This window comes from Dermacoccus sp. GAS27A, assembly GCF_044909235.1.
GTDB classification, from domain to species: domain Bacteria; phylum Actinomycetota; class Actinomycetes; order Actinomycetales; family Dermatophilaceae; genus Dermacoccus; species Dermacoccus nishinomiyaensis.
In genome coordinates this window covers 1-56717 of sequence record NZ_JBIYDW010000015.1, presented here as the reverse complement: position 1 = coordinate 56717, position 56717 = coordinate 1, and the positions used below count along the sequence as shown (strand labels likewise).

The window sequence follows — 56717 nt, the reverse complement described above, 5'->3', positions numbered from 1 at the left end:
GACGAGGTTCATGTGCGCCAGTGCGCGCACCGGAGGGTGCACGCTCGCGTCGGCCACCTCGAGCACGACGGTGCACGCGGCGTCCTGCGGCAGCGCATCGAGCGCCGCGGCGATCGCGGGGTAGGCCGATTCGTCGCCGACGAAGAGGTGATGAGCGGCCTCCGACTCGGGCGCCCACGCGCCGCCGGGGCCGAGGAAGCCGATGACGTCGCCCGCTCGCGCCGCAGCCGCCCAGGGCCCCGCGAGGCCGGCGTCACCGTGCACGACGAAGTCGATCGCCATCGTTCCGGCCGCGTGGTCGATCGCCCGGATCGTGTAGGTCCGCGTCACCGGCCATTCCTCACGAGGCCGCTCGGCGCGGATCTGTTCGGGGTCGAACGGCGCTGCGTAGTCGGCCCCGCGCGGCGGGAAGATGAGCTTGACGTAGGCGTCCGTCACCGGTTTCGGCTCGAGGGCGCGCAGCCCGTCCCCGCTGAAGTGGACGCGCACGAGGTCGCGGGTCAGCCGCTCGGTCTGCTCGACTCTCACGTGGGTGGGCGTTCGACGCGGGCGGGCCGGCGCTGCTTCGGTGTTCGTCACGATGTCCTCGTCTCGTCGGGGCTCCTCGGCGCCGCAGGGGCACCTCGCTGCGATCCTGATCGGCCATTTCCAGTGGCACCCACGAAGGAACGACACCGAGGCCACGCAGTGGAGCCAACCCCAAACTAAGGCTCACCTAACCTCTGGGCAAATCAGTGTCCTCGGGCAAGGCGGAGGCCCTGGGCAAGTCCGGGCGATGTTCGTACAGTGACCACATGACCGGTGCTCCCACGCCTCGCGAAGCGCTCGACCGCATCGCCTTCCTGCTCGAACGTCGCCGTGCGGGTACATACCGCGTCAAGGCGTTCCGTGGCGCCTCGCGCGCGATTGCCGCGCTCGACGAGGAGACGTTGCGCGCGAAGGCCGCCGACGGCTCCCTCGCGGACGTCTCCGGCATCGGCAAGACGACGCTCGCCGTCATCACCGAGGCACTCGACGGCCGCGTCCCGAGCTACCTCGACCAGCTGGAGGAATCGAGCCCCGAGCACCTCGTCGAGGGCGCGCAGCGTGTCATGGCCGCCGTCAAGGGCGACTGCCACACCCACTCGGACTGGAGCGACGGCGGCTCACCGATCGACGAGATGGTCATGGCAGCGATCTCCCTCGGGCGCGAGTACATCGTGCAGACCGACCACTCCCCCTCGCTGCGCGTCGCCAACGGGCTGAGTGCCGAGCGGCTGACGAAGCAGCTCGGCGTCATCGACGCGATGAACTCGGCCCTCGGGGCGACGGGCACCCCGTTCGTCCTGCTCAAGGGTATCGAGGTAGACATCAAGGAGGACGGCTCCCTCGACCAGCGCGCCGACATGCTCGACCGCCTCGACGTGCGGGTCGCGTCGGTTCACTCCAAGCTGCGTTCGGGCCCGGCTGCCATGACGAAACGCATGCTCGGCGCCATCGAGAACCCCCACACGACGATCCTCGGGCACTGCACCGGCCGCCTCGTCGACGGCGAACGCGGCGTCCGCCCACCGTCGACGTTCGATTCCAAGGCCGTGTTCGCTGCATGCGCCGAGCACCGCGTCGCCGTCGAGATCAACGCGCGCCCCGAACGCTGCGACCCGCCCGACGATCTCATCCGCGAGGCGATCGACGCCGGCTGCTACTTCTCCCTCGACTCCGACGCGCACGCGCCCGGCCAGCTCGACTTCCTCCAGTACGGCGCCGCGCGCATCGAGGAGCTCGGCGTGCCGCTCGAGCGCGTCATCACGACGTGGGACGTCGAGCGGGTGCGTACGTTCGCGCGCAAGGAGATCGCCTGAGAAGCGCCTCGACGCCGTCCGGGCCAGGCAGCGCACCGCACGCCATGCCGCCGGAATCCCCGTCATTCCGGGCGTTTTGCGTTGCCCGGCGAACGTGTACTAAAGTTACGCAAGTTCCAGCGGGGCAAACACCGGAAGGTGAGCGGCTCGCGGGAATGATTTGTGTAGTCCCCATCGTCTAGCGGCCTAGGACACTGCCCTTTCACGGCAGCGGCACGGGTTCGAATCCCGTTGGGGATACCACGCACAGATCGGCCTTTCACGAGGCCCCGTAGCGCAGTTGGTTAGCGCGCCGCCTTGTCACGGCGGAGGTCGCGGGTTCGAGTCCCGTCGGGGTCGCCATCCCTTTCCCAAGGGCCAGATAGCTCAGTTGGTAGAGCGAGCGACTGAAAATCGCTAGGTCGGCGGTTCGACCCCGTCTCTGGCCACGCTCCACCGAGAAAGCCCCCGAGATTCGTCTCGGGGGCTTTCTCGTGTTCTGCATGCCTCCCGGTTCGAGATGCCTCCCGGTTCGAGGCGCGTTCCGCGCCGCGGCACCCCGACGTTTCACCGGGCGCGAAGCTGCCTCGTTCGGCAGCGTCGCACCCGGTCGATCACCCACCGACGGCGCGTCGTCGTCAGCTCGCGGAGAGCGCCTCGTCGAGGATCGTCAGGGCCGCACGGACGTCGTCGTCGCTGACGTTGCACGGCGGCACGACGTGCAGCCGGTTCGCGGCGGCGATGACGAGCAGGCCGTTCTTCTTGCACGCGGCCGCGACGGCGGCGGCGCGCTCGACGTCGGGCGTGCGCGCGGCGTCCTTGACGAGTTCGAGCGCCCAGAACACCCCGACGCCACGCGCCTGGCCGACCGCGTCGTGCTTCTCGGCGAGCGCCTGCAGGCCGGGGCCGAGCACGTCGGAACCGATGCGGGCGGCGTTCTCGACGATGCCCTCGTCCTGCATCGCCGCGATCGTCGCGACGCCCGCCGCGCACGCGAGCGGGTGGCCGGAGTATGTGAGGCCGCCGGGGTAGGCGCGCTCGTCGAAGTGGTGGGCGATCTCGTCGCTCAGCACGACACCGCCGAGCGGCACGTACCCCGAGTTGACGCCCTTGGCGAACGTGATTAGGTCGGGCACGACATTTGCGTGCTGGTGCGCGAACCAGGCACCGGTGCGGCCGAAGCCGGCCATGACCTCGTCGGCGATGAAGATGATGCCGTACTTCGTGCAGATCTCGCGGACGCCCTCGAGGTAGCCCGGCGGCGGCGGGATGATGCCGGCCGAACCGATGACGGGCTCGAGGATGAGAGCGGCGAACGCGTCTGCGCCCTCGGAGGTGATGGTGTGCTCGAGGTGCGTCAGCGCACGCTCGCACTCCTCGTCCTCGCTCGTCGCCCAGAACTCGCTGCGGTAGAGGAACGGACCGAAGAAGTGGACGACCTCGCTCGCGCCCTTGTCGTTGGCGAAGCGGCGCGCCTCACCGGTGAGGTGGATCGACTGCGCCGTCGCGCCGTGGTAGCTGCGGTAGGCGGCGAGCAGCTTGCGACGGCCCGTCACCTCGCGCGCCATGCGGACGGCGTGCTCGTTCGCCTCGGTACCACCGTTGGTGAAGAACACCTTGTTGAGCGTGTCGGGCAGCAGGTCGCTGATCATCTTCGCCAGCTGCGAACGCTGGTCGTTGGCGTTGCTCGGCCCGATCGTGCACAGCGTCTCGGCCTGCGTCTTGATCGCCTCGACGACGCGCGGGTGCTGGTGGCCGACGTTCGTGTAGACGAGCTGGCCGGTGAAGTCGAGGTACTCGTTGCCGTCGCCGTCCCACAGGCGGGAGCCGGACGTCTTCGTCACGACCATCGGCTTCAGCGCGGCCTGCGCCGACCACGAATGGAAGACGTGGGCCCGGTCGAGTGCGTATGTTTCGTCGGGGGTCAAGGTCTTCGGTTCACTCATGGAGCCACTCTGGGGGTTCGCACGCCCACGCGCCAACCCCGTCTCAGGGCGCGGGAGACGCGCCGTGGCGCGGCAGAAGTACCGGGGCAGGTGTGGTGTCGCTGATGGGTGGCGGCCGGTGCGCCCCGAAAACGCGCGAAGGTCCGGCCGGCTGACGCCTCACCCAGGCTGGTCGGCGAGTGAGACCCAGCGCTGCCCACACTCGTCGAGGTCGGCCGAACCGCCCGTCAGGCTCGCGAGCTCGCTCTCGAGCGCTGCGCGGTCGGCCTCCGTGACGGCGAGCACCAGGCGCGCCGTTCCTGAGGCCGCGCCTTGGGCGTAGTCGACGCCCTCGACGTGCCGCCCGGCGGCTCGCAGGGCGTTCTCGACGCGGCCGACGTCGGCGATGCCGACGTCGGCCGCCATGACGAGGCGACACTCGTACGTGACGACGCGGGCCTCGGCCAGCGCGGCGCGCACGACGTCGCCGTAGGCCCGCACGAGCCCTCCGGCGCCGAGCAGCGTGCCGCCGAACCAGCGCGTCACGACGGCGACGACGTCGCTCAGACCCGAGGCGACGAGCGCCTCCAGCATCGGCGCGCCCGCCGTGCCCGACGGCTCGCCGTCGTCGTTGCTGCGCCGCACCTGACGCTGGGGGCCGAGCACGAACGCGCTGCAGTGATGACGCGCGTCCCAGTGCTGCTTACGAGCGGCCTCGACGACGGCCCGTGCGGCCACCTCCGACACTTCGTCGTCACCCGCCCCCACCGGCGTCAGTTCACACAGGAACCGCGAGTGCTTCACCTCGATCTCGGCGATGGCCGGGCCTGCGAGGGTGGTGAACCGAGACGTCGTCATGTCCGGCGACGATACCGGGCGCGATGATGCGAAACGACGACGCGGAACGTGGCGCCCCCGTCGCGCGGGCGTCAGAATGGGGGCATGACGTCGCGCCATCTGCCCGCATCCGCTCGCGCCCTCGTCGTTGGTGGCGCCTGCGTGCTCGCCGTCGCCGCGGGGTCGTCCTCACCCGCCGCCGCCATCACGCGCAGCCCGGGTGTGAGCTCGAGCAGCACCGCCGGGGCGTCCGAGGGAGCTCAGGAGTTGACCGTGCAGACCGCCACGGCCTCCCCGAGCACCGTCAAGGGGCCGACGACGCCGACGGTCGACGAGCCTGGCGACAACGAACCTGCCCTCGTCCTGGGTGGTTTCGGCCTCGGCGCGCTCGCCCTCGTGGGGACGTTCGTCGTCGCCCGACGGCGTGTCGTCGACGATCCAGGCTTGGCCACCACCCACACGGAGTGAGACCGGTCACTCATGGCCGCGCGAGGCGCCCGGCGATCCGCGTCGATGGGCGGAAATCAACGCACCTGAGGTAGCGTTACCCCCACGACAGAAACTTAGGATCCCCAGGGCCCTCCGCCTGACGTCCGCACGCCCGCGTGCGGGGTGATGACGGCCGCCCTGGCAACACGACAGAGGGGGTCTCGCCATGGGGCGCGGCCGGGCCAAAGCCAAGCAGACCAAGGTTGCACGCGAGCTCAAGTACTTCTCGCCGGACACCGACCTCAGCGCGTTGGAGCGAGAGCTCCGTGCCTCGCGCAGCGCGAACGAAACGCGTCAGGCGCAAGCCGACGACGAGGGCGACGAGTATGACCGCTATTCCAAGTGGGCGTCGGACGACGCCTGACCACGACGGGCGCGCAACCCGCTTTTTCTTGAGTTGACGTGAACGAGAGCCTCCATCCCATCGGGACGGAGGCTCTCGTCGTGCTGACTTCTGCGTGGGCCGCCGCCGAGCTCGAGGGGCTCGAGCGCCCGTGCTCACGCGTCAGGCGTAGCTGCCCACGATCTGGCAGGCGCCGGCGTCGACGCCCTTGGCGCCGGAGATGATCTCTGCCTCTGCGGCGTCGAGGTTCTCGGTGCGTGCGATATCGCCCATGCGCCATGCGGGCAGGTCGAGTTCGGCGCACACCTCGATGGCCGTCGCGGCCTGCTCGGCGGGCAGCACGGCGACGAAGCCGACGCCCATGTTGAGGGTGCGTTCGATGTCGTCCTGGGGCACGTTGCCGACGCGCTGGGTGACGTCGAAGACGGCCGGCGGCGTCCACGTCGAACGCTCGATGCGCGCGCCCATGCCCTTGGGCAGGACGCGGGCGACGTTCGCCGCCAGGCCCCCGCCTGTGACGTGGGACAGTGCGTGGATGTCGACGCCGTCGGTGCGGATGAGGCGCAGCAGGTCAGCAGCGTAGACCCGCGTCGGTTCGAGCAGCTCCTCCCCCAGCGTGCGACCGAACTCCTCGACGTGCTTGTCGTAGCCCCACCCGGCGCTCGCGTAGACCTTGCGCACGAGCGAGTAGCCGTTGCTGTGCAGGCCGCTCGCGGCGAGGCCGAGGACGACGTCACCTTCGCGCACCGACTCGGGAAGGATGAGATCGGCCTTGTCGACGACGCCCGTCGCGGCGCCCGCGACGTCGTACTCGTCCGCGGCGAGCAGGCCCGGGTGCTCGGCCGTCTCCCCACCGATGAGGGCGACGTTCGCCTGACGGCATGCCGCTGCGATGCCCTTGACGATGGCCGCGATGCGCTCGGGCACCACCTTGCCGGTCGCGATGTAGTCGGTCATGTAGAGCGGCTCCGCGCCGCACACGACGATGTCGTCGACGACCATGCCGACGAGGTCGAACCCGATCGTGTCGTGTGTGTCGAGCGCCTGCGCGATCGCGACCTTCGTGCCGACGCCGTCCGTCGACGTCGCGAGGATCGGGTGCTCCATGCGCGCGAGGACGGAGGCGTCGAACAGCCCCGCGAACCCGCCGAGGCCGCCGAGCACCTCGGGGCGCTGGGCCTGCTTGACGGAGGCCTTCATCAGTTCGACGGCCTTGTCGCCGGCCTCGACGTCGACGCCGGCGCCGGCGTAGGTGATGGGTTCGTTGTGCTGGGTCATCGTCGTCCTTCGAAGTGCGAGGTCACGGTGCGGGCGCGGCGCCGCCGTCAGGGCTGCGGCGGCGCGGGAGGATCGAGAGGCGTCGGTCAGTTCGACGTGTGCCGACGGACCGGGCTGACGGCGGCGCCCCCGGCGTGCGAGACGCCGTCGGGGTTGGTGCGGGCGAGGTCGATCGACTCGTCCTGGCCGAGGTCGGCCGTGCCGACCGTCGTCGGATCGACGCCGCCGAACTCGACAGGCAGCTGCAGCTCGAGCAGGCCCTTGCCGAGGCGATCCTCAGCGGGCAGCTCGACGGGGTAACGGCCCGTGAAGCACGCGGTGCACAGGTTCTCGCGCGGCTGCCCGGTGGCGGCGATCATGCCGTCCTCGCTGATGTAACCGAGCGAGTCGGCACCGAGAGACGTCGCGATCTCGTCGACGACGAGGCCGTTGGCGATGAGTTCGGCGCGCGTCGCGAAGTCGATGCCGTAGAAGCACGGCCAGCGCACCGGCGGGCTCGAGATGCGCACGTGCACCTCGGCCGCGCCGGCCTCGCGCAGCATCCGCACGAGGGCGCGCTGGGTGTTGCCGCGCACGATCGAGTCGTCGATGACGACGAGGCGCTTGCCCTTGATGACGGGCTTGAGCGGATTGAGCTTGAGGCGGATGCCGAGCTGGCGGATCGTCTGGCTCGGCGCGATGAACGTCCGCCCGACGTAGGCGTTTTTCACCAGGCCCATGCCGTACGGAATCCCGGACTCCTCGGCGTACCCGATCGCGGCGGGCGTCCCGGATTCCGGCGTCGGCATGACCATGTCGGCGTCGACGGGGAACTCACGCGCGAGCTGACGGCCCATCTCGACGCGGCTCTCGTAGACCTCGCGGCCGGCGATCGTCGTGTCGGGACGGGCGAGGTAGACGTACTCGAAGACGCAGCCCTTCGGCTCGGGCTCGGCGAACGTCGTCGAGCGCAGACCGTCCGCGTCGATGGCGATCATCTCGCCCGGCGCGACCTCGCGCACGTAGCTGGCGCCGACGATGTCGAGCGCCGCCGTCTCGCTCGCGACGACCCAACCGCGCTCCAGACGGCCGATGACGAGCGGGCGGATGCCCTGCGGGTCACGCGCGGCGTAGAGCGTGTTCTCGTCCATGAAGACGAAGCAGAACGCGCCCCGCAGGTGAGGCAGCAGGGCGAGGGCCGTCTTCTCGAGGCTCGTGTCGAACTGAGCGCCGAGCAGCGCCGTCACGAGCGCGGTGTCGGTGGTGTTGCCGCGACGCAGCTCGCCGAGCGTGTTGCCGAGCTCGCCGTGAATCTCCTCGAGCTTCTCGCGCAGCTCGGCGGAGTTGATGAGGTTGCCGTTGTGCGCGAGCGCCACGGTGCCCGCCTCGGTGTCACCGAGCGTCGGCTGCGCGTTCTCCCAGGTGGAACCACCCGTCGTCGAGTACCGGCAGTGGCCGATCGCGAGGTGGCCGCGCAGGGAGGCGAGGCTCGTCTCGTCGAACACCTGGGAGACGAGGCCCATGTCCTTGTAGACGAGCAGGCTCTTGCCGTCGCTCGTCGCGATACCTGCCGACTCCTGGCCGCGGTGCTGCAGCGCGTACAGGCCGTAGTAGGTGAGTTTCGCGACCTCTTCACCCGGTGCCCAGACCCCGAAGACGCCACATGCGTCCTGGGGGCCCTTCTCGCCGGGAAGGATGTCGTGTGAGAGTTTGCCGTCGCCGCGTGCCACAGACATCAGTCTTTCACGACCTGAGCCGCAGCGTGCATCGTGCGAGCAGCCGGGCGCCGGGGCGCAGGACGCGTACGGGCGTCAGGAACGACGGTCGGCGACGACGAACGCGAGGCCGCCGAGCAGCGTGCCGAGGGCACCGAACAGGACGACGAGGTAACCGGTCGACGACGACGCCGTGTAGTTGCCGCCGTCACCGCCGTCGAGGGATACGAAGAGGCCCGCGAGGGCTCCGATGACGGCGCCCGTCAGCAGGAACGGCATGACGCGGGGCGCACGACGCACACGAGCGAGGGGCACGCCGTCGCGGTTCATGGCCGGACGTTCGTCGGCGCGCGCCTCGTCATGGGCCGGGCGTGGGGCCTCGGACGCCGGGCGGGCGTCGTCACGGGTGTCGTGGCGGCTCTCGTCGCGCTCGGCGGTTTCGGTGCGGGGTTCAGGCGTGCTCACCCCACCACGGTAGCAACGCCCGCGGGCGCATCACGACGCGGTAAATCCCGGCCCGGCGCAAGTGACTCGGCGGTAGGGTGGCCACAGAAATGTGTGCTCGTACGACTGATGGGACGCGACCGTGAAGTGGTTCATCCTCGAAAACGTCATCCTGCTGTTGGCTCTGATCGCCTACCTGCTCATGCGCGACCCGAAGAAGGGCGCGCCGAAGCGCCCGGGTTCGGTCGGCGTCCACGGAGTGAACGGCAAGAACAAGATCGGCCGTGACGACTCCGTCGACGAGAGCGTCGAGACGCCTGACGCGAAGGCCGCGGCCACCTCCGAACTCGAGGAGAAGCCTGCGAAGGGTGCCGCGAAGACGGCCGACGAGGTGAAGACCGGCGCACCGAAGAACGAGACGGCCAAGCAGCAGCCGGCCGCCCAGGACGCGCCCGCGAAGGCGGAGGCTCCCGCGCCGAAGAACGCGCCGTCCAACGGCCAGAAGGCTGCCGCGGCCGGTGCTGCGGCGTCTGCCGGTGGCGCTGCGTCGGCAGCGGCCGACGACTGGGATGCCGCCCCGGCTCCTGCTCCTGAGACACCCGCCGCGCCCGCCGCATCGAGTGGTGACGACTGGGACGCCCCCGCTCCGGCTCTCGACGCGACCGCTGCCCCGGCCGCGCCGGCTCAGGCTGCGCCCGCCGCGCCCGCCGCATCTGGCGGCGACGACTGGGACGCCCCCGCCCCCGCTCTGGACGACTCCGCCCCTGCCGCCGCTGCGCCTGCCGCGTCCGGTGGTGACGACTGGGACGCTGCTCCCCCGGTTCTCGATGACGCGGCGGCTGCCGCACCGCAGCAGACCCCGGAAGCCGTCCAGACACCGCAGGCCACGCCTGCGACCTCCGGCGGAGACGACTGGGACGCCCCGCCGCCCGCACTCGACGACTCGGCTCCGGCCGCCCAGCCGCAGCAGACACCCGAAGCCACCCAGGCACCGCAAGCCGCACCCGCCGCCTCCGGTGGCGACGACTGGGACGCTGCTCCCCCGGCTCTCGACGACTCCGCTCCCGCCACCGCTGCGCAGCCGCAGGCAGCTGCCCCGGCAAGCGATCCGGCCCAGGCCGAGACCCCCGCGCCGGCCCAGGACACGGCGACGAGCCAACCTGCCGCGGCCCCGACACCCGCACCGGCGTCGTCGGGTGGCGATGACTGGGGAACGGAGCCGCTGCCGCTCGACCAGCTCGACTCGCTCGCCCCGGCAGCGCCCGCAGCGACGGACGAGAAGGCTGCCCCTGCGGCCGCGTCCACCGCTGCTGACTCGACCCCGAGCACCCCGGCTGCTCCCGAAGCTGACGGCGAGAAGGCCGCTGCCGAAGCAGCATCCACCCCGGCGGCGGACTCGACGTCGACTCAGGCCGCGTCGACGAGCACGAACGACACGACGACTGACGCCGCCACACGCCCGTCTGAACAGGCCGCTGACACCACCGACCACGGCACGTCCGGTGCTGCGGTTGCGGCCGGTGTCGCGGGAGGGGCGGCCGCCGCTGCCGCGATGGCATCGGGCCGCTCGTCGGACGACACGGCGACCGACGCGTCGAACCGTTCCGCGGAAGCCGACTCGACCGCGACGCAGACGCAGTCCAAGCACGCGGGCTCGGGAGCGCCGGACGCCACCATGTCGGCACCCGCCACGACCCCTGCTGCGCCGAAGCCCTCGGGCGGCGACGACTGGGGCACCGAGCCGCTGCCGCTGGACCAGCTTGACCAGTTCGCTCCGGCGACGACCGACGCGGCCGCAGCGCCTGCGGAGTCGGCCGGTGTCGGTGTGAGCGAGCCCGTCGCCGACCCGTCCACGTCGACGACCGGCGCTGCGTCGAACGCAGCCACGACGACGGTGGCACAGCCGTCGGCGTCCGAGGATGCCGCGAGCGCCTCGCAGACGGCGGTCGAGGCCGACGGACGCACCGACGACGCCGCTCAGCCACTGCAGGACTTCACGTCCGACGAGCTGGCTCACGACACGGCTTCATCGAGCGAGTCGGGGCAGTCGCCGCAGGGCGCCGGTTCGCCGTTGCAGGCTGCTCCCACGGCGGCTGAGGTCTCGGCTGCCGAGGTGGCTGACGGTCCGTTCGGTCCTGGCTCGGCCGAACCCAACGAGGACGGTTCGGCGCCGTCGCCGGCGTACACGATCAAGGGCAACGCGGACACGATGCTGTTCCACACGCCCGACAGCCCGAGCTACGAGCAGACCGAGGCCGAGGTGTGGTTCACAAGCGTGGACGCCGCCAAGGCCGCGATGTTCCGCCACTGGGACCCCGCCCAGCGCTGATCGACTCAGCTCCTGAAGATGGCCGCTCACCTCGAAGGTGGGCGGCCATCGCCGTCCTCGGCCGCCTGACCGAGCCCTTCGGCACCCTGCGCGCGTCCGCACACGCTCTCGATGGCGAGTAGCTCACACGTCGGCAGGTAACTGCCCGCCGACCTGTGAGTTACCCGCCATCCTCCAGGCTCCGTTTGCCTCGCGGGCGGGGCGGGGCCGCGGCCGGCGCTGCTGGCCGGCCCGGCACCGTTGCGAGTCCCGTCAGGCTGGGACGAGCGGCAGTTGGGCCGAGACGTCGGCGCGCTGCCCCGACGTGCGCAGGCGCCCCTCGGCGCGGGCGGCGTCCCACGTCAGGCGGCCGGTGGCGAGTTCGAGCCAGGTGACGGCGTCGGTCTCGATGACGTTCGGGGGCGTGCCGCGCGTGTGGACCGGGCCCTCGATGCACTGGACGGCGCCGAACGGCGGCACGCGCACCTCGACGGTGCGGCCGGGCACCTGGATACCGAGCTCTTCGAGCGTGTAGCGCACGGCGAGGGCGGTGGTGGGTCGTGCCGTGTCAGCGGGGTTCGCGGCCCAGTCGAGGACGGCGGCGCGACCCGCTTCTGGCGCGATGCGGCGACGAGGTGGCATGCGCCCCATCCTAGGGGCGCCTTCTCCTTCCGCGATTCTCGTTCCCATCGGCGAACCACCGACACATCGGCGATTCCTGTCCACCTTCGCGATTCCTGTCCCCATCGGCGATCTTCGTCCACATTCGCACCGCCTACATTGGTCGCATGGCTCGCCGACGCATCCCCACGACTGCCCCTGAGACCGCCGCCGGCGACCCCTTCGAGTTCATCACCGACGAGCGCGGCGGCGTCACCGTCATGCGCGACGGGCACCCACAGTCGCACGTCCACCCGGACGATCCGACGCTGCTGGAGTTCGAGTACGTCCAGCACTTCGCGCTCGTGCTCGACGCGCTGACGCCGCCCGCGCCGTCCCTGCTCGGCGTCACGCACGTCGGCGGCGCAGGGCTGACGCTGGCACGCTACGTCGAGGCGACCCGCCCCGGTTCGCCGCAGATCGTCCTCGAGCCCGACGTCCGCCTCACCGACGCCGTCCGTCGCGAACTGCCGCTGCCCCGCGCGCATCGCATCCGGGTACGGCCGGCTGACGGCGCCTCGGGCGTCGTAGCTCTCAAGGACGACTCGGCCGACGTCATCGTCCTCGACGCATTCGCCGACGGACGCGTGCCGGCCGAGCTCGTCAGCCCGACGTTCGCGGCCGACGTCGCGCGTGTGCTCAAGCCGGGTGGCGTGTTCATCGCCAATCTCGCCGACGAGCCAGGGTTCGCGTGGACCTCACGCGCCGCCGCGACGTTCACCGCCGTGCTGCCACACGCCGTCATCGTCGGGGCGCACGAGGTGCTCAAGGGCAAGCGCTTCGGCAACGTCGTGCTGGCCGCGTCGGCCGACTCCAGCGCCCTCGACCTCGACGCCGTCACCCGCGCCGCCGCTCGTGCGCCCCTGCCGACGGGCGTCCGGCGCGGCGCCGAGCTGGCACGGATGTTGCGGGCGGCCGCCCCTTTCACCGACAACGACGCGGCACGCTCCCCCGTCCCGCCGCAGCTCGGTGCGTGGCGAGTGCGCTGACGCTGCGAGCGTGACACGATCGGCTGCACCGCCACGACGAAGGAGAACGATGCCCGAGGGCCACGTCACGCACCGCATCGCGGGGATGATGAACGACAACTTCGCTGGGCGAATCATCAAATCTTCCTCTCCCCGGGGCCGATTCGCCGAAAGCTCCGCGCGCATCGACGGCCGTGCCTTCGATCACGCCGAGGCCTACGGCAAGCACATGCTCGTCGCGTTCGAAGGGCTCGACGAGCGCGTCAACATCCACCTCGGTCTGCTCGGAAAGTTCTTCTGGACGTACGGTGTCGAGCCCGTCGAGGCGCCGATCACCGGCGCCATCCGGTGGCGTCTCGGAGCATCGTCCGACGACGGTGATGCGCGCGGCAGTGTGGTCATGGATCTGAGTGGACCCAACGTCTGCGCGCTCAAGACGCCGGACGAGGTGGCGGCGATCGTCGGCAAGCTCGGGCCCGACCCGTTGCGCGTGGACGCCGACCCTGATGTCGCGTGGGTGCGGATCCGCCGCACGTCGACGCCGATCGCTGCGCTGCTCATGGACCAGAAGGTGTTCAACGGCGTCGGCAACATCTACCGAGCCGAGGTGCTCTTCCGCCACGGCCTCGACCCGAAGATGCCGGGGAAGTTCTTGCGCCGCACCGAGTTCGACGCGATCTGGGCGGACCTCGTCGCGCTCATGCCGCTCGGGGTACGCGACGGCCGCATCGACACCGTCCGCGACGAACACTCGCCCGAGACCATGGGGCGTGATCCGCGCGTCGACAAGCACGGCGGCGAGGTCTACGTCTATCGACGCGCGGGGCAGCCGTGCCTCGTCTGCGGCACGCCCGTGGCACTCGAGGAGTTCGCGGGCCGCAACCTGTTCTGGTGCCCGCGCTGCCAGCCGCGTCACCGCCGTCGCACGCCCAACCCGTGAGGGTCGCAATCCCGCATGGCCGAGTTTCGGACCCCGACTCGCCGGTTGAGAGCCGCAATCTGGCATGGCAGAGTTTCAGCCCCAATCCGAGCAGCCGAGCCGAGATGGGGCACACGCCCGGACCGCACCTCGTGAACACGTCGAGAGGCCCATTCCTGGTTCCAGGAATGGGCCTCTCGAACGAGCGCGCACCAACCGTCAGCGATGCGCAGGCCGTCAGCCGAAGATCTTTCGCAGCGGCACCTGGTGCGTCTCGGAGAGCTCGGCGACCGGGATCGAGAACAGGTCGCCGACGGCGAGCGCGCCGCCACCCGTCTCGCCGATCTTCGCTGCGGCTACACCGGCCTTCGACGCGAGCGCCTCGAACGCCTCGACGTGCTCCGGTGCCACCGCGACGAGGGCGCGACCGGCCGACTCGGAGAACAGCGACACGAACGCGTTGTCGGTGAACGACACCGACGCACCGACACCATGACGCATGACGCCTTCAGCCAACGCGACCGCGAGACCGCCGGATGACAGGTCGTGAGCCGCGGCGAGCAGGCCGTCACGGGCACCGTCGATGAGCACCGACGCGAGCGCCTTCTCGTTCTCGAGGTGCACCATCGGCGGCAGGCCCCCGAGGTGGCTGTGCACGACGCCGGCCCATTCGGAGCCGTCGAGCTCGTCCCGCGTCTCGCCGAGCACGTAGAGCGCGAGGCCCGCATCCTTCCACGCCGACGGCGTGCGCTTGCTGACGTCGTCGAGCACGCCGAGGACGGCGACGACGGGCGTCGGGTGGATCGCGACGTCACCCGTCTGGTTGTAGAACGACACGTTGCCGCCCGTCACGGGAGTGCCGAACGCGCGGCACGCCTCGATGATGCCGTCGACGGCCTGGCTGAACTGCCACATGACGCCCGCGTCCTCGGGCGAGCCGAAGTTGAGGCAGTCGGAGACGGCGAGCGGCGTCGCGCCGGCGGCCGCGACGTTGCGGTACGCCTCCGCGACGGCGTGCTGCGCGCCGATGAACGGGTCGAGCTTCGCGAAACGGCCGTTGCAGTCCGTCGAGAGCGCGACGCCGAGCCCGGTGCCCTCGTCGACGCGCACGACGCCGGCGTCGTCAGGCATGGCGAGCGCCGTGTTGCCCATGACGTAGCGGTCGTACTGGTCGGTGATCCACGACTTGTCGGCGATGTTCGGCGAACCCAGCACCTGCAGCAGCTGCGCGCGCAGCTCGTGGCCCGACGCCGGTCGGCGCAGCAGCGACGACACGTCGTCCTGCATCGCGTCGAGGTACTCGGGTCGCGCGAGCGGGCGCTCGTAGACCGGCCCGTCGTGCGCGACGGAGCGCGGCGGCACGTCGACGACGACGTCGCCATGCCAGGTGATGACGAGGTTCTCACCGTCGGTGACCTCGCCGAGGACGACGGCCTCGACGTCCCACTTCTCGGCGATCGCCATGAACGCGTCGAGCTTGTCTGGCGCGACGACGGCCATCATGCGCTCCTGCGACTCGGACATGAGGATCTCCTCGGCCCGCAGCGAGCTGTCGCGCAGCGGCACGCGGTCGAGTTCGATGTGCATGCCGCCGTCACCGGCGGAGGCGAGTTCGGATGTCGCGCAGGACAATCCGGCGCCCCCGAGATCCTGGATGCCCTCGACGACGCCCGCGGCGTACAGGTCGAGGCAGCACTCGATGAGGACCTTCTCGGCGAAGGGGTCGCCAACCTGGACGGCCGGTCGCTTCGTCGGCCCTTCGGAGTCGAACGTCTCGGAGGCGAGCACGGAGACACCGCCGATGCCGTCGCCACCCGTCTTGGCGCCGAACAGCACGACCTTGTTGCCCTGGCCTGCGGCCTTGGCGAGGTGCAGATCCTCGTGGCGCAACTTGCCGACGCACAGCGCGTTGACGAGCGGGTTGCCCTGGTAGCAGTCGTCGAACACGACCTCGCCACCGATGTTCGGCAGGCCGAGGCAGTTGCCGTAGCCGCCGATGCCGGCGACGACGCCGGGCAGGACACGCGCGGTGTCGGGGTGGTCGAGCGCGCCGAAGCGCAGCGGATCCATGACGGCGATCGGGCGAGCACCCATCGCCATGATGTCGCGGACGATGCCGCCGACGCCGGTCGCGGCGCCCTGGTAGGGCTCGATGTAGCTCGGGTGGTTGTGGCTCTCGACCTTGAAGGTGACGGCCCAGCCCTGACCGATGTCGATGACGCCGGCGTTCTCGCCGATGCCGGCGAGCTGCTTGCCGCGCGGCGTCTCGCTCGGCAGGTCGCCGAAGCGGCGCAGGTGCGTCTTCGACGACTTGTACGAGCAGTGCTCGCTCCACATGACGGAGTACATCGCGAGTTCGGCGCTCGTCGGGCGACGCCCGAGGATCTCGCGGATGCGTGCGTACTCGTCGTCCTTGAGGCCGAGTTCGGCCCACGGCTGCTCGACGTCGGGCGTCGCCTCGGCCTTGCTCACCGTGTCGAGGCCGTCCGTCTTCGGCGCGGCGATGATCTGGCTGTCGGCGCTGAAGCCCTCTTCGGCAGCGGCGAGCTGGCCCGGCTCCGGGCTCGTGTTCATCTCAGTCATCAGTGCTGTCTCCTCAGACGCTCGCGAGCGCCGTGATGGCGGACGTGAAGAAGGCGAGCCCGTCGGTCGAGGGGCCGAAGCCCTCCTCGACGCAGTGCTCGGGGTGCGGCATGAGGCCGACGACGTTGCCGCGTTCGTTCGTGACGCCGGCGATGTCGCGGTACGAGCCGTTCGGGTTGCCCTGCAGGTAGCGGAAGACGACCTGGCCCTCGCCCTCGAGGCGGTCGAGCGTCGCGTCATCGGCGACGAAGCAGCCCTCCCCGTTCTTCAGCGCGATGGTGATCTCCTGATCGGCCGTGAAAGCGTTCGTCCACGCGGTGGAGGCGTTCTCGACACGCAGCACCTGGTCCTTGCACAGGAACTTCTGGTGGTCGTTGCGAATGAGCGCGCCGGGCAACAGATGCGATTCGCACAGGATCTGGAAGCCGTTGCAGATGCCGAGCACGGGCATGCCGCCCTGCGCCGCAGGGATCAGCTCGTCCATGACAGGCGCGAACCGCGCGATGGCGCCGCAGCGCAGGTAGTCGCCGTAGCTGAAACCGCCCGGCACGACGACGGCGTCGACGCCCTTGAGGTCGGCGTCACCGTGCCACAGGTCGACGGGGTCTCCCCCAGCGAGGCGGACGGCGCGCTTCGCGTCGTGATCGTCGAGCGAACCGGGGAAGGTGATGACGCCGATCTTCACTGCTCGTCCTTCAGGTCGTGCACGCTGACGACGTCCTCGATCACGGGGTTGCTCAGCAGCTTGTCGGCCGCCTCACGCGCCGCGGCGAGGTGCGCGTCCGTCACATCACCGTCGACGGTGAGGACGAAACGCTTGCCCTGACGCACGTCGGTGAACTGCTCGAAACCGAGGCGCGGCAGCGCACCGGCGACGGCCTGACCCTGCGGGTCGAGGATCTCGGACTTCAGCATGACGTCGACGACGACGTGGCCCATGGGTTCTCCCTGTGAGAGGCGGTGTGTCCAGCACCCTGAGTCTAGGCGGCGCCACCGACAACGCCCCATTCCCGCTCACGTCGTGCGCAGCGGCAGGTGGATCCAGCCCTCTTGACGGGCCGCGTCACGGTGCGCACACGTGGGCGATGCGATCGGACGAGACACTGAGCGGCCTGACGGCCGGCCGCGCCGGATCAGCGCTCGAGCCGTGGCGCTTCGTCACCTCGATGACGTCGAGATCCGTCGCCCGATAGACCAAGCGCTGGCGTTCGTCCGGCGTCTCGAAGGACGCTTCCCGCACCTCGGACCCTCCCGGTTCCCCACTACCCTGATCACCCACGAGTTCGACGAACTCCTGAGGCCAGCCGAACGGGCAGTCGACGCCGATCTTGGCGTCACTGCGATCGAACAGGCTGATGAGCATCGCGTCTTCGACGCGCTCACGACCCTCGCCCCAGACGTCGACGATCGTCGCGCGGTCCCCCTCCCAAGCCAACTCCACCGCAGCGGTGTTGACCGGGGCGGCAGCCAGATCGACACCGATACTGATGCCCTGGGCCGGTCGCTGAACCTCTGGCTCGCCCGCCGCCCTGCGACCCGTCACGCGAACGTGCGCCCCGTCAGTGCTTCGTAGGCCTCGATGTACTTGGCGCGCGTGGCGGCGACGATGTCATCCGGCAGTGCCGGCGGCTGCTCGCCCGACGACTTGTCCCAACCAGAGGCCGGGGACGTCAGCCAGTCGCGCACGAACTGCTTGTCGTAAGAATCCTGTGCGCGCCCCGGCTGCCACGACGCGGCCGGCCAGAAGCGCGACGAGTCGGGCGTCAGCAGCTCGTCGGCGAGCACGAGCGTGCCCTCGGCGCGCACGCCGAACTCGACCTTCGTGTCGGCGATGAGGATGCCCCGCTCGGCGGCGATCTCGTTGCCACGCGCGAGGATTCGCACGGTGAGGTCACGGATCTCATCCGCGCGCTCCCGCCCGACGAGCACGACGGCCTCGTCGAACGTCATCGGCTCGTCGTGATCCCCGATCTCGGCCTTCGACGTCGGCGTGAAGATCGGCGTCTCGAGCTTCGAGGCATCGACCAAGCCGTCCGGCAGGGCCACCCCACACACCGCCCCCGTCTCGCGGTACTCGGCGAGCCCGCCACCCGTCAGGTACGCGCGGGCGATGGCTTCGAGCGGCACCATGTCGAGCCGTTCGACGAGCACCGCACGGCCCGCGACGGCGTCGGGCACGTCCGTCGAGACGACGTGGTTGGGCACGAGGTCTGCCATCTGCTCGAACCACCACAGCGACAGCTGCGTCAGCACCTTGCCCTTGTCGGGGATCGGTGTCGAGAGGATGAAGTCGAACGCCGAGATGCGGTCGCTCGCGACGAGCAGCACCTGGTCGTCGCGAGCCTTGCCGTCCGCGTCGAGCGGAGCGTACAGGTCGCGCACCTTGCCGGAGTAGACGTGCGCGTACCCAGGAAGGTCGAGTGTCTCGCTCATGCCTGCTCTCCTTCGACGGTGATCTCACCCTTGAGTGCCTTGAGTGCGATGTCGGTGCGGTGATGACCGCCGGGCAACGTGATGCGCTCGACGCCCGCGTACGCCATCTCACGGGCGGCGGCGAGATCCGCCCCCCGTCCGACGACCGACAGCACGCGCCCACCGGACGAGACGATTCCGCCGTCGCTGCCGAGCTTCGTCCCCGCATGCAGGACGTACGCACCGTCACCCGCCGCGGTGCCGTCGCCGTTCAGCTCGTCGAGGCCGTCGATGCGCGCACCCGTCACCGGCTCTGCGGGGTAACCCTCGCTCGCGACGACGACGGTGACGGCGGCGTCATCGCTCCATTCGAGCGGCCCGAAGTCAGCGAGCTCACCCCGTGCGGCAGCGCGCAGCAGACCGCCGAGCGGCGTCCGCAGACGCGCGAGGACGACCTGCGTCTCCGGGTCGCCGAAGCGCGCGTTGAACTCGACGACCTTCGGGCCCTTCGACGTCAGCGCCAGCCCGACGTACAGCACACCCGCGAACGGCGTGCCGCGGCGCGACATCTCGTCGATCGTCGGCTGCGCGACTCGCTTCACGACATCGTCGACGAGCCCCGCAGGCGCCCAGTCGAGCGGCGAGTACGCGCCCATGCCACCGGTGTTCGGGCCCGCATCGTCATCATGGGCGCGCTTGAAATCCTGCGCCGGCTCGAGCGGAACGACCGTCGCACCGTCGCTGATGCAGAACAGCGACACCTCGGGGCCGTCGAGAAATTCTTCGATGACGAGGCTCGACCCGGCGTCGAGACAGGCCCGGGCGTGCGCGAGCGCCTCGTGGCGGTCGTTCGTCACGACGACACCCTTGCCGGCCGCGAGCCCGTCGTCCTTGACGACGTACGGGGCGCCGGTCGCATCGAGGGCCGCGGCGACCTGCGTCATGTTCCTGCACGCGTGCGCGCCGGCGGTCGGGACGCCGGCGGCCGCCATGACGTCCTTCGCGAACGCTTTCGACCCCTCGAGTCGGGCGGCTTCGGCGGACGGGCCGAACGTGTCGATTCCGGCTGCGCGCACCGCGTCCGCCACCCCGGCGACGAGCGGCGCCTCGGGCCCGATGACGACGAGGTCGGCCCCGATCTCCTGCGCGAGTTCGGCGACGGCGTCACCGTCGAGGATGTCGACGTCACGCACCTGGGCGTCGCCGGCCATGCCTGGATTTCCGGGGGCGGCGACGATGACGTCGACCTGCGGATCCGCTGCAAGCCCCTTGACGATGGCGTGCTCGCGCGCGCCCGTTCCGACGACCAAAGCCTTCATGGCTGCAACCCTACCGGCGAGGAGGCGGCGCACGCGGCCCCGGGAACCCAGGGGGAGGAAATACTCCCGGGGCGGCGCGCACCTGGCGCGAAGTGGGTCGAACCATCGGGGGGAGGTGGTGACACGCTCCTTCGCGCACCGGACGGGCCGGCACGACCCACTATGGCACGACCACGGGCACCCGTTCGCTCACGGTTTGGCAGAATTGCGTCATTGGCGAACATTCGCCAAGAGCGTCACTTCTTCCTCCCTCGTCGACAGGCGGCCGTCATGCCCCATGAGTCATCCACCGATGTACCTTCGGGGGCACCCGGCACACCCGCCGGCGCTCTCGGCGCGCCTTCCGACGCCCCCGGCACGATCGGCGGCGGCACGCCCGCCGACGCGATCGCCGACCTCGCCGCGATGATGCCCGAGGGCGCTGCGACGACGAACGCGCTCGCCGACCTCATCGGCGAGGACCGTCCGACCGAGCTCTACCTCCACCTGCTCATGCACGGCGCGTGCGACGAGGACGATCTCGCCGCAGCCGGATTCGCCGTTGACGCTACCGCCGTCGCCCTGCGCATCCTCACCGCGCGTGCCATGGTCGAGCGGGATTCGTCGGGGTGGCGGGTCACGCCTCCGGAGCAGGCGCTGCCCACCCTCGCGGGGCAGCTCGAGTCACGCGCGACGAGTATCCGCGCCGCGTTGCCGGGCCTCGTCGCCGCCCACCGCAACGCCGCGAAGGTCACGGGCGCGAACCGACTGTTCGAAGGCACCGACGCGCTCGACGGCGAGCGCGAGGTCGCTTTCGCGTTCGCCCAGTGCGTCGCGAACGCTCGTCATGAGGTGCGAGCCATGCGCACGCGATCCATCGCGACGCGCTCGCCCATCCTCGACGCGCTGCCCGGTTCACGCGACGGGCGCGTCGGCGCCTCGCAACGTCTCGTGACGGTCGACACCGTCATCGACTCGAGCCTGGTCGCCGACTTCGACGCCGACGACTTCGCCTCGCTGCAACCCACGCCGAACGTCCGCGTCACCCTTGCGACGGGCGTTCCGTTCACCGCCGCCGTCAACGACGACGGGATGGCGGTCATCGAGACCGTCAGCGGTGGCGGTGTGGCGGGGCTCGTCGTGCACGACGCCGGACTCGTCGCGGCGGTGTCGTCGACGATCGACCTCATGCTGCGCCTCGCCGCTCCCCTCGCCGCGACCCATCCGCGTGCGTCGACGCAGTCCATCGCGCGCCAGCGCACGGACGGTGTGCAGGCTGCCACGACGGATGCGTTGAGCGACCAGGAGCGCCTCATCCTGACGCTGCTCGCCGCAGGAGTGCCCGACGCCACCGTGGCGCGTCGCGCCGGCGTCAGCCAGCGCACGTTCGATCGGCGCGTCCGCAGCGTCATGGATCGCCTCAACGCCCAGACACGGTTTCAGGCCGGGGTGCTGGCCGCCCGACGCGGCTGGTTGTGAGCCCTGTCGCGACACGAACCCCCGACGCGCCGAACGGGCCGACGAACGCTCTAAGGTAGAGGGTCATCCGCGCGCGGCGCGGTGAGCCAGCACGGCGAGGGGAAGCACTGCGTGAGCACGGTTGAGGGACGTCCGGCCGGCCAGGTCGACGAACTGCCCGACGAGGTCACCCGCGAGATCGCGATCGAACAGGCGCACGTCGAGCGCGTCTACGCCGAACTGGCGAAGGCCGGCGAGCGCGTCGGCATCGTCGAATCCGAAGGCCTCGCGCGCGGGCGCGCGAGCCGTTCCGGCGACATGCGCGACGAGGAGAAGGCCGGCCTGTTCGAGCGCGACGCGCTCATGTTCTCCGCCGGCAAGCGACGCGCGACACTCGAGCAGCAGTTCGAAGGCCTCGTCTTCGGGCGCCTCGACCTCGACCACGCGATGACGGCGGGTGCGGGCGCGACCGACGCGACGGGCACCGAGGCGGCCGGCGGGTTCGTCTCCACCGGCTCGGGTGACGACCTCGAGGTGCGATACATCGGTCGCCTGGGCGTGCGTGACGACGAGTACGAACCACTCGTCATCGACTGGCGCGCGCCGGCGGCATCACCGTTCTACCGCGCGACGCCCGTCGCCCCGGAGAAGGTCGTGCGCCGCCGCGTGCTGCGCTGCCGTGACGCTCGCGTCCTCGGCGTCGAGGACGACCTCATGACGGTGGAGGCGCCGGAGGGCATGACGGTCGTCGGTGACGGCGCGCTCATGGCCGCCCTGACGCGCTCGCGCGGGGCGCGGATGCGCGACATCGTGGCGACGATCCAGCGCCACCAGGACGAGGCGATCCGCGCCGACGCGCGCGGCGTCACCCTCATCACGGGTGGGCCGGGCACGGGCAAGACCGTCGTCGCGCTGCACCGCGCGGCCTACCTGCTCTACTCGGATCGGCGCCGATTCGAGTCGGGCGGCATCCTCGTCGTCGGCCCGTCGGCCGCCTACACCGCGTACATCGAGCGCGTCCTGCCGTCGCTCGGCGAGGATTCGGTGGCGCTGCGCGCGCTCGGCGACCTCGTCGGCGGGCTGACGGCGACGCGCCTCGACGCGCCGGCTGCGGCCGCCGTCAAGGGTGGGCTGCGCATCCGAAAGGTGCTCTCGCGCGCCGCGAAGGACGTCGCGCCCGACGCGGCGACGAGCCTGCGCACGATGGTCGCGGGCCTCGCCGTCCACCTCGATGAGCGCGAGCTGCGCCGCATCCGCGCGAGCCTGCTCAGCCACCACCAGCACAACAAGCTCGCCGGCAACCCCGCCGACGTCGTCGAGGCCCTCGCGGCCGCGGCGTGGCTGCAGGTGCGCGAGCACACGAACCTGGAGCGCCCCGAGTTCGTTGACCGCTTCGAGGATTCGCGCGACGTCGAGGCGTTCGTCGCCGACTGGTGGCGCCCGATCGACCCGCGTCACGTGCTGCTGTGGCTCGGTGACGCCGAACGGCTCGGGCGCTATGCACGCGGCGTGCTGAGCATTGGTGAGCAGGCGGAACTCGTCGCGTCGATCGCCGTCGCGGTCGAGCGCGGCGAGTGGTCCGTGGCCGACGTTGCGCTCGTCGACGACCTGCTCGCCCGCCTCGCCGAGGTGCCCGAGGCCGCGCGCGAGGAGCGCGGTTTCTACGAGATCGAGGAGTTCGACAACCTCACCGACTACGGCGTCCACGAGGTCGAGGTGACCGGATCGCGCCGTCAGGGCGGCGAGGTCGGCTTCGAGGTGACGCCCGCCGACGCCCGCGAGCGCCTGCTCGCCGGGCGCCTCACGCGCGCCGAGGAATACAGCCACGTCCTCGTCGACGAGGCGCAGGACCTGTCGCCGATGCAGTGGCGCGCCGTCGGTCGGCGCGGAAAGTTCGCGTCGTGGACGGTCGTCGGCGACCTCGCCCAGGCGTCATGGCCCGACCTCGACGAGGCCGCCGAGGCGCGCGACGAGGCCTTCGGGACGAAGAAGCGCCAGAGCTTCCACATGACGACGAACTACCGCAACGCGCGCGAGATCTTCGACTTCGCGGCCAACCTCATCCGACGCTACGTGCCCGACGCCGACATCCCCGAAGCCGTACGCGAGACCGGCATCCACCCCGTCTCGATCGACGTGAGCCGCGACGACGTCATCGCCCGCGCCCGCGAAGCCGTCACCGGCCTGCTCGAGCAGGTCGACGGCAGCGTCGCCGTCATCGCGCCCGCGGCGTGGCGGCAGGCGCTGGCCGAGCTCGACGGCGCAGCGGGCCGCGTCGTCGTCATCGACCCGATGTCGACGAAGGGCCTCGAGTACGACGCGACGCTCGTCGTCGACCCCGATGAGATCACCGCCGAGTCACCTGGCGGCGCGCGTGTTCTCTATGTTGTGCTGACTCGTGCCGCGCACCGCATGACGGTGCTCGACGTGCGCTGACGCGAGACACGAGTGACGACGGAGCGAGGACGACATGACCCACACCCCTGACGCCGCCCTGCCGACCAGCGACGGCCCCGACGGCGGCGCGAACGCGAGCGCGACCGCGACCGCGGGCGACGGCGGTCTGCACGGCTCGGTCGCGGGCACGTCCGACGCGGTGCTCGGCGCGTACCGACGCAGCATCGACAACATCGACGCGGCGATCATCCACATGCTCGCCGAACGCTTCCGCATCACGCAGGCCGTCGGCGAGTACAAGGCGACGCACGAGCTGCCGCCCGCCGACCCGTCGCGCGAGGAGCGTCAGGTCGCCCGCTTGCGCGGCCTCGCCGCCGAATCGGGCCTCGACCCCGAGTTCAGCGAGAAGTTCCTCCGATTCGTCATCGACGAGGTCATCCACCACCACCTGCAGGCGGCGTCCGACGCGTCCTGACGTCGTTGGTTCGCGTGTACGTCAGCCGAACAACGCCACCGTCTGACGACTGATGGCGACGAGGGCGCCGCTCGCGGGGTCGTAGATGCGCGCCCCCGAGTGGGCGTAGCCGTCGTGGGCGGCGTCCGTCGTGACGTCGTACCACCACGTCGTCACCGGGTCGGACGAGACGGGCGCGGTGAACTCGAGTGTCCACGTCATCGTCGACATCGGGGCCGGCGAGTGCAGCATCTGCCCCGCTGCCGGCGGCCACGCGTCGATGAGCGTGACGAGGTGCGCGACGCTGAAGTCGTCCGTCAGCTCGCGGAATCGCATGTAGCCGGTGAGGTCACCGTCAGTAGCTGCGGAGAACGGCAGCACCCCGCTGGCCGGGCGCAGGTCGACGCGTGCGATGAACTCGGGCGTGAACGGCTCGATGTACGGAATGGCCTCGAGCATCTCGAACGCCGGGCGCGTGCCTGCGTCGAAGGTCGGATCGAGCGCCACCTTCGAGTCGCGTTGCGCACCGAACGTCAGCAGGGCGATGGCGCGGACGGTGCTCTCGCCGGAATCGTCCGGCTGCACGAGGCGCGCCTCGACCTGCGTCGCCGACTTGCCCTGACGCAGCACCTCGACGCGCACCTTGGCCGTGCCGGCGGAGGCCGGTGTGACGAAGTTGACGGTGAGCGAACGCAGCGACGTCGGATCCGCGGCCAGCTCACCGAGCACGCGGGCGACAAGGGCGCCCGCGACGACGCCACCGAACGTCGCCCGACCCTGCCCCCAGCCCGCCGGAATCGTGACGGCGCCCTGCCGCGCGGCGGCGGCGAGCAGGACGTCGATGTCGTGCCGGTTCTGTTCGCCCGGCGTGTTCGAGGTGGTGGTGTCGCTCATGACGCCATCGTAGGAGTCGATCGGCCTTGTGCGGGCTGAATCATACCGGCGAGTAATCCAGGGGGTGGCGGGGCGTGGCCGGGCCCTTCCCGCCCACGGTGCGCGCCTGCATCGGCCGGCGTCGAGCTGGGTGGCCACCAGGCCGACGTGGTGCGCTGCGGTCAGGTCAGTCGTTCGCCATGCGCCACCCCGCGGCGATGGCCTCGGCCGCGGAGCAGAACATGCGCTCCCCCTTGCTCGGCGTGATGACGGTCTTGTCGTACGTCGCCGAACCGGGCGCGTGGGCGATCTTGGCGCCCTTCGAGTTGATGTTGCCCTTGATCGTGCACGCTCCGCCGCTCGAGCCGGCGCCGGCCGGCGACGATGGAGCGGCTGGCACCGCCGGCGCGACGGGCGTCGAGGGTGCCGGCGCAGCTGACGTCGACGCAGCAGCGCTCGAGCCTGCGTCATCCTGGTGAAAACCGTTGCACGGCGGGCCCCACGTGCCGCGGTGGGCGTTCTTCGCCTGGTTCTGCGCCGCGAGGTATTCGAGGCGGTGCTGGTACGGCCCGTCGTAGGTGTACTCGCGCCCATAGCCGCCCTCGATCTGCGCGAGCGCGACGTTCGTCGTCCCGCCGACGAACACGTGACGCAGCAGGCGGCCGTACTTGTCGCGATCGCCCTGCGACGAGTCCGCCGCGAGCTGCACCTGCTTGCTCTGCACGAGCGACTGCATGTGACTGCTCGCCTCCTTGCCGAAGCACTGCACGGGCGTGTTCGGCTTGCGCGTCTCGGGGGTGTCGAGGCCGATAATGCGGATCTTTTCGCGCTTTCCGTCGATACGGACGGCGATGGTGTCGCCGTCGATGACGCTGACGACGTCGTACGCCGCTCCCGGACCCGTCCCGGCGCCCTGCCCGCGCATGTCGCCGCCCTTCGCGGAGCTCGACGTGGCGTCGGACGCCGGCTTCGTCGGTGTCGAGCCACTGTCGGCAGGCGTGGGCCCTGACGCTGACGCGCGCGACGAGCCCGACGCCGAGGGCGCCGGCTGCGTGCCGTTCGACGAGGACGCCGTGGGCGACGCGCTCGTCGCCGAGTGCGATGCGTCCGACGAGGTGCCGCAGGCCGCGGTGCCCGCGAGGAGCGCAGCCGCGCCCAGGCTCGTCACGGCTCCGCGGATCGTCGTCATCGTCATCACGCGCGTCAGCGTAGACGTCGGCACCGACAACGCGGCACGATCGGGCCGGAGACGCCCGTCACTGCGGCGTTCGCTGACCCGATCACCGACCCCGCCCGGCTCGACGAATGTGGACGAGAATCGCCGACGTGGACTGGGGTCGGCCGTCAGGGGGTGACGAGTTCGCGCAGGCGCTGCGGGCCGACGGCGAGCAGCAGCGTCGGAAGACGCGGGCCGGTCTCCTTGTCGATGAGCAGTGTGTAGAGCAGCTTGAAGAACTCGCGCTGGCTCGCGCCGAGGGCTGCGGCCGTCTCGGGGTCGGCCTTGCGGTCGGGTCGGAAGTCGGCACCCTTGCCGATCTGCACCTTCGGCACACCGTAGACCTGCGTCGTCAGCCCGTCGAGCGACCACGCGTCCTCGATGCGCGGCAGCCCCTGCTCGCCCGGTACGTCGAGGCCGTCGAGCAGGATGCGCAGGGCGGTCTTCTGCTCGTCGCTGGCGGCTGCGAGGGCGTCAGCGTTCTTCGTCTCCCGCACGACCGTGCGTTCGTCGTCGGGCATGTAGCGCGCGACCCAGTTCTCGACGTTCGTCAGGCGCGGGCGCAGCGCGTCGAGGCTCGACGGGGGGTTCGCCGGGTCGAGCGTGCCGACGATGCGCAGCGTCTGCGTCTCGTCACCCGTCGTGATGTCGGTGATGCTCGCGAGGGTGCGGTAGGCGACCGGGTACGCGGTCGCGGGCAGCACCTTCTCAGCCGTCGTCGACGCGCGCACGTAGGCGGCGACGTCACCGGGCTGGCCCTTGTCGGCGGCGACCTTCGCGACGAGCGCGTCCCACTCGTCGTACATGCGCTGCACGTCGGAGTCGAACGCGACGGTGAAGCTCTGGTTCGGCTTCTTGCGCGCGTAAAGCCAGCGCAGCAGGGCCGGTTCCATGATGCCGAGCGCGTCCTTCGGGGTCGGCACGCCACCCTTGCTCGAGCTCATCTTCGCCATGCCCTTGATGCCGACGAACGCATACATCGGGCCGAGCGGGCGCTCCCACCCGAAGATCGGAGCGACGTCCTTGCCGACGACGAAGCTCGAACCGGGGCTCTGGTGATCGACGCCCGACGGCTCGAAGACGACCTTCTCGACCGACCAGCGCATCGGCCAGTCGATCTTCCACACGAGCTTGCCGTTGCGGTGCTCCCGCAGGTCGACGGTCTCGGTGTGCCCGCAGCGGCACGTGTACGTGAGGTCGTGCGTGGCGTCGTCATAGGCGGTGACGGTGGTGAAGTCGGTGCCGCACGCCGAGCAGTACGGCTTGTACGGGTAGTAACCGGACGCGCTGCCGCCGTCGTCCTCGGCTGCCGCCCCGGAACCGGCCTCCGCCTCGGCGGCTGCCGCCTGCTCCTCCTCGGACAACACGGGCGCCTTCTTGCCGCCCTTGACGGGCTTGCCGCTGCCGGCGGCGTCGCCGTCAGGCTTCGGCAGGGTGCGGTAGCGCGCGAGGATGGCGTCGAGCTCGTCGCGCTTGCTCATCGCGAAGAGGATCTGATCCGTGTAGGCGCCCGCGCCGTACTGTTCGCTCTGGCTGATGCCTCGGTAGACAACGCCGAGCGCGGCGAGGCCCTCCTCGAACTGGGCGCGGAAGTGCTCGGCCCAGCTGCTCGCCGAGCTGCCCTTCGGCGCGGGCACGCGCGTCAGCGGCATGCCGATGTACTGCTCGTACGAGGCGTCGACGCCCTCGACGTTCGGCACCTTGCGGTAGCGGTCGAAGTCGTCCCAGCTGATGATGTGCTCGCACTCGATGCCGCGGCGACGGATCTCGTCGGCGACGAGGTGCGGCGTCATGACCTCGCGCAGGTTGCCCAGGTGCACCGGGCCCGAGGGGCTGATGCCGGAGGCGACGACGACCTTCGTGCCACGCTTCTCGGCTTCGGCGATCGTCTCGTCGGCAAGTCGCGAAACCCAGTCGGCGTCAGGAGGCAACACAGTCGTCATGGGTTCATTTTAGGCGCCCGGTCAGGGTGGTTCTGACGCGCCCGCAGGGGGCTCTTCGCGCTGACATCGGCAGGATGGCGGACGAGCTGGCCGTGAACCGAAACAGACGGCGGCTCGTCAGAGCTTCGCGAGCCACGTCTCGTGCGAACCGTCGAACGGTGCGGCGCCGTCACGCACCATCGCCATGACAGTGTCGGCAGCTTCGCGCGCCGCCGTCACGAGTCGCGGCGGGTAGCTCATCTCGCGGGCGTGCTGCTCGAACTCGTCCTCGTCGTCGAGGTCGAGGTCGCCGTTCGTGCGCTTGACGACGTCGAGGTCGAGGTCGAGCGTGAACGCCTCACCCTGGTTGACGGTCGTCGGCGTCGTGATGTCGACGTAGACGTCGATGTCATGGTCCTTGCCGCCCGGAGCGGTGTTGAAGGTGGCCACCCACCAGGCGTCGTCGGGAACAAGGACGACGAAGTCGCCGTGCGCTGCGAACTCGAGCCCGGGTCGTGCCACACGAGTGCCACCCGTCACCCCGAGCCACAGCCCCTGCGCATCACGACCGAGAACGACGGCGTCGAACCCCCAGTGCTCGTCACCGTTGTACTTGCCGAACTGCAGTCGGATCGCTTCCCTCGCCACACACTCAGCCTACCGGCGGCCCGCCGACGCCAGGACGCACACGAACGCGCCGCAGGGGCCGACTCGTCAGCGAGTCGACCCCTGCGGCGAGGATGCGAGCGTCAGTCGTTCAGGAGATCGTGACGCACGATGACTTCGTCACGACCCGGGCCGACGCCGATGACGCTGACGCGCGCGCCGATCTGCTTCTCGACGAACTCGATGTAGCGCTTCGCGTTCTCGGGCAGGTCCTCGAACGTGCGGCACCCGGTGATGTTGGCGTTCCAACCCGGCAGCATCTCGTAGATCGGCTTCGCGTGGTGGAAGTCGGTCTGGTTCTCCGGCATCTCCTCGACGCGCTCGCCGTCGATGTCGTACGCGACGCAGACGGGGATCTCGTCGAAGGTGTCGAGGTTGTCGAGCTTGGTGATGACGAAGTCGGTGACGCCGTTGACGCGCGTCGCATAACGCCCGATGACGGTGTCGAGCCAACCGATGCGGCGCGGGCGCCCCGTCGTGGTGCCGAACTCGCCGCCGATCTCGCGCAGGCGGCCGCCGACCTCGTCGTGCAACTCCGTCGGGAACGGGCCCTCACCGACACGCGTCGTGAACGCCTTGAGGATGGCGATGACGCGGTCGATGCGCGTCGGCGGGATGCCCGCACCGGTGCAGGCGCCCGCCGAGATCGCGTTCGAACTCGTCACGTACGGGTAGGTGCCGTGGTCGACGTCGAGCAGCGTCGCCTGACCGGCCTCGCACAGCACGACCTCGTCGGCATCGAGCGCCTTGCTCAGCAGCAGCGACGTGTCCTTCACCATCGGGCGCAGCCGCTCGACGTACTGCAGCAGATCCTCGACGACCTCGTCGACCTCGATCGCGCGACGGTTGTACGTCTTCACGAGCAGCTGGTTCTTCGTCTCGAGCGCCGCCTCGACCTTCTGCCGCAGGATCGACTCGTCGAAAAGGTCCTGCACGCGGATACCGATGCGGTTCATCTTGTCGGCGTACGTCGGGCCGATGCCGCGCCCGGTCGTGCCGATCTTGCGATTGCCGAGGAAGCGCTCGGAGACCTGGTCGATCACCTTGTTGTAGCGCGGGATGAGGTGCGCGTTCGAGGAGATGACGAGCTTGCTCGTGTCGAGACCACGCGCCTCGAGGGCATCGATCTCCTCGAACAGCACGCCGAGGTCGACGACGACACCGTTCGCGATGACGGGCGTGACACCCGGGGTCAGGATGCCCGACGGCAGCAGGTGCAGCGCGTACTTCTCACCGTCGATGACGACCGTGTGCCCGGCGTTGTTGCCGCCGTTGAACTTCACGACGTAGTCGATTCGGCTTCCGAGAAGGTCGGTGGCCTTGCCCTTGCCTTCGTCGCCCCACTGGGCGCCGACGAGAACGATTGCCGGCATCGGTATCAACTGCCTTTGCATAGCTGGTGGGCTGACGCCGCTCCCCCGCCACGCTCGACCCCCGGCGCGCGGCGGCCTCGAGCGACGAACCGGGCGCCAACTCTTACCGCCTAAGGTTACCCGCTGGCACGCATCCGTCGCCGTCGTCGTCAGCAGGCGAGCCGACGCGCCGCCCGCCGAACGCCCCGGGGCGCCCCCATCGAGTGCCTGGTCAGCCCTCGAAGCCGGTGAGGCCACGTTCGGTGAGCTTCACCGCGAGCTGGAAGCGCGTCTCGACACCGCACTCCTCCATGAGCGCCGCGACGCGGCGTCGCACCGTCCGCAGGCTGACACCGAGCGCCCGCGCGATCGCCTCGTCCTTCAACCCGGCCTGCATGAGTTCGACGAGACGCTCCGACGTCGGTTCCGCGCCGTCGTCGACGCCGGAGGCGGCCGCCCACATCCGGTCGAACAATTCGACGAACGCACGCACGACGACGGCGTCACGCAGCACGACGTACCGCCCACCCTCGCCGCCCCAATCGGTGTTGGCGATGACGGCATCCGTTCCATAGCAGACGAACTCGTTCGGGATGTGCGTCGCGAGGCGCTGCTCCTCGCCCAGGTTCGCCCACTCGACGACGTCGAGGCTGCGCGTGCTCGCGGCGTCGAACTCGTGCAGGCCACGCAGCAGGCGCCCGTCGGCGACGAGGCGCGCGAGCACCGGCTGCTCCCCGGCGCTGACGGCGAGCGCGTCGGTGTGCGTGAACCGGATCGGGCCCGAGGTCGATGCCGCCAGGTGCTCCATGACGTCACCGAGCCCGTCGATCTCGACGTACTCGCGACCCGCCTCGGCGGGGTCGGCCTGCTCCTGGCCCGCACGGTGGTCGCCTGCGAAACCATCGATGGCGTCGCGCAGGCGGGCGAGGTCGCGGCGTCGCTCGGCGAGGCGCGCCTCCTCGGCCGACAGGACGCGTTCGAGCCCGGCGCGCGGATGATCGGCGGAGGGACGACCGTCCTCGGTGATGCGCACGAGACGCAGCGCGCGCAACTGTTCAGCCGCTGCCTCGACGTCACCGACGGGGGTGTTGAGTCGGGAGGCGTACACACCGAACGGTCGCGCCTGGTCACGCAGCACCTGACGGTAGAGCTGTTCGGCGAGGTCGTCGATGCCGAGGACGGCGAGAGGATTCACGCCGTCAGGCTAGCGCGCCGTGGCCGCCAGATGACATGCGACGGGGGTGTGGCCCCTCCCGGCCACACCCCCGTCGCGCCCGCCCTGTTCCAGGCGGCGGACGACGCCCGAGCTTCCCGTTCGCTCATCCCCCCAGAGATATCGGGCGCCGACAGCCGCGCCCCGAGAGGCACGACGATTCGACGCACCGGGTGCGAGCGCTCCCTGATCGGGCATCGTCACATCTGAGACGCCGCGATCAGGAGATCGGTTCCCTCACGCCGACATCATTTTCGGACGCGGCGCTCGAGCGCGTCTCAGACGCCCAACTCACGCGCCGCGGTGGCCGAGGAGTCGCGCAGGAAGTCGGCGCAGCGTCGCTGCTCGTCGACCTCACCGATCTCGCCGGCGGCCTTGCTCAGCGCGGCGAGTGCGCGCAGGAAACCGCGGTTCGGCTCGTGCTCCCACGGAACGGGCCCCTGGCCCTTCCACCCGGCGCGGCGCAGGGAATCGAGGCCGCGGTGGTAGCCGGTGCGCGCGTAGGCGTACGCCTCGACAGCCTCGCCGTCACCCAGCGCGTCCTCGGCGAGCGTCGCCCACACGAGCGAACTCGCCGGGTACATGCGGGCCACGTCGCGGGCGTGGACGCCGAGGTCGAGCTTCTCGGCTGCGGGGTCGACGTCGAGCTTGGTCTCCGGAATGGCAAGAAGGTTGTCCATGCCGCCATTCAAGCATCGACACCCGACAACCCCGCCGCGGCGGGCCGGCAACACCCACGTCACACCCCTCACGCCGCCGACCGACTCCACCGAGCGTCAGGACCAACGTCCCAGCCCCTTTCATCGCTCGTGCCGCACGACGAGAATGGAGGCATGACCTTCCACGTCAGCACCGCGACCCCCTGGCAGCCCTCCCCCGGAACCGAGCTCACCGACGCGACTCTCGAGACGATCCACCGCTGGTGGCGCGCCGCCAACTACCTGTCGGTCGGGCAGATCTACCTGCTCGACAACCCCCTGCTGCGCGAGCCGCTGACGCGCGACAACGTGAAGCATCGCCTGCTTGGGCACTGGGGTACCACGCCCGGGCTCAACTTCCTCTACGCCCACCTCAACCGCGTCATCGCCGAGCGCTCTCAGCCGACGATCTACGTCACCGGCCCCGGCCACGGCGGCCCCGGCATGGTCGCCAACACCTACCTCGAGGGCACGTACTCGCAGATCTACCCGAACGTCGGGCTCGACGAGGCGGGCCTGCGCCGGCTCGTGAAGCAGTTCAGCTTCCCCGGCGGCATCCCGTCGCACGCGGCACCCGAGACGCCCGGCTCGATCCACGAGGGTGGAGAGCTGGGTTACGCCCTCAGCCACGCCTACGGGGCCGTCTTCGACAACCCCGAACTGCTCGCGTTCACCGTCATCGGTGACGGCGAGGCGGAGACGGGGCCGCTCGCGACGTCGTGGCACTCGAACAAGTTCGTCAACCCTGTCACCGACGGCGTCGTCCTGCCCGTGCTGCACCTCAACGGCTACAAGATCGCGAACCCGACGGTGCTCGCCCGCATCAGCGACGAGGAGCTCGATGCCCTCATGCGCGGCTACGGCCACACGCCGTACGTGTTCGAGGCGGGCTTCGACGACGAGGATCCGATCTCGATCCACCGCCGTTTCGCGACGCTGCTCGACGAGGTGTTCGACCACATCGCCCGCATCAAGGCCGAGGCCGCCGAAGCGGGCGCCGAGAACGCCGAGCGTCCGCACTGGCCGATGATCGTCTTCCGCACGCCGAAGGGTTGGACGGGCCCGAAGACGATCGACGGCAAGGTCGCCGAGGGTCACTGGCGCAGCCACCAGGTGCCGCTCGCCAACGCCCGCGACACCGACGAACATCTCCACGACCTCGACGCGTGGCTGCGCAGCTACCGCCCCGACGAGCTGTTCGACGAGGCCGGCCGCCCAGCCGACGACATCATGGCCCTCGCCCCCGACGGCGAGCTGCGCATGGGCGCGACGCCCTACGCCAACGGTGGCGAACTGCGCATCGCCCTCGAACTGCCCGACTTCCGCGACTTCGCCGTCGACGCGGGCCGCGACGACGAGCGCGGCACCTCGGTCGCCGAGTCGACGCGGGTGCTCGGCGAGTGGTTGCGCGCCGTCGCAGCCGCGAACCCTGAGAACTTCCGCATCTTCGGTCCGGACGAGACCGCGTCGAACCGGCTGCAGGCCGTCTACGAGACGACGAACAAGCAGTGGATGGGCGCGTACGAGCCCAACGACGCCGAAGACCCGATGGGCCGCGTCGGGCAGGTCATGGAGATGCTGTCGGAACACCAGTGCCAGGGTTGGCTCGAGGGATACCTGCTCACCGGCCGCCACGGGCTCATGTCGAGCTACGAGGCGTTCATCCACATCGTCGACTCGATGTTCAACCAGCACGCCAAGTGGCTCAAGGTGACGAACGAGATCGGCTGGCGTCGACCCATCTCGTCGCTCAACTACCTGCTGAGCTCGCACGTGTGGCGTCAGGATCACAACGGATTCAGCCACCAGGACCCCGGTTTCATCGACCACGTCGTCAACAAGAAGAGCGACGTCATCCGCGTCTACCTGCCGGCTGACGCGAACACGCTGCTGTCGACGTTCGACCACGTGCTGCGCACCGAGCAGTACGTCAACGTCGTCGTCGCGGGCAAGCAGCCCAACCCCGTCTGGCTCACGATGGACGAGGCCGTCCGGCACTGCGCGCGCGGCCTGGGCATCTGGGAATGGGCCGGCACCGAGGTCGACGGTGAGGAGCCCGACGTCGTGCTCGCCTGCGCGGGCGACATCCCGACGATCGAGGTGCTCGCGGCCGCGAAGATCCTGCGCGAGCGCGTGCCGGGGCTGAAGGTGCGCGTCGTCAACGTCGTCGACCTCATGCGCCTGCAGGCCGAGAAGGAGCACCCGCACGGGCTGAGCGACCGCGAGTTCGACACGATCTTCACACCCGACAAGCCCATCGTGTTCGCCTACCACGGCTACCCGTGGCTCATCCACCGCCTCACCTACGGCCGGACCGGCCACAGCAACCTGCACGTGCGCGGGTTCATCGAGGAAGGCACGACGACGACGCCGTTCGACATGGTGATGCGCAACGACCTCGACCGCTTCCACCTCGTCATCGACGTCCTCGACCGTGTACCCGGCCTCGGTGCACGCTGCGCGGGGCTGCGTCAGGAGATGCAGGACCTGCGCCTCGAGGCACGCGCCTACGCCTACGAGAACGGCGAGGACCTCCCCGCCGTCGCGTCGTGGGTGTGGTCCGACGCCGGCGACACCGGCACCGAAACCGGCGGCCCGCAGCAGGACACGGGCGGCGACAACGTCTGATACCTGACACGCGAACGGCCCACCCCGATCATTCGGGGCGGGCCGTTCCTCAGCGGCGGGTCAGGCGATCAGGCCTTCTTGGCGGCCTTGCTCTTGCCGGCCGAACCGAGCTCGTTGCAGGCCTGGACGACACGCTTCGCCATGCCCTCCTCGGCGGCCTTGCCCCAGGCACGCGGGTCGTACAGCTTCTTGTTGCCGACCTCACCGTCGATCTTGAGGACGCCCTCGTAGTTGCCGAGCATCCAGCCGGCGACGGGGCGCGTGAACGCGTACTGCGTGTCGGTGTCGACGTTCATCTTCACGACGCCGTACGAGACGGCCTCGGCGATCTCCTCGGGCGAGCTGCCCGAACCGCCGTGGAAGACGAGGTGGAACGGCTTGTCCTCCGCCTCGGAGAACTTCGCCTTGACAGCGTCCTGCGCGTCCTTGAGGACGGACGGGCGCAGCTTGACGTTGCCCGGCTTGTAGACGCCGTGCACGTTGCCGAACGTCAGGGCCGTCATGTAGTACACATCCGTGCCCGCGCCGAGCGCCTGGGCGGTCGCGATGGCGTCCTCCGGCGTCGAGTACAACTGCTCGTTGATCTCGTTGGCGACGCCGTCCTCTTCACCGCCCACGACACCGACCTCGATCTCGAGGATGATGTTCGCCTCCTTGCACTTGGCGAGCAGCTCCTGGGCGATCTCGAGGTTCTCCTCGAGCGGCACGGCCGAACCGTCCCACATGTGCGACTGGAAGAACGGCTCCCCACCGTTCTTGACGTTCTCGATCGACGCCTCGAGCAGCGGACGGACGAAACCGTCGAGCTTGTCCTTCGGGCAGTGGTCGGTGTGCAGGGCGATGTTGACGTCGTACTGCTTGGCGACCTCACGAGCGAACGCGGCCATGGCGAGCGCGCCCGCGACCATGTTCTTCTGCGTCGGGCCCGAGAAGTACTCGGCGCCACCGGTGGAGACCTGGATGATGCCGTCCGAACCGGCCTCAGCGAAGCCACGGATGGCGGCGTTCAGCGTCTGCGACGACGACACGTTGATGGCCGGGTACGCGAAGCCCTCCTTCTTCGCGCGATCGAGCATCTCGCGGTAGATCTCGGGGGTTGCGATGGGCATGTCATCACCTCTCGTGTTGGCACAACAATGACGCGTTTCGGGCGCACTTCGTGAGCGGCTGGCCCGCTGCCTCCATCCTCGCACGGGGCGTCGCGCAACGGGGCGGGCGGCGGGAGTTTGCTTCGCCCGAGTTCCGGCCGCGTCAGGCGCGGGGGTGGGCGTCGCCGGCGTCCGCGTGGTTGCTTCCGATTGCGCTCCCAGGGGCGTCGCCGTCGACACGCTGGCCGAACACGTGCCGTCGGATCCACGCGTGCATCGTGACGGCGGCCGCGGCGCCCGCGTTGATCGAGCGCGTCGAACCGAACTGGGCGATGTCGAGGACGGCGTCGGCGCGTTCGAGCGCGTCAGCGCTCACACCCGGGCCCTCCTGGCCGAAGAGCAGGACGCAGTGCTCGGGCAGGTCGAACGTCTCGAGCGGAACGCTGCCCGCCACGTTGTCGATGGCGATGACGGGCAGGCGCATCGGGTGGCCGGCGGCGTCGACGGGCCCGGCCGTGGCGGCCCAGGCGAGCAGGTCGTCGACCGTGGGGTGGTGGAACTCGTGCTGGTAGCGGTCGGTCACCATCGCGCCGCGACGGTTCCAGCGCCGTCGTCCGACGATGTGAAAAGCCTTGGCGTTGAACGCGTTCGCCGTGCGGATGACGGAGCCGATGTTGAAGTCGTGCTCCCAGTTCTCGACGGCGACGTGAAACGCATGACGCGCCGTGTCGAGCTCTTCGACTATGGCGTCGTGCCGCCAGTAGCGGAAACGATCCTCGACGTTGCGGCGGTCGCCGTGCTCGAGCAGCTCGGGGTCGTAGCGCGGGTCGAGCGAGCCGTCGGGTGTGCTCGGCCAGGCGCCCTGCCACGGTCCGACGCCGACCTCGTCCGCGCCCCCGGCGTCAGCACGGCGGTGTTGTGCGTCGCCGTCGTCGATCTGTTTCGCCCCGTCCACGTCTGCCATGGCCGTCAGCGTAGGCGGGCGCGACGAGTTCACCATCGTCCGCGTGACGCGCCGTGCCTCACCCGCGCGTCTCAGCAGTTTCTTATCGCCCGCCGGTAGGCTCGGCCTCGTGATGCATGCCCTCGGCCCTCAGTTCATGGATCCGAACTACCTGCTCGCCCACTTCGGCGGCGCGTTCTTCTGGATCTCGCTCGCGATCGTCTTCATCGAATGCGGGCTCCTGTTCCCGATCCTGCCCGGCGACTCGCTGCTGTTCGCGATCGGCATGTTCACCGCGACGTCTGCCACGAGCGGCTTCGACATCCCCCTCTACGTCTCGCTGCCGGCTCTGTGCGTCGCCGCGTTCGCGGGCAACGTCGTCGGCTACGAGATCGGGCGGATCGTCGGCACACCCCTGTACGAACGCGACGGCAGGGTGCTGAAGAAGAAGTACTTCGACCAGACGAACGCGTTCTTCGACAAGCACGGCAACAAGGCCCTCGTCATCGGACGCTTCGTGCCCATCGTCCGCACGTTCATCACCGTCGTCGCGGGCGCGAGCCACATGGACCGCAAACGCTTCTTCACCTGGTCGGCCATCGGTGCCGTGCTGTGGGTGCTCGTCGTGACGTTCGCCGGGTTCTTCCTCGGCCGCGCCTTCCCGAGCCTCGGCAAGAACATCGACGCCGCCATCATGGTCGTCGTCCTCGTCAGCGTGCTGCCGATGATCTTCGAGTGGGTCAAGCACCGCAAGCGCGCCAAGGCCCTCGCCAAGGAAGCCGGCGACATCGTCGACCACAACCCTGACAACTGAAACTCGTCGCGACCACGCCGACGAAGCGAGCAACGCTGCCGCATCGAGAAACGCTGACGAACGGCGCCCGGCCCAGGCCGCGGCGCCGTTCGTGCGTGCGGTTCGTCGGACGTCGCGTCACTCCCTAGGATGAGGGCGTGGATACCCAGGCTGTTCTGACCCTGCTCCAGCAAGCCGCCGAGACCTACATCAACCCCCGTTTCGAGGCGCTCGCCTCGCACGAGGTGATCGAGAAGAACCCGGGCGACCTCGTCACCGTCGCCGACCGCGAGGCGGAGGTGTTCATCACCGCCGAACTGCAGAAGGCCTACCCTGACGCGCTGATCGTCGGCGAAGAAGCCGTCGCAGCCGACCCGAGCATCCTCGACCGCATCGAATCCGCCGGCCACTGGTTCACGGTCGACCCCGTCGACGGCACGAAGAACTTCGTCCACGGCTCACCCAACCACGGCGTCATGGTGGCCGAGATGCGCGGCGGCGACATCGTCCGCAGCTGGATGTGGCAACCGCAGCTCGGGCACGCGTACGTCGCGGAGAAGGGCAAGGGCGCCTTCCTCGACGGGGTGCACATCGAGCCGCGCGTCGTCGGCAATGCCCCCAAGGGCGTGACGTCACGTCAGACGCGCATCGGCGAATCACTCGACGGGCTGCCGCCGCTCGGGCTGTCGTGGGTGTGCTGCGCGGTCGACTACCCCCAGATCGCCTCGGGTGGCGCGGACTACATCCTGTACGTCACGACGAAGCCGTGGGACCACGCGCCCGGCGCGCTCTTCATCCGCGAGGCGGGAGGCGTCTCCGCCTACGCCGACGGCTCGCCGTACGACCCGCGCTACGAACTGACACCCAAGCCGCTGCTCGTGACGGCCGACGCCGCGCTGCACGAGCGGTTGCGGCCGTTCGTCTGATGACGCGCTGCGCTGCCTGCGTGAGTGGCGCCGATTGAGTGAGTGGCGCCGATTGAGTGGGTGGCGCTGGCTGCGTGGGGGGCGTGGCCGTGTGAGCCGGCCGGCTGTCGGTTAGGAGCTGCAACCCCACCATGCGGAATTACAGCTCCCAGCGGTGCCCCTGAGGGCCGAAACCCCGCCATGCCGGCTCGCAGCTCTGACCGGGGCATGACGAACCCGCGCCGAGCGTCGGTCAGGCAGTCTGCGTCGGTCAGGTGGTGAGCGTCGGTCAGGCGCCGCGCTTCAGGTGCTGGTAGCTCGCGATCAGTCGCTCGCGCCACCACTGCTGGCGCTCGGGGCTCGCGCGGTGACGCTCGACGCACGTCGGGTCGAGGTGGCGCGCGGCGGCGGCGCGAGCTACGTCGATCGTCCCGTCACGAGGGACGAGGGGGTCGGCGATGACGTCGCCGTCGAGCAGGTTGATCGTGCCGAGGCCGCACGCGTGATCGAGCTCGGTCAGAGCAGCCGCGAGCGCCACGCCTGCCGCCATGCCGGGGCTCGAATCGAGCGCCGAACTGACGACCATCGGGAGGCCTGTCTCGTCTGCGATGCGCAGCGCCGCGCGCACTCCCCCGAGCGGCGCGACCTTGACGATCGCTAAATCAGCGGCCTCGAGCTCGACGACGCGCATCGGGTCGTCGGCCTTGCGGATCGACTCGTCGGCGGCGATGAGAACGTCGATTCCGTTGCGCGCGAGCGTCTTCCGAACGCGCGCCAGATCTTCGACGGGCATGACGGGCTGCTCGACGTATTCGAGGTCGAACGCAGCCAGTCGTGTGATCGCGGCGACGGCCTGGTCGACATCCCATCCGCCGTTCGCGTCGAGACGCACCTTCGCGTCGGCGCCGAGGCCGTCACGGACGGCGGCGACGCGGGCGACGTCGTCGTCGAGGTTCTGGCCCCGCTCGGCCACCTTGACCTTCGCGGTGCGGCACCCATCGAACCGGGCGAGCACCCCGGCGACGGCGCCGGCGGGAACAGCCGGGACGGTCGCGTTGACGGGCACCGTCGCGCGCACCGGCTCGGGCCACCCGAGGTACGCCGCCTCGATCGCAGCCGCGAGCCAGCGCGACGCCTCGGCCGGCCCGTACTCGAGGAACGGCGCGAATTCTCCTGCACCACAAGGCCCCTGAAGATAGGCACACTCGCGATGCTCGACACCACGAAAGCGCGTGTTGAGCGGAATCGAGACGACCTCGAACCCATCGAGCAGCTCATCGAGCGACGAGAGGGGCAGTTCAAGAGGCCGCGCGTTCATGCCCCCTATCGTCGCAGCAGCTTCCGCGATGCAGGCCCCGGGACACGAACCGCCCTTACGCCACGTGCAGGCCCGCGCGTCCAGCCCGGGACATGAACTGCCTTCATGCCATCTGACGGCCATGCGCGGGCGGCGCTTCCCAGACTCGCGCGCAGCACCCCCGCGAACACGAGCGGCAGGGTCGAATCGGCGCATCCTGCCGCTCCTACTCGACCGATTCGCTCGTGTTCAGGAGGCGGGCACACAATGGCGTCATGACGAAGATCGCGCTCATCACCGGAACCTCCAGCGGCATGGGGCTGCATGCCGCCATCGCTGTCGCCAAGGCGGGCGCCACGGTCGTCGCGACGGTTCGTTCGTTCGACAAGGCGGGCGAGCTCAACGAGACGGCGGCCAAGGCGGGCGTCACGCTCGACGTCCGTGAACTCGACGTCACCGATCATGGCGCGGGCGAGAAGCTCGTCAATGCGGTCGTCGAGCAGTACGGGCGACTCGACGTGCTCGTCAACAACGCGGGGCGCGGGTGCGTCGGTACGGCGGAGACGCTCGACATGCTGACGATCAAGGAGCAGATGGAGACGAACTACTTCTCGGCCGTCGCACTGACGCAAGCCGCACTGCCGCACATGCGCAAGGCCACGTCCGGCACGATCCTGACGGTGACGTCGGTCGGCGGCGCCGTCGGTCAGCCGTTCGCCGACGCCTACTGCGGAGCCAAGTTCGCCGTCGAGGGCTTCATGCAGTCGCTGTCGACGGTCGCCGCGGCGTTCGACATCAAGGTCAGCGTCATCGAACCCGCTGCCGTCGCGACGAACTTCGTCGACAACGTCCAGCGCGAGGACGCGGGGCCGTACGCCGACCTGCTCGCGGCGTACATGAAGCGCACCGAGGGCGCCTTCGCCAACGCCCAGAGCGCCGAGAGCGCGGGCGAGGCCATCGCCGGGGCGGCCATGTCGGACGAGTACCGCTTCCGCTGGCAGACGAGCGACGCGGCGACGACGTTCGCGGGGGTGTCGCTCGCCGACCTCGACGGCTCGACCGTCTTCGGCGCGACACGATCATGGTCGCAGACCTGACGCACCGCAGAACATGACGAACGCACCGGACGATCACGGATCGTCCGGTGCGTTCATCGTCGGCAACGCCGGTTCCAGAGCGACGACGTCGAGGGCCTCAGGCGTGCGCGCCGCCCTCGATGAGCACGACGCCGACTGAGATGAGGGCCATTCCGCACCACATCATGCGAGTGATGGGCTCCTTGAACACGAACCGGCTGACGAGTGCCGTCAGCGCGACGCCTGCGGCGGCCCAGATGCCGTACGCGACACCGATGCCCATGCCTTCACTCAGAGTGCGCACGAGCAGGTACAGCGCCAGGGTGTAAGCGACCCCGACCACGGCGTAGTACCGGGCCCGCCCCTGCGCTGCGACGCGCATGAAGGCCGTGCCGATCACCTCGCTGATGACCGCACTGACGAGGAAGATGTAGCTCACGCGCGCACCTCGTTCATCGTCGCGCTCGAACCGTCCTCGGCCGGCGCTTGGGAGTCGGAGCCGACCTCGACCATGATCACGCCCCCGATGACGAGTGCGACGCCGCAACCCATCATCAGCGTGAAGGGCTCGCCGAAAAGCACCGTCCCGACGAATGCCGTGAGCGCCACGCCGAGCGCGCCCCAGATGCCGTAGACGACGCTGAGTGCCATGCCCCGGCGCAACAACAACGCCAACAGGACGAAGGCGACGAGGTCGGCGATGAGCGTGAGCAGAAACCACGCGGCTTCCTGCTCCGCGCGCTTCAGCGCTGACGAGCCGATGACCTCGCACACGACCGCGCATCCGAGCATCAGGTAGTTCTTCACGCCTTCTCCTCCTTCACGTTCTTGATCTTCTTGCCGGGCTTCGTGTCGGGTTCGTGTGGCGACGTGTGGTGAGGGGCGTCATCGTCGACGGCGCCGATCTCCGATGTGGCGCCCATGCCGGACGTCGTCAGCATGCCCCTGGTGCGAAGACGCTGCGTGTCGCTCGCCCTGCGTCTGAGGGGCGAGGAGCTGTTCAGCGAGTGCCTGCACGCCGGAGCGGCCGTCGTCGTCGAGGGGTAGGGCGCCACTGGCGTCGGTGAACCACACCCCCTCAGCCATGAAGCGGGCACCCTCGAGGCGTGCCCGCGTCTGCGGGTCGAGACCTTCGGGCAGCGCCACCCAGGGCTCGAAGTGCTCTTCCCAGCGGCGCGTGAGGACCTCGCGCAGGCGCGGATCGGCCATCATCGCGAGGTCTGCTTCGTCGACCTCGCCCGCGAGCATCCATCGGACGTACGCCGTCAGCCGCGGCCACGGCGACACGGGGTCGACGTCCGCCAGGAGCTTCTCCAGTTGGCGCTTCTGGTCGTCAGCCACCCGATCGACGACCGCGAGCATGAGCGCTTCCTTCGTCTTGAAGTGGTACATCAGCCCCGGCTTCGTCAGCCCGGCCGCGTGCGCGACCGTGTCGAGCGACACCGGCTCCTGACGCCGCATCAGCGCGAGCGCCGCGTCGAGGATGACCTCACGTGAACTCTGCCTCATGGGCTTTACTTTACCTTTCGGTTGGTAAAGTTCGAATGCCGCGAACGGGGCTGGCCTCTGCCTCTGCCTCTGCCTCTGCCTCTGTGGACCATGGACCAAAGCGATGAGCGCGCACCCCCGCGGGTGCGCGCTCATCGCAGATCACGTGTGGAACGCCCGGCCCGCCATGCGCGAAGACCGCGCCCTCACCTTGCCCGCAAATGCACCCGGGTGCATTTGCGCGCAGAGGGCGGCCCCCGGCCTCAGCAGGAGGCGGCGCGGGCGGCCCTGGCGGTTCTCAGAAGTACCAGGGGAAACCCGACCAGTCGGGGTCGCGCTTCTCGAGGAACTGATCGCGGCCCTCGACGGCCTCGTCCGTCATGTAGGCGAGGCGCGTGGCCTCACCGGCGAACACCTGCTGGCCCATGAGGCCGTCGTCGGTGAGGTTGAACGCGAACTTCAGCATGCGCTGTGCCTGCGGCGACTTCGCCATGATCTCCCGCGCCACCTGCAGGGCCTCGCTCTCGAGCTCGGCGTGCGGGCAGACGAAGTTGACCGCACCCATCCGGTGCATGTCGTCGGCGGTGTAGGTGCGGCCGAGGAAGAAGATCTCGCGCGCGAACTTCTGCCCGACCATCTTCGCGAGGTACGCCGAGCCGTAGCCTGCGTCGAACGAGCCGACGTCGGCGTCGGTCTGCTTGAACCGCGCGTGCTCGCGGGAGGCCATCGTCATGTCGCACACGACGTGGAGGCTGTGCCCGCCACCGGCGGCCCAGCCGGGCACGAGGCAGATGACGATCTTCGGCATGGTGCGGATGAGCCGTTGCACCTCGAGGATGTGCAGACGCCCACCTTCGGCCTTGACACGCAGTTCGTCGACGCCGCTCGCGGAGTCGTCACCCGTTGGATCGGCCGCGTACTGGTAGCCGGAGCGGCCACGGATGCGCTGGTCGCCGCCCGAGCAGAACGCCCACTTGCCGGCGCTGCCGGTGCCCTCGGGCCCGGGGCCGTTGCCGGTGAGCAGGACGACGCCGACGTCCGGCGTGCGGCGCGCGTGATCGAGCACGCGATACAACTCGTCGACGGTGTGCGGACGAAAGGCGTTGAGCACCTCGGGACGATCGAACGCCACACGCACACAACCGAGTTCGCGACTGCGGTGGTACGTGATGTCGGTGAGATCCTCGAACCCCTCGACGGCGGTCCACGCGCTCGGGTCGAAGGGGTTCTCGGGCTGCCGGACGGCTTCGTCAGGGGTGGTCTCACTCATGCCGTCAGTCTAGGACGCGGCGGTGACGACCCCATCGCGCCACTCGAAGGGCGACGGTGGCGGTCCCGCAGGCCCCGTGCACCCCTGCGATTTTCGTCCCCCTCCGTGAATTTCGTCCACATTCGCTACTGGCCGTGGCAGAGTGCCGGTCGTCATGGACGGCGGCGAACTCGGCAGGAGCATGCCCGCCGGCACCGACCGTCGCGGGCGTCGTCACCCTCCGTGGATGGACGCGGCGAGCTCGTCAGGAGCATGTTCGGCGGCGACGCCGGCCGTCGCGTCACGCCGTGACGCCGTGATGGCCGACCCCGCGCCGGCGATGACGACGAGGAGCACTGCAAGCGCGCGCGTCGCACCGAAGCCCTGATCGAGCAGCAGCCAACCCGCGAGCGCCGCGATGACGGGTTCGAGGGCGAGCAGCACCCCGAACACGGCCTTCGGCAGCCGTCGCAGCGCAGACAGCTCGAGCGCATACGGGACGACGGAGGCGAGGAACGCGGTGCCGATGGCGAGCGCGAGGTAATGGACGTCCGTCAGCCCTGTCCAGGCACCCTGTGCGCCGAACGGGACGAGTGCGATGGTGCCGACGACAAGCGCCATCGCGAGGCCACCCGCGCCGTCGACCGCTCCCCCGACGCGTTCACTCGCGAGGATGTACAGCGCCCAGAAGAACCCCGCGCCGAGGACGAACGCGACGCCGACGAGGTCGAGCGAACCACCTGCGTCATCGAAACCGAGGATCATGACCCCGACGAGCGCCAGCACGATCCAGGCGAAGTCCTTGAGCTTGCGCGACAGGATCGCGGCCAGCCCGAGCGGGCCGAGGAACTCGATGGCGACCGCCGGGCCGAGAGGAATGCGCGCGATCGCCTCGTAGAACATCCCGTTCATACCTGCGAGAGCGAGGCCGAACGCGGCGACAGCCGTCCACTGCGAACGCGTCCAGGTGCGCACCCTCGGGCGCGTCACCAGCGCCAGCATGACGGCGGCGAGACCGAGCCGCAGCGTCGTCACGCCCGTCGCTCCGAGCGGGCCGAAGAGCTGCGTCGCGAGGCTCGCGCCGAACTGCAGGGATGTGCACGAGCCGATGACCATGAGGACGGCCGGGGCCGTCGAGGAGGACATGACGCTGGATGAGGAAAACCGTGACGGGGCCACCGAAGCTCCTGAACATCTGTGGGCCGCCGCAAACCCGGGTTCTCACGACAGTGACCGCGCCGCGGTCACCACTGCTGACGGGCGCCACGATACGGCCGCGCCGCAACGCGTCGCCAGACGGGCTCAGCCCGTGAACCGGTGGCATGCAGACGGGGCCCTGGCAGCGTCGTCACCCAGCCCCGACCGCTCATCCCCAGCCCCGACCGCTCGTCCCGCACGCGCCGCGCTCGACCCACCGTGCCCCATCTGTGGACCGGCGGGCGAGAGCGTCAGGAGGTGCGGTGCACCTTGTGCTGCGCGGCCTGGGCGCGCGGACGCACGACCATCTGGTCGATGTTGACGTGCTCCGGCAGTTCGGCGATGTAGGCGACGGCGTCGGCAATGTCGTCCTGCGTCAGCGGCGCCTCGACGCCCTGGTACACGGCCGCGGCCTTGTCGGCATCACCGCCGAAGCGGACGAGCGCGAACTCGTCACTCTTCACCATGCCGGGGTCGATCTCGCAGACGCGCACCGGCTTGTCGAACAGCTCCAGGCGCAACGCCCCCATGAGCGCGCGCACGGCGTGCTTCGAACCGCAGTACCCGGCGCCGCCCTCGTAGCTGACGATGCCGGCCGTCGACCCGATCGTGATGATGACGCCGTGTGCCGCCTCGAGCGCCGGCAGGAACGCCTGGATCGTCGCCGCGGTTCCGATGACGTTGACGTCGTACATGCGGCGCCAGTCGTCGAGGTTCGCGGTCGCGACGGGCTCGGCACCGAACGCGCCACCGGCGTTCGCGACGAGCACGTCGACGCGCGAGCCGGCCTGAGCGGCGAGGTTCTTCACGTCGTCGACGTTCGTCACGTCGCACTGGACGGCGCGCCCGTCGATCTCCCGGGCGAGCTCCTCCACCCGGTCGAGTCGGCGCGCCGCGCACACCACGTCGTACCCCCTCGCCGCGAGAGCGCGAGCCGATGCCCGCCCGATCCCGCTGCTCGCACCCGTCACCACTGCCACCTTGCGCTCAGTCATGACCCCATCCTGCCCGTCCTGGCCGCACCCCGCACCTGACGTCCGCCGGCGCGAGGCACCTCACCTGGCTCTGCCGGGCGCGTCGTATAGTGCACGTCATGCCTGAGCTGGTGCCGTTCGCCGTCGACCGCGCCGACATCACGCCCTACTACGAGGCCCTCGATGCCGCGCTCGCCGGAACCGGCCCGGCCCTCGCGCCCTACGAGGCGGGCACTCCGGCCCCAGACGTCCCGCGTCACCCCACCGACGCGCCCGAACGCCTCGCGCTCGTCGTCTCGACGAGCGGATCCACCGGCACCCCGAAGCGCGCGATGCTGACGAAGGACGCGCTCATCGCGAGCGCCACCGCGACCCACGAGCGCATCGGCGCGGGTACGTGGTTGCTTCCGCTGCCGCCGCATCACATCGCGGGCACGCAGGTCATCGTGCGTTCACTCATCGCGGGCACGACACCGATCGTCATGGACGCCTGGTCGCTCGAGCGGTTCACCAGGGCCACGACGCTCGTCGCCCGCAACGCGCCGCCCTTCTCCCCCATCCACACGAGCCTCGTCCCGACGCAGCTGCGTGACGTCCTCGACGCCGCCGAGCGCGACGACCCCGTCGGCGTGCGCGCTCTCGAGGCGGCACGGCGCTACCGCAGCATCCTCGTCGGGGGCGCCGCGACGCCCCCCGACCTGCAGTCGCGCGCCCGCGACGCCGGGCTCGCCATCGTGACGACGTACGGCTCGAGCGAGACGGCCGGCGGCTGCGTCTACGACGGCGTCCCCCTCGCGGGCGTCGGCGTCCACGTCCTCGACGCTGACGACGAAGGCCTCGGTCGCATCGCCCTGTCCGGCCCGACGCTGGCGAGTGGCTACCTCGGTGACGCCGAACGATCGGCCGCGACGTTCGTCGCCGCACGCACTCTCGCCAGGCCCACGATCGACTCATCGCCCGTCGACTCCGCACCCGACGGCGACGCGTCCCGCGAATCTGCCCCCACGGGCCTGTCAGAGCGCCGACGCAGCGAGGCGACACCCGGCGAGGCGACGCTGTTCTTCACCGACGACCTCGGACGCTTCGACGGCGCGTTGCACATCGAGGGGCGCATCGACGACGTCATCAACACCGGCGGGTACAAGGTGAGTCCGCGCGTCGTCGAGGACGTCGTCCGCGGTGTCGACGGCATCCGTGACGCCGTCGTCGTCGCCCGCCCGCACGAGCGCTGGGGGCAGTGCGTCGCTGTGGCTGTCGTCACGACCGAACGTCGCGAGGCAACCGATGACGTCCTCGCGCGTCTCATGGGTGAGTGCCGAAAGGCGTTGCCGCCGTACGCCGTCCCGGCCATGGCTCGCGTGCTCGAGACGATCCCGCTGACGGGCGTCGGCAAGCCCGATCGCGCGCTCATCGCCTGCTCGCCCGAGTGGCACAATCTACGAGACCCCCGCTAGATCGCCGGAGCCCCGGCCCACACGACCTGGAGAACATCCCGCACATGGCCACCCTGAACCAATGGGTCGAGGGCGCGCGCCCCCGCACGCTGCCCGCCGCCATCGCCCCCGTCCTCGTCGGAACGGGCGCGGCCTACGCGATGGAGAAGGCCAACCCCGGCTATGCGCTGCTCGCGCTCATCGTCGCGCTGTTCCTCCAGATCGGCGTCAACTACGCCAACGACTACTCCGACGGCATCCGCGGCACCGACGAGGACCGCGTCGGCCCGGTGCGCCTGGTCGGTCAAGGCCTTGCGAACCCGGGCAACGTCAAGCTCGCCGCGTTCGGGTGCTTCTTCGTCGCCGCGTTCGTCGGCCTCGCGCTCATCACGCTGTCGAACACGCCGTGGCTGCTGCTCGTCGGCGCCGCCGCCATCCTCGCGGCGTGGTTCTACACCGGCGGCAAGCGCCCTTACGGCTACATGGGGCTCGGTGAGGTCTTCGTCTTCGTCTTCTTCGGCCTCGTCGCGGTACTCGGCACGACGTACACGCAGGCCCACACGCTGTCGCCGTCCGCGTGGGCGGGCAGCATCGGCGTGGGCGCGATCGCCTGCGCGATCCTCGTGACGAACAACCTGCGCGACATCCCGACGGACGTCGAAGCCGGCAAGCACACCCTCGCCGTGCGGCTCGGCGACAAGGCCACCCGCACGTTCTACGTCCTGCTCATCGCCGTGTCCGTCGCCGCCGTCGCGGTGTGCACGCTGTTCCACGTCGCCGCTGCGGCGGGCTTCGTCGCCCTCATCGCCGCGATCCCGCCGGTGCTGCGCGTCATGCGCGGCGCCACGGGCCGCGACCTCGTGCCGGCCCTCGCCGGCACCGGCCGTTACCAGCTGCTCTACGGCCTGCTCCTCGGCGGCGGCCTCTACGCCGCGCACCTCATGCACTGACGGCCCTGACGGCTGCAGCGCCCACCACGCCGTCATCCGCTGCCAATCCGACGACGACAGCAGCAACGACGACAAAGACTTCAAACACACGCGAAGGCCGGCCGCCCCCTCGGGGACGGCCGGCCTTCGTCATCATTCGTCCGCGACCAGCACGCCCGGCCCGTCAGGGGCCCGGTGCGGATCGAGCGTCGATCAGTCCTCTTCGACGTCCTCGGCCTCACGCATCTGCTGCGCACGGGCACGACGCTTCTCGACGCGATCTTCGACGACGTCGACCGTCTCCTGACGGAAGCGGTTGAGCGCGAAGAAGCTGATCGCCGTCGACGCGAGCGCCGCGACGATGAGCAGCAGGAAACTGCGCAGCCCGCACAGGTAGCCCAGGCACACGCAGCCGAAGAAGACGAGGATGCGCAGAACGGTGTAACGAGCGACAGGTGCCATCAGCCGATCACAGCCCCGAGTAGGAGTGCTGGCCGACGAAGAACACGTTGACGACGCCGTAGTTGATGAGGATGCACGCGAAGCCGACGAGGACGACGGCGGCGGCCTTGCGTCCGCTCCACCCGACCGTCACGCGGCTGTGCAGGTAGGCCGCGTAGACGATGAAGATGACGAGCGACCACACTTCCTTCGGGTCCCAGTTCCAGTAGTGACCCCAGGCCTCCTGCGCCCAGATGGCGCCGCACAGGACGGTGAACATCCACAGCGGGAACGCGATGATGTGCACGCCGTAGGCGAGGCGGTCGAGGGTCTCCGAATCGGGCAGCGAGCGCAGGAAACCGCCGCTCTTGCCCCTCTCCTCGCGCGTCTTCTGGGCGAGGTACAGCGCTGTGATGACGAAGCCGATCGTGAACAGGCCGACGGACAGCGTCGCGACCGTCACGTGGATCGACAACCAGTACGACTGCAGCGACGGCATGAGCTTGCTCGCCTCGGTGTAGTACACCTTCGCCGCGAGGATGAGGAACAGCGTCGCGGGCAGCGTGACGAACGCGCCGAGCCAGCGCACGTCCTTTCGCAGGCTCCACAGCAGGAAGCACACGAGCAGGAACGCGGTGCCGGCGAGGTCGAACTCGTACATGTTGCCCAGCGGCGGGCGGTGCACGGCGAGCGATCGCATGACGATGCCTGCGGTGAGGAACGCGGCACCAAGCCACGTCAGCGCCATGCCGGTGCCGGCCCACTGACGCTTGTGACCGTCGGCCGGGACGTCGGGGGTGCCGTCGCCGTCGAGGTCACGACTTTCGCGGGTGCGTTCGAGCACCGCCGTCGCACCGCCGACGCCAGCCGTCGACGTCGCTGCCGCGACGGCGCTCGTGGCCTCGGCGCTCACGGCGTCGGCCTCCACCGCGCTCTCCGCGCCGGCCTCGACGGCAGCCTCATCGGCCGCGCCTCGACGTCCGGCCCGCGCCTGACGGCCGGGGGCCTGGGCGAGGTCGACGCAGAACGAGAGCATCGCGAGGGTGAGGACGAGCGCGGCCGCATACACGGCGCGCGTGGAGTTCTGCGCGAGGGTGCTGTGCGCCTCGTCGATGAATGCGAAAGCGGACATCATGCCTTACCTGTCGTCTTCGTGGTGGGGGCCGCCGCGCGGCTGATGCGTTCGAGGATGTCGTCGACCGCCAGCGCGAGACGAGGATCCTCACCCTTGGCGAGCCCACCGATCTCAACCACTGTACGCGCGTCGGTGTCACCATCCGTAGCGGGACGGACGCGGACGAACACGCGCCGACGACGGATCGTCAGCGAAAGCACGAGGCCGGCGAGTGCGAGGACGCTGAACAGCAGGGCCGGCCCCTTGCCGGGGTCGTGACGGATCGACAGCCCCGCCCACCGTGGCGCCGCGTCGAACGTCACGGAGCCGAGGTTGTTCGGCAGCTGCACCGTCTGGCCGAGGGCGAGCTGCAGACGCACCGGCTGGCCCTTCTCGTCCTTGAGCTGCGTCATCGTGCCGGTGTCGAGGCTGAACACCGACTGCGGGCGACCGTTCGGGTACAGGTCGCCCGTGAACGCCGTGAGGTACAGCGCCGGCGCCTTGGCGTCGGGGAAGGCCGAGCTCGGGCCCAGGTTCGGGTCGAGGTAGGCCGTCGGCAGGAAGAAGCCGGTGAGGCCGATCTGCTTCGGTGAGGCGCCCGAGATCTTGAATGCGCCGGTCGACTTGTACTTGTTGTCGATCGACAGGAACGGCGTGGATTCGTCATACAGGACGTTGCCCTTCGCGTCCTTGAACGTGATCTTCGGGGCGTAGCCGTTGCCGAGCAGGTACACCTCGCCGCCTCCCACCTTCAGCGGGTGGTTGACCTTGATCGTGTCCTTCTTCCACGCGCTGTTCGCCGACTCCCGGTAGTCGACGTCGGCGGTGAAGTCGCGCGGTTGACCCCACTGGCTGCTCGTCGGGTCGACGTTGCTCTCGAACATCACCTTGAGCGTGTTCATCTTGAGCGCCCAGTCGGGGATGTCCTGCTCCGCATCGACCCACGGCCCGAGCTTCAGGGTGTCGTAGCGCGACGGCGTCGAGGCGAAACCGCTGCCCTCGGGGACGATGACGTCACCGCGCCAGCCCCAGACGTGCCCGGCCGCGACCGAGACGATGATGCCGATGAGGCTGAGGTGGAACAGCAGGTTGCCCGTCTCGCGCAGCATGCCGCCCTCGGAGGCGACCTCGAACTCGCCCGTGCCCTTGCGCAGCGCGAACCGCTTGCGCCGCAGGACGGTACGCGTCGCGGCGATGACCTGCTCGGGGGTCGCCTCGAGCGTCACCTCGCGGTGCGCGGGAAGGCGTGAGAGGCGGCGGGGCATCGCGGGCGGGCCCTGCCGCATCGCCTTGTAGTGCACCCGGACGCGCGGGATGATGCAGCCGACGAGCGACACAGTCAGCAGAAGGTAGATGGCGGCGAACCACGGCGAGCTGTAGACGTTGAACATGCCGAGCCGGTCGAGCCACGGCGCCAGATCCGGATGATCGAGGCGGTACTGCGTGACACGCTGCTCGTCGATCGAGTGCTGCGGGAAGATCGAGCCCGGCACGGCCCCGACCGCGACGAGCAGCAACAGGAACAGCGCCGTGCGCATGCTCGTCAACTGCCGCCAGAACCAGCGCAGGCCGCCGAGGAACCCGAGACGCGGCTGCGTCACCGTCGCCCGATCGTCCCGCGAGGACGTCTTCGTCGAGTCTGCGTCGGCCGCATCGTCACGGGGCACGTCGTCGCGCGCCGCACCGCCCATGGATGCCTCGCCGTGAGCAGCGTCGTCGACGCGGAACGCGCCGGGTTCGGGGTTGTCTGACGTCTTGGCCACTAGATCACCGGTTCGAACTGATTGACGAGATGGGTCTGGATGTCGGCGATGAGCGAGTTCCACAGACCCGTCACCATGAGCACGCCGATGGCGATCATGAGGCCGCCGCCGACGAGCTGGATCGGACGATGCCGCGCGCGCAACCACTTCGAGGCGCGCTCGGCGCGGCTCCAGCCGGCCGCGATGAGAATGAAGGGGATGCCGATGCCCAGGCTGTAGCAGGCGGTGAGCAGCAACCCGCGCCCGTTGACGCCGCTCGATCCGAGTGCGGTGTTGGCCGCGAGGATCGCGCCGTAGACCGGCCCGACGCACGGCGACATGCCGAGCGCGAACACGGCGCCGAGCAGCGGAGCGCCGAGCAGCCCCGCGGCCGGGCGCCAGCGCACGGTGAATCCGCGCTGGCCGAGCACGCCGAGGAACAGCAGGCCCATGACGATGACTAACACCCCGCCGACGCGCAGCAGCAGCGTGTCGTGGGCGCCGACGGTGTCGACGAAGAACGACAGCGCGGCCTGCAGGCCGACGAACACGACGGAGAAGCCGAGGACGAACAGGCACGCGCCGAGGATGATGCGGGTGCGACGCTTCTCGTCGGTCAGGCCGGTCACGTAGGCGAGGAAGCCTGGTACGAGTGGCAGCACGCACGGCGAGGCGAACGAGACGAGCCCCGCGAGGGCAGCGAAGAACATCGCGAGCGGCAACGCGCCGTCCGCGACGATCTGTCTCGGCGAGTCGCTCGCCGCGAGCAACGCGATCAAGCCTTCTCCGCCAGCACCTTGTCGACCATGTTGCGCACCGTCGTCTCCGTCGTCGCCCCACTGACGCGCGCGGCGATGCGGCCCTGCGCGTCGAGCACGAGCGTCGTCGGGGTCGCGGAGACCTTGCGCTGAAGGCCCTGCAGGTTGGCGCCGTCGTCATTGGCCAGGGACGGGTACGTGACGCCCCACTTCTTCAGGGTCGAACTGGCGACGGCGTTCGAGTCACGCTGGTCGATGCCCATGAACACGACGTTCTTGCCCGCCTTCTCGTACGACTGCCACGCCTTCTGCAGGTGCGGCATCTCGGCCCCGCACGGGCCGCACCAGGCGCCCCAGACGTTGAGCACGACAACCTTGCCGCGAGCCTGCTCCACGTTCCAGTCGGTGCCGTCGAGCAGTTTGCCACTCAACGTGACGGGCTTGTCGCGCTTGGCTGCGGGAAGCTCCTCGACGGTTCCGTCGCCGCCGACGTAGCCCTTCTGGTCCTGCGCCTGCTTGCTGATCTCGTCGTTCTTGCCGTCACCGCACGCCGTCGCACCGAACGTCAGAGCACCGGCAGCGATGACGGCGGCGGCGCGCCGGGTGATGCTGCTGCTCATGCTCCCACCGCATTCGTCGAGGCGGCGAGCAACCGGCCGGCGGGTTCGGTGTAGCGCACGTCGGTGATCTCATCGTCGATGAACTCGATCGTCGTCACCGACGCGAGCGTGCACTCGCGCGAGCGCGGGTCGTGCCACAGGCGCTTGCCCTCGGCGAAACGACGCGCCGTCCACACCGGCAGCTGGTGGCTGACGATGACGGCCTCGTGCCCGGATGCCGCATCACGAGCATCACGGATCGCCGCATCCATGCGCGCGGCGATCTCGTCGTACGGCTCGCCCCAGCTGGGGCGGAACGGGTTGGTGAGCTTCGGCCAGAAGCGCGGCTGCATGAGCTGCTTGGGGTTCGAGCCCACCGTCATGCCCTCGAAGTCGTTGCCTGCCTCGATGACACGCTCGTCGAGCGTGACGGGCAGACCGAGCTTGTCGGCGATCGGCGCCATCGTCTCCTGCGCTCGCTCGAGCGGCGAGCTGACGAGGTGCGTGACGTCGCGTGGCGCCAACCACTGGCTCGTCAACTCGGCCATCTCGTGCCCGAGCTCAGAGAGGTGGTATCCATCGAGGCGCCCGTACAACACCTTCTCGGGGTTGTGGACCTCGCCGTGGCGCACGAGGTGCACGAGCGTCGTGACGGGCACCCGCGGCTCGCTGACGGCAGCGAGCGACGGCTGCGGCGTCCGCGACGGATCGGAGGTGGCGTGCTCGGACATGCTCACAGTGTCGCAGCCGAGTCTGTGGACGCCGCGGCGCGCGCCGCGGTCGGCAGCGCTTCGACGATGTGCGCGACGGCCTCGTCGTCGTGACTCGCGGAGACGAACCAGGCCTCGAACGACGACGGCGGCAGGTGCACGCCCTGGGCGAGCATCGCGTCGAAGAAGCGGGCGAAGGCATGGATGTCCTGTTTCTTGGCGCCGTCGTAGTTCGTCACGGCCTCGTCGGTGAAGAAGATCGAGAACATCGAACTCGCCCACTGCACCTGGTGCGGGACGCCGGCCTTCGTCAGCTCGCTCGAGGCCGCATCGGCGATCGTGTGTGCGACGAGGTCGAGGTGCGCGTAGACCTCCGGCGTGCAGGCCTGCAGCGTCGCGAGGCCGGCGGCCGTCGCGATCGGGTTACCGGCGAGGGTGCCCGCCTGGTAGACGGGGCCGTCGGGTGCGAGCAGCTCCATGAGGTCGCGACGCCCACCGAACGCGGCAGCCGGGAAGCCGCCGCCCATGACCTTGCCGAACGTGAACAGATCGGGCGCCGTCTCACCCTGCTGACCCTCGTGACCGAACCAGCCGGCCGCGGAGCAGCGGAAGCCCGTCATCACCTCGTCGGAGATGAGCAGAGCGCCGTGCTTCGTGGTGATGTCGCGCAGCGCCTTCGTGAAACCGGGCGCCGGCGGCACGACGCCCATGTTGCCCGGCGAGGCCTCGGTGATGACGGCGGCGACCTCGTCACCGTGCTCGGCGAAGGCCGCGTCGAGCGCGTCGACGTCGTTGTACGGCAGCACGATCGTCTCTCCCGCACTCGAGGCGGGGACGCCGGCCGAGTCGGGCAGGGCGAACGTCGCGAGGCCGGAGCCGGCGGCGGCGAGCAGCGCGTCGACGTGGCCGTGGTAGCACCCTGCGAACTTGATGATCTTGCTGCGCTGCGTCGCGCCGCGGGCGAGACGGATGGCCGACATCGTGGCCTCGGTGCCGGAGGAGACGAGGCGTACCTGCTCGACCGGCTCGACGCGGCTGACGATCTCGGTGGCGAGCGCCACCTCGTTCTCGCTCGGCGTGCCGAAGCTGAACCCGCGCGACGCGGCCTGCTGCACCGCGTCCATGACGCGCGGGTCGGCGTGGCCGAGGATCATCGGCCCCCACGAGCAGATGAGGTCGACGTAACGGTTGCCGTCGACGTCCGTCAGCCACGGCCCCTTCGCCTCACGGATGAAGCGCGGCGTGCCGCCGACGGCGCGGAACGCCCGCACCGGGGAGTTGACGCCGCCTGGGGTGACCGAGCGGGCGTGATCGAGCAATGCCTGAGACGTCGAGGTGTTCTGGCTCATGCGCATCATTGTTCCATCGCGCACTGACAACCCCCTCCACGCCGGCCCCCTCACGGCCCGTGAGGCTTACCACAGCAGCGTCGCGTCGTCGCACCCGCGACGGGGACGGCCGGTGCGCGCCGTCGCAGGGAACGTCCCGTCATACTCCTCGCTCCGGGCGTGGCAGGTGGTGCCTCGACACACCGTGCGCGGGGTGGTGGCGTGCTCCGGTCGTCAGCGCTCGCTGGCCTCGACGGCCTCGCCGACGCGGCGCATGGCATCCCCGAGGCTCGCGAACTGACGCGCGGGCATCACGTCGACCATGAAGGCGCGCACACTCGCGACGTGCACCTTGGCTGCCTCGTGCAGGGCCTGCAGCCCGTCCTCGGTGAGGACGAGTTCGACGCCGCGCGAGTCGTCGAGGCAGGGCTGACGCTCGACCCAGCCGCGCCGTTCGAGGCGGTTGGCGGTGTGCGTCAGCCGACTGCGTGACTGCACGACGATGGTCGCGAGCGCACTCATGCGCAGGCGCCGACCCTCCGATTCGGAGAGCATCGAGAGGATCTCGTACTCGGCCAGCGACATGCCGTGGGCGAGCAGTTCACGATCGAGCGCCGTCTCGAGCGCCCGCGCGCCGCGCAGGTAGTGGCGCCACGCAGCCTGCTCGGACTCGCTCAACCACGCCGTCTCGCCACCTCGCGTCACGCTACTCGCCTCTCCTGCAACCGATTCCTCAACAGACCCAGTATTCCCGGTGTTCAGCGTCAGTTCCACACGAACCCCCTGTTGGGGTGTGGAATGGAATACGCACCCCCGGGCATGTAGTTTAAAATTCAACAACACTCCGCTACGGTGAGTGCATCGCCCATCAACGATCTGAAGGAAAGGGGCTCGTCATGGCCTCCCTCAACACCCTCCCCGCCGGCACCTGGAACATCGACCCGGCGCACACGGAGATCTCGTTCGTCGCCCGTCACCTCATGGTGACGAAGGTGCGCGGCAAGTTCACCGACTACTCGGCAACGGTCGTCGCCGCCGACCCGATCTCGGATTCGAGCGTCGAGTTCACGGTGCAGACCGCGTCGGTCGACACGGGCAACGCCGACCGTGATGCGCACGTCAAGTCGGGCGACTTCTTCGACGTCGAGACCTACCCGACGATGACGTTCAAGGCCACGCAGATCACGGACGACGAGATCACGGGTGACCTGACGATCAAGGATGTGACGAAGCCCGTCACGTTCTCGTACGACTTCAACGGTGTCGCGACCGACCCGTGGGGCGCCACGCGCGCCGGTTTCGAGGCGTCGGGTGAGATCAACCGCAACGACTTCGGCATGACGTTCAACGCTCCCCTCGACGGTGGCGGCGTCCTGATCAGCGAGAAGATCAAGATCAACCTCGACCTCGAGTTCACGAAGGCCTGACGACGATCAAGCGAGCGTAGGTAGGACCGCAGCGTCGTGTTCGTCGAGCACGGCGCGGGTGGAGTCACCGCAGCGAAGCGAGGATGGCTTCACCCGCGCCGGGCGCGGACGACCGCGCATGTCAAGCGAGGATCCTGCCGAAGCGAGCGTTGAGGAGTCAGGCCCAGGAAAAGGCCTGACGTCGATCAAGCAACCCCAGGGGTTGTGGGGGGTGGGGGGGGGGGGGGGCCCGCCCCCCCCCCCCCCCCCGGGGGGGGGGGGGGGGGGGGGGGGGGGGGGGGGGGGCGCGGGGGGGGCGGGGGGGGGGGGGGCGCCCCGGCCGGCCCCCCGGGGCGGGGGGGGGGGGGGGGGGGGCGGCGGGGGGGGGGCGG

Annotated in this window: 53 protein-coding genes and 3 tRNA genes (1 of these 56 running past the window's edge); 19 read left to right on the top strand and 37 right to left on the bottom strand. The window is 69.9% G+C overall.

The window, feature by feature from the left end:
• On the bottom strand, window positions 1–579 hold the 5' portion of the coding sequence (locus ABH936_RS13690) for a siderophore-interacting protein (RefSeq protein ID WP_347813540.1). Its footprint begins 294 nt before the window's first position; the window shows 579 of its 873 coding nt (coding positions 1–579); it begins with the start codon at window positions 577–579; its stop codon lies beyond the left edge, outside the window.
• Between the two features lie 215 nt (window positions 580–794).
• Here ABH936_RS13690 and ABH936_RS13685 point away from each other — a divergent pair, with 215 nt between their 5' ends.
• From ABH936_RS13685 to ABH936_RS13670, 4 genes are all read left to right on the top strand, one after another.
• Complete coding sequence (locus tag ABH936_RS13685; RefSeq protein WP_062258224.1) at window positions 795–1841, top strand: PHP domain-containing protein; 1047 nt, start codon at window positions 795–797, stop codon at window positions 1839–1841.
• A gap of 167 nt (window positions 1842–2008) precedes the next feature.
• Window positions 2009–2084 (top strand) — tRNA-Glu (locus ABH936_RS13680).
• A gap of 22 nt (window positions 2085–2106) precedes the next feature.
• Window positions 2107–2183: transfer RNA gene (locus ABH936_RS13675), tRNA-Asp, on the top strand.
• 13 nt (window positions 2184–2196) lie between these two features.
• Window positions 2197–2269: transfer RNA gene (locus ABH936_RS13670), tRNA-Phe, on the top strand.
• 189 nt (window positions 2270–2458) lie between these two features.
• On the opposite strand, the gene ABH936_RS13665 is transcribed toward ABH936_RS13670, so the two are convergent.
• A complete protein-coding gene (locus ABH936_RS13665; RefSeq protein ID WP_144694210.1) occupies window positions 2459–3766 on the bottom strand; it encodes an aspartate aminotransferase family protein in 1308 nt (435 codons plus the stop codon).
• A gap of 159 nt (window positions 3767–3925) precedes the next feature.
• Window positions 3926–4603, bottom strand: a complete 678-nt coding sequence (locus tag ABH936_RS13660) for a YigZ family protein (RefSeq protein WP_144694212.1) — start codon at window positions 4601–4603, stop codon at window positions 3926–3928.
• 84 nt (window positions 4604–4687) lie between these two features.
• Between ABH936_RS13660 and ABH936_RS13655 the strand changes: the two genes are divergently transcribed.
• A complete protein-coding gene (locus ABH936_RS13655; protein WP_074045681.1) occupies window positions 4688–5050 on the top strand; it encodes a hypothetical protein in 363 nt (120 codons plus the stop codon).
• 187 nt (window positions 5051–5237) lie between these two features.
• Window positions 5238–5435, top strand: coding sequence for a DUF3073 domain-containing protein (locus tag ABH936_RS13650; RefSeq protein WP_062258217.1), 198 nt, complete (start codon window positions 5238–5240; stop codon window positions 5433–5435).
• A gap of 141 nt (window positions 5436–5576) precedes the next feature.
• On the opposite strand, the gene purM is transcribed toward ABH936_RS13650, so the two are convergent.
• The 3 genes from purM to ABH936_RS13635 all read right to left on the bottom strand — a co-directional run bounded on the left by purM (window position 5577) and on the right by ABH936_RS13635 (window position 8851).
• Window positions 5577–6692: a phosphoribosylformylglycinamidine cyclo-ligase gene (gene purM, locus ABH936_RS13645; protein ID WP_062258216.1), complete on the bottom strand. Its 1116-nt coding sequence runs from the start codon at window positions 6690–6692 to the stop codon at window positions 5577–5579.
• Window positions 6693–6778: 86 nt separating this feature from the next.
• Window positions 6779–8401 carry an amidophosphoribosyltransferase gene (gene purF, locus ABH936_RS13640; RefSeq protein ID WP_144694214.1) on the bottom strand — a complete coding sequence of 541 codons (1623 nt, stop codon included), beginning with the start codon at window positions 8399–8401 and terminating at the stop codon, window positions 6779–6781.
• A gap of 81 nt (window positions 8402–8482) precedes the next feature.
• Window positions 8483–8851, bottom strand: a complete 369-nt coding sequence (locus tag ABH936_RS13635; RefSeq protein WP_115296990.1) for a hypothetical protein — start codon at window positions 8849–8851, stop codon at window positions 8483–8485.
• Window positions 8852–8972: 121 nt separating this feature from the next.
• On the opposite strand from ABH936_RS13635, the gene ABH936_RS13630 reads away from it, so the two are divergent.
• Window positions 8973–11159 carry a hypothetical protein gene (locus ABH936_RS13630; RefSeq protein WP_404603523.1) on the top strand — a complete coding sequence of 729 codons (2187 nt, stop codon included), beginning with the start codon at window positions 8973–8975 and terminating at the stop codon, window positions 11157–11159.
• 252 nt (window positions 11160–11411) lie between these two features.
• Here ABH936_RS13630 and ABH936_RS13625 read toward each other — a convergent pair whose 3' ends face one another.
• A complete protein-coding gene (locus ABH936_RS13625) occupies window positions 11412–11780 on the bottom strand; it encodes a sterol carrier family protein (protein ID WP_115297148.1) in 369 nt (122 codons plus the stop codon).
• A gap of 146 nt (window positions 11781–11926) precedes the next feature.
• Here ABH936_RS13625 and ABH936_RS13620 point away from each other — a divergent pair, with 146 nt between their 5' ends.
• A complete protein-coding gene (locus ABH936_RS13620) occupies window positions 11927–12787 on the top strand; it encodes a spermidine synthase (RefSeq protein WP_241724997.1) in 861 nt (286 codons plus the stop codon).
• A 49-nt stretch (window positions 12788–12836) separates the two neighbouring features.
• Window positions 12837–13706: an Fpg/Nei family DNA glycosylase gene (locus ABH936_RS13615; protein WP_404603522.1), complete on the top strand. Its 870-nt coding sequence runs from the start codon at window positions 12837–12839 to the stop codon at window positions 13704–13706.
• Window positions 13707–13922: 216 nt separating this feature from the next.
• On the opposite strand, the gene purL is transcribed toward ABH936_RS13615, so the two are convergent.
• The 6 genes from purL to purD all read right to left on the bottom strand — a co-directional run bounded on the left by purL (window position 13923) and on the right by purD (window position 19999).
• Complete coding sequence (gene purL / locus ABH936_RS13610; RefSeq protein WP_241724996.1) at window positions 13923–16268, bottom strand: phosphoribosylformylglycinamidine synthase subunit PurL; 2346 nt, start codon at window positions 16266–16268, stop codon at window positions 13923–13925.
• Window positions 16269–16281: 13 nt separating this feature from the next.
• Window positions 16282–16953, bottom strand: a complete 672-nt coding sequence (purQ, locus tag ABH936_RS13605; protein ID WP_062258306.1) for a phosphoribosylformylglycinamidine synthase subunit PurQ — start codon at window positions 16951–16953, stop codon at window positions 16282–16284.
• Window positions 16950–17207 carry a phosphoribosylformylglycinamidine synthase subunit PurS gene (purS, locus tag ABH936_RS13600; protein ID WP_006945329.1) on the bottom strand — a complete coding sequence of 86 codons (258 nt, stop codon included), beginning with the start codon at window positions 17205–17207 and terminating at the stop codon, window positions 16950–16952. The genes purQ and purS overlap by 4 nt, the downstream gene beginning before the upstream one ends.
• A gap of 124 nt (window positions 17208–17331) precedes the next feature.
• A complete protein-coding gene (locus tag ABH936_RS13595; RefSeq protein ID WP_404603521.1) occupies window positions 17332–17811 on the bottom strand; it encodes a DUF429 domain-containing protein in 480 nt (159 codons plus the stop codon).
• A complete protein-coding gene (locus ABH936_RS13590; protein WP_404603520.1) occupies window positions 17808–18701 on the bottom strand; it encodes a phosphoribosylaminoimidazolesuccinocarboxamide synthase in 894 nt (297 codons plus the stop codon). Before ABH936_RS13590 ends, ABH936_RS13595 begins: the two co-directional genes overlap by 4 nt.
• On the bottom strand, window positions 18698–19999 hold the full coding sequence (purD, locus tag ABH936_RS13585) for a phosphoribosylamine--glycine ligase (protein ID WP_404603519.1): 1302 nt from the start codon (window positions 19997–19999) through the stop codon (window positions 18698–18700). The genes ABH936_RS13590 and purD overlap by 4 nt, the downstream gene beginning before the upstream one ends.
• A 270-nt stretch (window positions 20000–20269) precedes the next feature.
• Here purD and ABH936_RS13580 point away from each other — a divergent pair, with 270 nt between their 5' ends.
• The 3 genes from ABH936_RS13580 (at window position 20270) to ABH936_RS13570 (ending at window position 24308) form a co-directional block, all read left to right on the top strand.
• Window positions 20270–21457 (top strand): LuxR C-terminal-related transcriptional regulator, encoded by a 1188-nt coding sequence (locus ABH936_RS13580; RefSeq protein WP_404603518.1) that lies wholly within the window; start codon window positions 20270–20272, stop codon window positions 21455–21457.
• A gap of 111 nt (window positions 21458–21568) precedes the next feature.
• Window positions 21569–23872, top strand: coding sequence for a HelD family protein (locus tag ABH936_RS13575; RefSeq protein WP_404603517.1), 2304 nt, complete (start codon window positions 21569–21571; stop codon window positions 23870–23872).
• 34 nt (window positions 23873–23906) lie between these two features.
• Entirely contained in the window at window positions 23907–24308 is a 402-nt protein-coding gene (locus tag ABH936_RS13570) for a chorismate mutase (protein WP_404603516.1), read from the top strand.
• Between the two features lie 21 nt (window positions 24309–24329).
• Here ABH936_RS13570 and ABH936_RS13565 read toward each other — a convergent pair whose 3' ends face one another.
• The 7 genes from ABH936_RS13565 to ABH936_RS13535 form a co-directional block, all read right to left on the bottom strand.
• Complete coding sequence (locus tag ABH936_RS13565; RefSeq protein WP_404603515.1) at window positions 24330–25181, bottom strand: thioesterase family protein; 852 nt, start codon at window positions 25179–25181, stop codon at window positions 24330–24332.
• Between the two features lie 166 nt (window positions 25182–25347).
• Complete coding sequence (locus ABH936_RS13560) at window positions 25348–26355, bottom strand: thermonuclease family protein (protein WP_242686811.1); 1008 nt, start codon at window positions 26353–26355, stop codon at window positions 25348–25350.
• A 149-nt stretch (window positions 26356–26504) separates the two neighbouring features.
• Window positions 26505–28319, bottom strand: a complete 1815-nt coding sequence (gene lysS, locus ABH936_RS13555; RefSeq protein ID WP_165583927.1) for a lysine--tRNA ligase — start codon at window positions 28317–28319, stop codon at window positions 26505–26507.
• Between the two features lie 117 nt (window positions 28320–28436).
• Window positions 28437–28946 (bottom strand): DUF402 domain-containing protein, encoded by a 510-nt coding sequence (locus tag ABH936_RS13550; RefSeq protein ID WP_404603514.1) that lies wholly within the window; start codon window positions 28944–28946, stop codon window positions 28437–28439.
• A gap of 101 nt (window positions 28947–29047) precedes the next feature.
• On the bottom strand, window positions 29048–30337 hold the full coding sequence (locus ABH936_RS13545; RefSeq protein ID WP_404603513.1) for an adenylosuccinate synthase: 1290 nt from the start codon (window positions 30335–30337) through the stop codon (window positions 29048–29050).
• 211 nt (window positions 30338–30548) lie between these two features.
• Window positions 30549–31511 carry a response regulator transcription factor gene (locus ABH936_RS13540; RefSeq protein ID WP_074045691.1) on the bottom strand — a complete coding sequence of 321 codons (963 nt, stop codon included), beginning with the start codon at window positions 31509–31511 and terminating at the stop codon, window positions 30549–30551.
• A gap of 296 nt (window positions 31512–31807) precedes the next feature.
• Window positions 31808–32209, bottom strand: a complete 402-nt coding sequence (locus ABH936_RS13535; RefSeq protein ID WP_006943618.1) for a DUF3151 domain-containing protein — start codon at window positions 32207–32209, stop codon at window positions 31808–31810.
• A gap of 153 nt (window positions 32210–32362) precedes the next feature.
• Here ABH936_RS13535 and ABH936_RS13530 point away from each other — a divergent pair, with 153 nt between their 5' ends.
• Complete coding sequence (locus tag ABH936_RS13530) at window positions 32363–34855, top strand: phosphoketolase (RefSeq protein WP_404603512.1); 2493 nt, start codon at window positions 32363–32365, stop codon at window positions 34853–34855.
• A 68-nt stretch (window positions 34856–34923) separates the two neighbouring features.
• Here the strand turns inward: ABH936_RS13530 and fbaA are convergent, their stop codons facing one another.
• Window positions 34924–35964 carry a class II fructose-bisphosphate aldolase gene (gene fbaA / locus ABH936_RS13525; protein ID WP_062257354.1) on the bottom strand — a complete coding sequence of 347 codons (1041 nt, stop codon included), beginning with the start codon at window positions 35962–35964 and terminating at the stop codon, window positions 34924–34926.
• A gap of 142 nt (window positions 35965–36106) precedes the next feature.
• Window positions 36107–36907, bottom strand: a complete 801-nt coding sequence (locus ABH936_RS13520) for a TrmH family RNA methyltransferase (RefSeq protein ID WP_404603511.1) — start codon at window positions 36905–36907, stop codon at window positions 36107–36109.
• A gap of 112 nt (window positions 36908–37019) precedes the next feature.
• Here ABH936_RS13520 and ABH936_RS13515 point away from each other — a divergent pair, with 112 nt between their 5' ends.
• Both ABH936_RS13515 and ABH936_RS13510 read left to right on the top strand, forming a co-directional pair.
• A complete protein-coding gene (locus ABH936_RS13515) occupies window positions 37020–37700 on the top strand; it encodes a DedA family protein (RefSeq protein WP_404603526.1) in 681 nt (226 codons plus the stop codon).
• Between the two features lie 137 nt (window positions 37701–37837).
• The gene (locus ABH936_RS13510; RefSeq protein ID WP_404603510.1) at window positions 37838–38605 is read left to right on the top strand and encodes an inositol monophosphatase family protein; all 768 of its coding nucleotides are present in this window, start codon (window positions 37838–37840) and stop codon (window positions 38603–38605) included.
• Between the two features lie 268 nt (window positions 38606–38873).
• Here ABH936_RS13510 and ABH936_RS13505 read toward each other — a convergent pair whose 3' ends face one another.
• Window positions 38874–39902, bottom strand: coding sequence for an o-succinylbenzoate synthase (locus ABH936_RS13505; RefSeq protein ID WP_404603509.1), 1029 nt, complete (start codon window positions 39900–39902; stop codon window positions 38874–38876).
• A 254-nt stretch (window positions 39903–40156) separates the two neighbouring features.
• Here ABH936_RS13505 and ABH936_RS13500 point away from each other — a divergent pair, with 254 nt between their 5' ends.
• On the top strand, window positions 40157–40978 hold the full coding sequence (locus ABH936_RS13500) for an SDR family NAD(P)-dependent oxidoreductase (RefSeq protein ID WP_404603508.1): 822 nt from the start codon (window positions 40157–40159) through the stop codon (window positions 40976–40978).
• Between the two features lie 97 nt (window positions 40979–41075).
• Here ABH936_RS13500 and ABH936_RS13495 read toward each other — a convergent pair whose 3' ends face one another.
• The 6 genes from ABH936_RS13495 to ABH936_RS13470 all read right to left on the bottom strand — a co-directional run bounded on the left by ABH936_RS13495 (window position 41076) and on the right by ABH936_RS13470 (window position 45886).
• Entirely contained in the window at window positions 41076–41396 is a 321-nt protein-coding gene (locus tag ABH936_RS13495) for a DMT family transporter (protein WP_404603507.1), read from the bottom strand.
• Entirely contained in the window at window positions 41393–41764 is a 372-nt protein-coding gene (locus tag ABH936_RS13490; protein ID WP_404603506.1) for a DMT family transporter, read from the bottom strand. Before ABH936_RS13490 ends, ABH936_RS13495 begins: the two co-directional genes overlap by 4 nt.
• Before the next feature lie 78 nt (window positions 41765–41842).
• Window positions 41843–42466 (bottom strand): TetR/AcrR family transcriptional regulator, encoded by a 624-nt coding sequence (locus ABH936_RS13485; RefSeq protein ID WP_241724980.1) that lies wholly within the window; start codon window positions 42464–42466, stop codon window positions 41843–41845.
• Between the two features lie 277 nt (window positions 42467–42743).
• Entirely contained in the window at window positions 42744–43715 is a 972-nt protein-coding gene (locus tag ABH936_RS13480) for a 1,4-dihydroxy-2-naphthoyl-CoA synthase (protein WP_006943640.1), read from the bottom strand.
• A gap of 213 nt (window positions 43716–43928) precedes the next feature.
• A complete protein-coding gene (locus tag ABH936_RS13475; RefSeq protein ID WP_404603504.1) occupies window positions 43929–44840 on the bottom strand; it encodes an EamA family transporter in 912 nt (303 codons plus the stop codon).
• A gap of 302 nt (window positions 44841–45142) precedes the next feature.
• Complete coding sequence (locus ABH936_RS13470; RefSeq protein ID WP_006943688.1) at window positions 45143–45886, bottom strand: SDR family NAD(P)-dependent oxidoreductase; 744 nt, start codon at window positions 45884–45886, stop codon at window positions 45143–45145.
• 98 nt (window positions 45887–45984) lie between these two features.
• Between ABH936_RS13470 and ABH936_RS13465 the strand changes: the two genes are divergently transcribed.
• Both ABH936_RS13465 and ABH936_RS13460 read left to right on the top strand, forming a co-directional pair.
• Window positions 45985–47319: an AMP-binding protein gene (locus ABH936_RS13465; protein WP_404603502.1), complete on the top strand. Its 1335-nt coding sequence runs from the start codon at window positions 45985–45987 to the stop codon at window positions 47317–47319.
• A 44-nt stretch (window positions 47320–47363) separates the two neighbouring features.
• Window positions 47364–48248 (top strand): 1,4-dihydroxy-2-naphthoate polyprenyltransferase, encoded by an 885-nt coding sequence (locus ABH936_RS13460; protein ID WP_404603501.1) that lies wholly within the window; start codon window positions 47364–47366, stop codon window positions 48246–48248.
• 192 nt (window positions 48249–48440) lie between these two features.
• Here ABH936_RS13460 and ABH936_RS13455 read toward each other — a convergent pair whose 3' ends face one another.
• The 8 genes from ABH936_RS13455 to ABH936_RS13420 form a co-directional block, all read right to left on the bottom strand.
• Entirely contained in the window at window positions 48441–48689 is a 249-nt protein-coding gene (locus tag ABH936_RS13455; RefSeq protein ID WP_006943689.1) for a DUF4229 domain-containing protein, read from the bottom strand.
• Window positions 48690–48696: 7 nt separating this feature from the next.
• The gene (gene ccsB / locus ABH936_RS13450) at window positions 48697–49803 is read right to left on the bottom strand and encodes a c-type cytochrome biogenesis protein CcsB (protein ID WP_404603499.1); all 1107 of its coding nucleotides are present in this window, start codon (window positions 49801–49803) and stop codon (window positions 48697–48699) included.
• A complete protein-coding gene (locus ABH936_RS13445) occupies window positions 49800–51545 on the bottom strand; it encodes a cytochrome c biogenesis protein ResB (protein ID WP_006943686.1) in 1746 nt (581 codons plus the stop codon). The genes ccsB and ABH936_RS13445 overlap by 4 nt, the downstream gene beginning before the upstream one ends.
• Entirely contained in the window at window positions 51545–52303 is a 759-nt protein-coding gene (locus ABH936_RS13440) for a cytochrome c biogenesis CcdA family protein (protein ID WP_404603497.1), read from the bottom strand. The genes ABH936_RS13445 and ABH936_RS13440 overlap by 1 nt, the downstream gene beginning before the upstream one ends.
• A complete protein-coding gene (locus ABH936_RS13435; RefSeq protein ID WP_006943681.1) occupies window positions 52300–52902 on the bottom strand; it encodes a TlpA disulfide reductase family protein in 603 nt (200 codons plus the stop codon). The genes ABH936_RS13440 and ABH936_RS13435 overlap by 4 nt, the downstream gene beginning before the upstream one ends.
• Complete coding sequence (locus tag ABH936_RS13430; protein ID WP_115296973.1) at window positions 52899–53618, bottom strand: histidine phosphatase family protein; 720 nt, start codon at window positions 53616–53618, stop codon at window positions 52899–52901. The genes ABH936_RS13435 and ABH936_RS13430 overlap by 4 nt, the downstream gene beginning before the upstream one ends.
• Window positions 53615–54940 (bottom strand): glutamate-1-semialdehyde 2,1-aminomutase, encoded by a 1326-nt coding sequence (gene hemL / locus ABH936_RS13425; RefSeq protein ID WP_131941654.1) that lies wholly within the window; start codon window positions 54938–54940, stop codon window positions 53615–53617. Before hemL ends, ABH936_RS13430 begins: the two co-directional genes overlap by 4 nt.
• Before the next feature lie 213 nt (window positions 54941–55153).
• Window positions 55154–55624 carry a MarR family winged helix-turn-helix transcriptional regulator gene (locus tag ABH936_RS13420; RefSeq protein ID WP_006943685.1) on the bottom strand — a complete coding sequence of 157 codons (471 nt, stop codon included), beginning with the start codon at window positions 55622–55624 and terminating at the stop codon, window positions 55154–55156.
• Window positions 55625–55815: 191 nt separating this feature from the next.
• On the opposite strand from ABH936_RS13420, the gene ABH936_RS13415 reads away from it, so the two are divergent.
• Window positions 55816–56346: a YceI family protein gene (locus ABH936_RS13415; protein WP_006943676.1), complete on the top strand. Its 531-nt coding sequence runs from the start codon at window positions 55816–55818 to the stop codon at window positions 56344–56346.
• Window positions 56347–56717: the final 371 nt, after the last annotated feature.

Excerpts from the sequence above, each read along its gene's own strand:
- ABH936_RS13560 (WP_242686811.1), bottom strand. The coding sequence starts at position 26,355 with ATGACGATGACGACGATCCGCGGAGCCGTGACGAGCCTGGGCGCGGCT.
- purM (WP_062258216.1), bottom strand. The coding sequence starts at position 6,692 with ATGACCCAGCACAACGAACCCATCACCTACGCCGGCGCCGGCGTCGAC.
- ABH936_RS13665 (WP_144694210.1), bottom strand. The coding sequence starts at position 3,766 with ATGAGTGAACCGAAGACCTTGACCCCCGACGAAACATACGCACTCGAC.
- hemL (WP_131941654.1), bottom strand. The coding sequence starts at position 54,940 with ATGAGCCAGAACACCTCGACGTCTCAGGCATTGCTCGATCACGCCCGC.
- ABH936_RS13535 (WP_006943618.1), bottom strand. The coding sequence starts at position 32,209 with ATGGACAACCTTCTTGCCATTCCGGAGACCAAGCTCGACGTCGACCCC.
- ABH936_RS13650 (WP_062258217.1), top strand. The coding sequence starts at position 5,238 with ATGGGGCGCGGCCGGGCCAAAGCCAAGCAGACCAAGGTTGCACGCGAG.
- ABH936_RS13615 (WP_404603522.1), top strand. The coding sequence starts at position 12,837 with ATGCCCGAGGGCCACGTCACGCACCGCATCGCGGGGATGATGAACGAC.
- ABH936_RS13485 (WP_241724980.1), bottom strand. The coding sequence starts at position 42,466 with ATGAGGCAGAGTTCACGTGAGGTCATCCTCGACGCGGCGCTCGCGCTG.
- ABH936_RS13685 (WP_062258224.1), top strand. The coding sequence starts at position 795 with ATGACCGGTGCTCCCACGCCTCGCGAAGCGCTCGACCGCATCGCCTTC.
- ABH936_RS13530 (WP_404603512.1), top strand. The coding sequence starts at position 32,363 with ATGACCTTCCACGTCAGCACCGCGACCCCCTGGCAGCCCTCCCCCGGA.
- ccsB (WP_404603499.1), bottom strand. The coding sequence starts at position 49,803 with ATGATGTCCGCTTTCGCATTCATCGACGAGGCGCACAGCACCCTCGCG.
- ABH936_RS13565 (WP_404603515.1), bottom strand. The coding sequence starts at position 25,181 with ATGAGCGACACCACCACCTCGAACACGCCGGGCGAACAGAACCGGCAC.
- ABH936_RS13500 (WP_404603508.1), top strand. The coding sequence starts at position 40,157 with ATGACGAAGATCGCGCTCATCACCGGAACCTCCAGCGGCATGGGGCTG.
- lysS (WP_165583927.1), bottom strand. The coding sequence starts at position 28,319 with ATGACGACTGTGTTGCCTCCTGACGCCGACTGGGTTTCGCGACTTGCC.
- ABH936_RS13480 (WP_006943640.1), bottom strand. The coding sequence starts at position 43,715 with ATGAGTGAGACCACCCCTGACGAAGCCGTCCGGCAGCCCGAGAACCCC.
- ABH936_RS13625 (WP_115297148.1), bottom strand. The coding sequence starts at position 11,780 with ATGCCACCTCGTCGCCGCATCGCGCCAGAAGCGGGTCGCGCCGCCGTC.
- ABH936_RS13455 (WP_006943689.1), bottom strand. The coding sequence starts at position 48,689 with ATGGCACCTGTCGCTCGTTACACCGTTCTGCGCATCCTCGTCTTCTTC.
- ABH936_RS13470 (WP_006943688.1), bottom strand. The coding sequence starts at position 45,886 with ATGACTGAGCGCAAGGTGGCAGTGGTGACGGGTGCGAGCAGCGGGATC.
- ABH936_RS13580 (WP_404603518.1), top strand. The coding sequence starts at position 20,270 with ATGCCCCATGAGTCATCCACCGATGTACCTTCGGGGGCACCCGGCACA.
- ABH936_RS13545 (WP_404603513.1), bottom strand. The coding sequence starts at position 30,337 with ATGCCGGCAATCGTTCTCGTCGGCGCCCAGTGGGGCGACGAAGGCAAG.
- ABH936_RS13620 (WP_241724997.1), top strand. The coding sequence starts at position 11,927 with ATGGCTCGCCGACGCATCCCCACGACTGCCCCTGAGACCGCCGCCGGC.
- ABH936_RS13505 (WP_404603509.1), bottom strand. The coding sequence starts at position 39,902 with ATGAACGCGCGGCCTCTTGAACTGCCCCTCTCGTCGCTCGATGAGCTG.
- ABH936_RS13660 (WP_144694212.1), bottom strand. The coding sequence starts at position 4,603 with ATGACGACGTCTCGGTTCACCACCCTCGCAGGCCCGGCCATCGCCGAG.
- ABH936_RS13570 (WP_404603516.1), top strand. The coding sequence starts at position 23,907 with ATGACCCACACCCCTGACGCCGCCCTGCCGACCAGCGACGGCCCCGAC.
- fbaA (WP_062257354.1), bottom strand. The coding sequence starts at position 35,964 with ATGCCCATCGCAACCCCCGAGATCTACCGCGAGATGCTCGATCGCGCG.
- ABH936_RS13475 (WP_404603504.1), bottom strand. The coding sequence starts at position 44,840 with ATGTCCTCCTCGACGGCCCCGGCCGTCCTCATGGTCATCGGCTCGTGC.
- ABH936_RS13515 (WP_404603526.1), top strand. The coding sequence starts at position 37,020 with ATGCATGCCCTCGGCCCTCAGTTCATGGATCCGAACTACCTGCTCGCC.
- purD (WP_404603519.1), bottom strand. The coding sequence starts at position 19,999 with ATGAAGGCTTTGGTCGTCGGAACGGGCGCGCGCGAGCACGCCATCGTC.
- ABH936_RS13590 (WP_404603520.1), bottom strand. The coding sequence starts at position 18,701 with ATGAGCGAGACACTCGACCTTCCTGGGTACGCGCACGTCTACTCCGGC.
- ABH936_RS13415 (WP_006943676.1), top strand. The coding sequence starts at position 55,816 with ATGGCCTCCCTCAACACCCTCCCCGCCGGCACCTGGAACATCGACCCG.
- ABH936_RS13520 (WP_404603511.1), bottom strand. The coding sequence starts at position 36,907 with ATGGCAGACGTGGACGGGGCGAAACAGATCGACGACGGCGACGCACAA.
- ABH936_RS13655 (WP_074045681.1), top strand. The coding sequence starts at position 4,688 with ATGACGTCGCGCCATCTGCCCGCATCCGCTCGCGCCCTCGTCGTTGGT.
- purL (WP_241724996.1), bottom strand. The coding sequence starts at position 16,268 with ATGACTGAGATGAACACGAGCCCGGAGCCGGGCCAGCTCGCCGCTGCC.
- ABH936_RS13435 (WP_006943681.1), bottom strand. The coding sequence starts at position 52,902 with ATGAGCAGCAGCATCACCCGGCGCGCCGCCGCCGTCATCGCTGCCGGT.
- purS (WP_006945329.1), bottom strand. The coding sequence starts at position 17,207 with ATGGGCCACGTCGTCGTCGACGTCATGCTGAAGTCCGAGATCCTCGAC.
- ABH936_RS13460 (WP_404603501.1), top strand. The coding sequence starts at position 47,364 with ATGGCCACCCTGAACCAATGGGTCGAGGGCGCGCGCCCCCGCACGCTG.
- ABH936_RS13465 (WP_404603502.1), top strand. The coding sequence starts at position 45,985 with ATGCCTGAGCTGGTGCCGTTCGCCGTCGACCGCGCCGACATCACGCCC.